Annotated in this window: 40 protein-coding genes; 8 read left to right on the forward strand and 32 right to left on the reverse strand. The window is 70.2% G+C overall.

The genetic code is table 11. The features are described from left to right. Positions 1-111 precede the first annotated feature (111 nt). From NMK44_RS39680 to NMK44_RS39700, 5 genes are all read right to left on the reverse strand, one after another. The gene (locus NMK44_RS39680; RefSeq protein WP_254752666.1) at positions 112-1,926 is read right to left on the reverse strand and encodes a LuxR family transcriptional regulator; all 1,815 of its coding nucleotides are present in this window, start codon (positions 1,924-1,926) and stop codon (positions 112-114) included. An 83-nt stretch (positions 1,927-2,009) separates the two neighbouring features. After that, positions 2,010-2,804 carry an alpha/beta fold hydrolase gene (locus tag NMK44_RS39685; RefSeq protein ID WP_254752668.1) on the reverse strand — a complete coding sequence of 265 codons (795 nt, stop codon included), beginning with the start codon at positions 2,802-2,804 and terminating at the stop codon, positions 2,010-2,012. A gap of 25 nt (positions 2,805-2,829) precedes the next feature. Then, the gene (locus tag NMK44_RS39690) at positions 2,830-3,156 is read right to left on the reverse strand and encodes a winged helix-turn-helix transcriptional regulator (protein WP_254752670.1); all 327 of its coding nucleotides are present in this window, start codon (positions 3,154-3,156) and stop codon (positions 2,830-2,832) included. 131 nt (positions 3,157-3,287) lie between these two features. Beyond that, on the reverse strand, positions 3,288-4,193 hold the full coding sequence (locus tag NMK44_RS39695; protein WP_254752672.1) for an NADP-dependent oxidoreductase: 906 nt from the start codon (positions 4,191-4,193) through the stop codon (positions 3,288-3,290). Between the two features lie 41 nt (positions 4,194-4,234). After that, the gene (locus NMK44_RS39700) at positions 4,235-5,305 is read right to left on the reverse strand and encodes an alkene reductase (protein ID WP_254752674.1); all 1,071 of its coding nucleotides are present in this window, start codon (positions 5,303-5,305) and stop codon (positions 4,235-4,237) included. A 249-nt stretch (positions 5,306-5,554) separates the two neighbouring features. On the opposite strand from NMK44_RS39700, the gene NMK44_RS39705 reads away from it, so the two are divergent. From NMK44_RS39705 to NMK44_RS39715, 3 genes are all read left to right on the forward strand, one after another. Further along, entirely contained in the window at positions 5,555-6,115 is a 561-nt protein-coding gene (locus NMK44_RS39705) for a MarR family winged helix-turn-helix transcriptional regulator (RefSeq protein ID WP_254752735.1), read from the forward strand. Positions 6,116-6,329: 214 nt separating this feature from the next. Then, positions 6,330-6,881, forward strand: coding sequence for a TetR/AcrR family transcriptional regulator (locus tag NMK44_RS39710; protein WP_254752676.1), 552 nt, complete (start codon positions 6,330-6,332; stop codon positions 6,879-6,881). 20 nt (positions 6,882-6,901) lie between these two features. Further along, positions 6,902-8,608, forward strand: coding sequence for an MFS transporter (locus NMK44_RS39715; RefSeq protein ID WP_254752737.1), 1,707 nt, complete (start codon positions 6,902-6,904; stop codon positions 8,606-8,608). A 116-nt stretch (positions 8,609-8,724) separates the two neighbouring features. Here NMK44_RS39715 and NMK44_RS39720 read toward each other — a convergent pair whose 3' ends face one another. The 6 genes from NMK44_RS39720 to NMK44_RS42570 all read right to left on the reverse strand — a co-directional run bounded on the left by NMK44_RS39720 (position 8,725) and on the right by NMK44_RS42570 (position 13,947). Further along, positions 8,725-9,111 carry a PPOX class F420-dependent oxidoreductase gene (locus NMK44_RS39720; RefSeq protein ID WP_254752678.1) on the reverse strand — a complete coding sequence of 129 codons (387 nt, stop codon included), beginning with the start codon at positions 9,109-9,111 and terminating at the stop codon, positions 8,725-8,727. Positions 9,112-9,257: 146 nt separating this feature from the next. Continuing rightward, positions 9,258-9,704 (reverse strand): hypothetical protein, encoded by a 447-nt coding sequence (locus tag NMK44_RS39725; RefSeq protein WP_254752680.1) that lies wholly within the window; start codon positions 9,702-9,704, stop codon positions 9,258-9,260. Between the two features lie 278 nt (positions 9,705-9,982). Continuing rightward, positions 9,983-10,441: an SRPBCC family protein gene (locus NMK44_RS39730; RefSeq protein ID WP_254752682.1), complete on the reverse strand. Its 459-nt coding sequence runs from the start codon at positions 10,439-10,441 to the stop codon at positions 9,983-9,985. Then, positions 10,410-11,111 carry a hypothetical protein gene (locus NMK44_RS39735; RefSeq protein WP_254752684.1) on the reverse strand — a complete coding sequence of 234 codons (702 nt, stop codon included), beginning with the start codon at positions 11,109-11,111 and terminating at the stop codon, positions 10,410-10,412. The genes NMK44_RS39730 and NMK44_RS39735 overlap by 32 nt, the downstream gene beginning before the upstream one ends. Before the next feature lie 278 nt (positions 11,112-11,389). After that, complete coding sequence (locus tag NMK44_RS39740) at positions 11,390-12,010, reverse strand: L-threonylcarbamoyladenylate synthase (protein ID WP_254752686.1); 621 nt, start codon at positions 12,008-12,010, stop codon at positions 11,390-11,392. A 95-nt stretch (positions 12,011-12,105) separates the two neighbouring features. After that, positions 12,106-13,947 (reverse strand): ricin-type beta-trefoil lectin domain protein, encoded by a 1,842-nt coding sequence (locus NMK44_RS42570; RefSeq protein ID WP_254752688.1) that lies wholly within the window; start codon positions 13,945-13,947, stop codon positions 12,106-12,108. 691 nt (positions 13,948-14,638) lie between these two features. On the opposite strand from NMK44_RS42570, the gene NMK44_RS39750 reads away from it, so the two are divergent. Next, a complete protein-coding gene (locus NMK44_RS39750; protein ID WP_254752690.1) occupies positions 14,639-15,481 on the forward strand; it encodes a helix-turn-helix transcriptional regulator in 843 nt (280 codons plus the stop codon). Here the strand turns inward: NMK44_RS39750 and NMK44_RS39755 are convergent. The 15 genes from NMK44_RS39755 to NMK44_RS39820 all read right to left on the reverse strand — a co-directional run bounded on the left by NMK44_RS39755 (position 15,468) and on the right by NMK44_RS39820 (position 31,464). Then, positions 15,468-15,866, reverse strand: a complete 399-nt coding sequence (locus NMK44_RS39755; RefSeq protein ID WP_254752692.1) for a PAAR domain-containing protein — start codon at positions 15,864-15,866, stop codon at positions 15,468-15,470. The genes NMK44_RS39750 and NMK44_RS39755 overlap by 14 nt on opposite strands. A gap of 66 nt (positions 15,867-15,932) precedes the next feature. Further along, positions 15,933-17,336 carry a COG1470 family protein gene (locus NMK44_RS39760; protein ID WP_254752694.1) on the reverse strand — a complete coding sequence of 468 codons (1,404 nt, stop codon included), beginning with the start codon at positions 17,334-17,336 and terminating at the stop codon, positions 15,933-15,935. Positions 17,337-17,470: 134 nt separating this feature from the next. Beyond that, entirely contained in the window at positions 17,471-18,487 is a 1,017-nt protein-coding gene (locus NMK44_RS39765) for an NADase-type glycan-binding domain-containing protein (RefSeq protein ID WP_254752696.1), read from the reverse strand. Positions 18,488-19,404: 917 nt separating this feature from the next. Then, positions 19,405-19,944: a phage tail protein gene (locus tag NMK44_RS39770; protein WP_254752698.1), complete on the reverse strand. Its 540-nt coding sequence runs from the start codon at positions 19,942-19,944 to the stop codon at positions 19,405-19,407. Then, positions 19,941-21,899, reverse strand: coding sequence for a putative baseplate assembly protein (locus NMK44_RS39775; protein WP_254752700.1), 1,959 nt, complete (start codon positions 21,897-21,899; stop codon positions 19,941-19,943). Before NMK44_RS39775 ends, NMK44_RS39770 begins: the two co-directional genes overlap by 4 nt. Next, complete coding sequence (locus NMK44_RS39780) at positions 21,896-22,318, reverse strand: GPW/gp25 family protein (RefSeq protein WP_254752702.1); 423 nt, start codon at positions 22,316-22,318, stop codon at positions 21,896-21,898. Before NMK44_RS39780 ends, NMK44_RS39775 begins: the two co-directional genes overlap by 4 nt. A 20-nt stretch (positions 22,319-22,338) precedes the next feature. Further along, on the reverse strand, positions 22,339-24,207 hold the full coding sequence (locus tag NMK44_RS39785; protein ID WP_254752739.1) for a VgrG-related protein: 1,869 nt from the start codon (positions 24,205-24,207) through the stop codon (positions 22,339-22,341). After that, on the reverse strand, positions 24,204-24,986 hold the full coding sequence (locus tag NMK44_RS39790; protein WP_254752741.1) for a hypothetical protein: 783 nt from the start codon (positions 24,984-24,986) through the stop codon (positions 24,204-24,206). Before NMK44_RS39790 ends, NMK44_RS39785 begins: the two co-directional genes overlap by 4 nt. Then, positions 24,983-25,558, reverse strand: a complete 576-nt coding sequence (locus NMK44_RS39795) for a phage tail protein (RefSeq protein ID WP_254752704.1) — start codon at positions 25,556-25,558, stop codon at positions 24,983-24,985. The genes NMK44_RS39790 and NMK44_RS39795 overlap by 4 nt, the downstream gene beginning before the upstream one ends. Positions 25,559-25,593: 35 nt before the next feature. Further along, positions 25,594-26,124: a phage tail protein gene (locus NMK44_RS39800; protein ID WP_254752706.1), complete on the reverse strand. Its 531-nt coding sequence runs from the start codon at positions 26,122-26,124 to the stop codon at positions 25,594-25,596. Between the two features lie 47 nt (positions 26,125-26,171). Then, the gene (locus tag NMK44_RS39805; RefSeq protein ID WP_254752707.1) at positions 26,172-28,565 is read right to left on the reverse strand and encodes a hypothetical protein; all 2,394 of its coding nucleotides are present in this window, start codon (positions 28,563-28,565) and stop codon (positions 26,172-26,174) included. 287 nt (positions 28,566-28,852) lie between these two features. After that, complete coding sequence (locus NMK44_RS42575) at positions 28,853-29,026, reverse strand: DUF6760 family protein (protein ID WP_374215411.1); 174 nt, start codon at positions 29,024-29,026, stop codon at positions 28,853-28,855. Further along, complete coding sequence (locus NMK44_RS39810) at positions 29,020-29,421, reverse strand: hypothetical protein (RefSeq protein WP_254752709.1); 402 nt, start codon at positions 29,419-29,421, stop codon at positions 29,020-29,022. Before NMK44_RS39810 ends, NMK44_RS42575 begins: the two co-directional genes overlap by 7 nt. Before the next feature lie 2 nt (positions 29,422-29,423). Then, positions 29,424-29,885, reverse strand: coding sequence for a phage tail protein (locus NMK44_RS39815; protein ID WP_254752711.1), 462 nt, complete (start codon positions 29,883-29,885; stop codon positions 29,424-29,426). 19 nt (positions 29,886-29,904) lie between these two features. Then, entirely contained in the window at positions 29,905-31,464 is a 1,560-nt protein-coding gene (locus NMK44_RS39820) for a phage tail sheath family protein (protein ID WP_254752713.1), read from the reverse strand. Positions 31,465-31,668: 204 nt separating this feature from the next. On the opposite strand from NMK44_RS39820, the gene NMK44_RS39825 reads away from it, so the two are divergent. Continuing rightward, the gene (locus NMK44_RS39825; RefSeq protein WP_254752715.1) at positions 31,669-32,256 is read left to right on the forward strand and encodes a Pvc16 family protein; all 588 of its coding nucleotides are present in this window, start codon (positions 31,669-31,671) and stop codon (positions 32,254-32,256) included. Positions 32,257-32,304: 48 nt separating this feature from the next. On the opposite strand, the gene NMK44_RS39830 is transcribed toward NMK44_RS39825, so the two are convergent. From NMK44_RS39830 to NMK44_RS39855, 6 genes are all read right to left on the reverse strand, one after another. Further along, positions 32,305-32,934, reverse strand: a complete 630-nt coding sequence (locus NMK44_RS39830) for a helix-turn-helix transcriptional regulator (RefSeq protein ID WP_254752717.1) — start codon at positions 32,932-32,934, stop codon at positions 32,305-32,307. Between the two features lie 237 nt (positions 32,935-33,171). Further along, a complete protein-coding gene (locus tag NMK44_RS39835; RefSeq protein ID WP_254752719.1) occupies positions 33,172-34,143 on the reverse strand; it encodes a lytic transglycosylase domain-containing protein in 972 nt (323 codons plus the stop codon). Positions 34,144-34,230: 87 nt separating this feature from the next. Continuing rightward, positions 34,231-35,250 carry a hypothetical protein gene (locus tag NMK44_RS39840; RefSeq protein WP_254752721.1) on the reverse strand — a complete coding sequence of 340 codons (1,020 nt, stop codon included), beginning with the start codon at positions 35,248-35,250 and terminating at the stop codon, positions 34,231-34,233. Between the two features lie 38 nt (positions 35,251-35,288). Further along, positions 35,289-35,795, reverse strand: coding sequence for a hypothetical protein (locus NMK44_RS39845; RefSeq protein WP_254752723.1), 507 nt, complete (start codon positions 35,793-35,795; stop codon positions 35,289-35,291). Positions 35,796-36,036: 241 nt separating this feature from the next. Then, a complete protein-coding gene (locus NMK44_RS39850; protein ID WP_254752725.1) occupies positions 36,037-36,333 on the reverse strand; it encodes a hypothetical protein in 297 nt (98 codons plus the stop codon). 292 nt (positions 36,334-36,625) lie between these two features. Continuing rightward, positions 36,626-37,495 carry a sterol desaturase family protein gene (locus NMK44_RS39855; RefSeq protein WP_254752727.1) on the reverse strand — a complete coding sequence of 290 codons (870 nt, stop codon included), beginning with the start codon at positions 37,493-37,495 and terminating at the stop codon, positions 36,626-36,628. Positions 37,496-37,587: 92 nt separating this feature from the next. On the opposite strand from NMK44_RS39855, the gene NMK44_RS39860 reads away from it, so the two are divergent. From NMK44_RS39860 to NMK44_RS39870, 3 genes are all read left to right on the forward strand, one after another. Continuing rightward, complete coding sequence (locus NMK44_RS39860) at positions 37,588-38,217, forward strand: TetR/AcrR family transcriptional regulator (RefSeq protein ID WP_254752729.1); 630 nt, start codon at positions 37,588-37,590, stop codon at positions 38,215-38,217. A gap of 488 nt (positions 38,218-38,705) precedes the next feature. After that, a complete protein-coding gene (locus NMK44_RS39865; RefSeq protein WP_254752731.1) occupies positions 38,706-39,476 on the forward strand; it encodes a GH12 family glycosyl hydrolase domain-containing protein in 771 nt (256 codons plus the stop codon). Beyond that, a complete protein-coding gene (locus NMK44_RS39870; RefSeq protein WP_254752733.1) occupies positions 39,473-40,507 on the forward strand; it encodes a hypothetical protein in 1,035 nt (344 codons plus the stop codon). The genes NMK44_RS39865 and NMK44_RS39870 overlap by 4 nt, the downstream gene beginning before the upstream one ends. Positions 40,508-41,141 lie beyond the last annotated feature (634 nt).

Raw genomic sequence — 41,141 nt, forward strand, 5'->3', positions numbered from 1 at the left:
GCGGGCCTGCGACGGGCCGGGTAGTGGGCAACGCGCCGCGGTAGGTAGGCGGCGGTGGGCCGGTGTCCCGTGTTCCGGGGCACCGGCCCACTGCCCGTCCGCGCGCCACCATCACTTCGGTCCGTCGTCGAGCAAGGGCGCCAACGCGCGTCTGCCAGTGATGCCGAGTTTCCGGAATCCACTGGTCAAGTGGTTCTCCACGGTCCGTTGCGTGATGAACAGGGTGTCGGCGATCTCCCGGTTGGTCAGTCCGCGGGCCGCGAGCTCCGCGACGCGGCGTTCGCGGTCGGTCAACGCCGAAGCCCCGGCCGTGTGCGCCCGCCGGGGCCGCGCGCCGAACGCCCGCAACCGCTCGCGGGCCAGATCGGCGAGGCGGACGGCCCCGCACTGCCGGGCGAGGTCCAGCCCACGACGGGCCGTCTCCCGGCCCAGCCGGGCGTGTCCGGCCTCGAAGCGCAAGGTGCCGTACTCGACCAGTGAACGGGCCAGTTCGAGCGTGGCTCCCGCTTCCTCCAGCAAGCCGACGGATGTTTCCAGCTGCTTCAGGCCCTGTCGGCCGCGCACGGTCACGGCGGCCGTGCGCAGGCTGATGCCGAGGGTACGGGGGGTGCCCCAGTCCCGGGCCTGCTCCAGCTCCTGGTGGGCCAGGTGCGCGGCCTGACCGGAACGGCCCAGGGCGAGCTGGGCGAGGGCAGCGAGGGATCTCCACGGAAGGATGGCGGGGTTGTCCCGCTGCCAGGCGATCTGGCGGCGTCCGCACTCCAGCAGATCCTCCAGGGCATCGGCGAACCGGCCGTCGGCCAGGCGCATGCGCGCGCGTGCCTCCAGCAGATGCGTCCACTGCCAGACGTCTCCGTACCGCTCGGGTTCGGCGAGGCCGAGCAGCGGCTCGGCCTCCTCATGCCGTCCCGTCTCCGCCAGCACGCGCAGAACACCGGCGAGAGCGAGGGGGACCATGGGGTTTCCGCGGGAGACCGAGGCCAGATCGAGCCAGCGGTGTCCCGCGTCGAGGGCGGCGGGAAGGCGGCCGGTCCGGTAGGCCACTTCGCACCGGCCCAGCGAGACCAGTGTCCGCGCGGTGGTGGCGTCGCACCACCGCGTCTGCTCCGACAGGCGGTCGAGGATCCGCGCTGTCTCCTCCAACCGGTCGCACCACACCAGGGCCAGGGCACCCAGCGCGATCGCGCGGGTGATGACATCGTCCTGTGGCAGCGGTCCGTCCAGCGCGTCACGGGCGTACGCGGCCACGGTGGCGGCATCGGCGGGGCGGCCCACCGCAAGCGCCGACCGGACGGCCGCGGTGGCCCGTTCGCGGATCCGGTCCTCGTCGGTCGACAGCCTGGTCAGCCTCCCGTCCGTCCTCGACCGCCGGTCCGGATCCTCCAGTCCGATCAGAACACGCTGCAGACGCAGCCCGAACACGGCATCGCCACATGGCCGGTCGCTCGCGGTCAGCAGTCCGGCCTCACGGTCGAGGAGTTCGGCCGCCTGGCAGCCGCGCTGGCCTCGCTCCAGGGCGTCGGCCAGGACGGGGACCACCTCCAGCCGTGCCGAGTCCGTGGTGAGCGTGTTCAGCGACGCGGACAAGTGGCGGACCGCGGCGGCCGGGTGAGCCGGTGCCTCGGCACGGCCGAGTTCGGCCAGCAGGACCTCCTGTCCGGACGAAGGAGGTTCGCGCAGCGCGCGCCGCAAATAGGCCACGGCCCGCTCGGAGTCGCCGCGTGCCGTGGCCAGTCGCGCTGCGGCGCGCAGCGCGCCGACCACCCAGTGCCGCCCGCCGGGCTCGGCGTCGAGCAGATGACCGGCGACCTCCTCCAGCGGGCCGTCCCGGTCGTGCAGCAGCCGGGCCGTCCGGTACTGCGGGTCTGATCCATCGTGCCGGCCGGACGTGTCGATGACTTCCCCCTCGTATGGGCGGGCGGCCATGCCGGGCGCACACCACGAGATGTTCCTGTCGCCACCGGCGGGGGCCACATCATCATCGATGTGACCCCCGCCGGCGGTGCGTCTCAGGCGCTGTGCCGGCCGAGGAAGTCGGTGATGAGCTTCTGCCATTCCTCGGGGCGTTCCACCATGGGCAGGTGGCCGGTGGGGATCTCCACCAGCTCGGCGCCCGGGATGGTGTCGGCGAGCTGGTGGTGCTGGCGGGTGGAGGTGAACCAGTCCTGGGTGGTGGAGATGACCAGTGTGGGCACCGTGATGTGCGGGAGGTCGTCGCGGACATCGATGCGGGGTACCAGACCCGCGTGTTCGGGGGTGCCCTCGGCGATGCTGGCGGCGGTGAATCCGATGGCCTGCTGGACCTGTTCGTCCGGCATCGCCTCCAGCGCGTCGGCACCCAGGGCCATCATCGTCAGGTACTCGGCCAGCATCTGGCGGTCGCCGGACTGGGCCAGCTTGCGCCAGATGGGCAGGGAGAGGGATTGGCGGTTGTCGCGGCGGGGGAAGGTGGCGGTCAGCACGAGGGCGGTGACGCGCTCGGGGTGGCGGGCGGCGGCGCGGATGGCGACGGGGCCGCCGAGGGAGTAGCCGGACAGGGCGAAGGTGTCCAGGCCCTCGGCCACGGCGGCGGCGATCAGCTGGTCGGCGAGGTCGTCCAGCTCCAGGGGGGTGGTGGCGCGGGGGGTGTCGCCGCTGCCGGGGTAGTCGATGCCGACGACGGTGTGGCGGGCCGCCAGGCCCTGGAGGATCGGACCGTAGGTTCCGGTCACGCTGCTCCCGGCGCCATGGGCCAGCGCGAGCCCCGGGCCGGAGCCCAGGACGGTGCGGGCGAAGGTCGCCTCGGGCAGGGGACGTGCGGACATGATGAGTTCCCTTCTTCGAGCGTGGTCATGTGGTTCTTCTGCGCCGCGACCAGGAGCGGATCCACTCCAGTGCGGGCAGCAGGGCCCGGCCGTCGGGGGTGAGTGTGTAGGTGGCGGGTCCGGGCGGGAGCCGGTCGTGGGTGACGAGCCCGGCGTCGAGGAGTTCGCGGAGCCGGTCGGCGAGCATCTTGGTGCTGATGTGCCCGATGGCGGTGTGCAGTTCGCCGAAGCGGGCGGGCCGGGTGGCGAGGGTGTGGAGGATGATGCCGTTCCACTTCAGGCCGAGGACCTCGAACGCGGCGGTGATGTCCGCGTCGGCCGTGAGCGGCGCGAGGGTGGTGCGGGCTGCCATCGGCTCATGGGTCCTTCGCTCGTGGCGGTTCGGCTCGTGGAGGCCGGGCCGCAGCCGGCTCGGGGGGCGCCGGCCGCGGCCCGGGTGGCCGCCTCGTCGGTGTCTGTGACGCGAGGCGGCGGTATCGGGGGTCAGGGCAGCAGGACGACCTTGCCCCTGTTGCGACGCGCTTCCAGATCCCTGTGGGCGCGCGCCGCTTCCGCCAAGGGGTAGGTGCGCCAGATCGGCAGCGTGAGCCTGCCGTCGGCGGCCATCCGCACCAGCTCCGACAGGGATTCCCCGGCCTGGTCGGCGCCGCCGGAGCTGAAGCGGACACCGTGCTGTGCGGCGGACATGTCGGCGATGGTGATGACATGTGCGCTGTCGCCGGTCAGGGCGACGGAGTCGGCAAGGACACCGGCGCCGGAGGCGTCGAGGACGAAGTCGACTCCCTGGGGCGCCACGGCCTTCACCCGCTGTGCCCAGCCGTCGCCGTAGCGGACGGCGGTGGCTCCGAGCGCCGTGACGCGCTCGACGTCGTGCTCACCGACCGTGCCGATGACGGTGATGCCGCGGGCGACCGCCAGTTGCACGGCGAGGAAGCCCACGCTGCCGGCGGCGCCGTGGACGAGCAGGGTCCGCCCCTCGCGCACACCCAGCTGGGCGAGGACGCGGGACGCGGTCCGGCCGACCGTCACCAGCGATGCGGCGACCTCCCATGACAGTGCCGCGGGCTTGGCGACAGGCCGTTCCAGCAGGGCGTGTTCGCCGTAGCTGCCGCCGGCCGTGGCACCGAGGACCTCATCGCCCACGGCGGCCTCGGCTCCCGCACCGACGGCGTCGACGACACCGGCCGCGTCCAGGCCGGGGACCACGGGAAAGCGGGCCGGGATGGCGGCGGCCATCAGGCCGGAGCGGATCTTTATGTCGAGTGGATTCACCGAGGCGGCTCGCACTCGGATCCGGACCTGACCCGGTCCGGGCTCCGGCGGGGTGACCTCCGACAGCCGGAGCACCTCGGGCGCGCCGTACTCGGAGAAGGCGATTGCGGTGGACATCAGAACCTCCCAGGTAGGGGCCGCGTTGACGGGCTCGCCGGTCAGGCGGTGAGGGTCGGGTAGTCGGTGTATCCGCGGTGGTCGCCGCCGTAGAAGGTGGCCTTGTCCGCGGTGTTGAACGGACCGCCGGCAGCCAGGCGCCGGGGCAGGTCGGGGTTGGCGAGGAACAGCGCCCCGTAGGCCACCATGTCCGCGCTGCCGTCCTCCACCAGCTTCAGCGCGTCGACGCCGGTGGCGTCCGGGTAGGTGAACGGGTTGAGGACGAACGTGCCCGGCCAGGCCTTGCGCAGCCGTGCGGTCAGGGAGGTGTCCGGGCCCTCCATCAGGTGCAGATAGGCAAGGTCCAGAGCGGCGAGCCGGTCCAGCAACGCCCCGTAGACCTCAGCCGGGTTGTCCTCGGTGATGTCGTTGAAGATGTTCCCGGGCGAGATCCGCAGGCCCACCCGGTGGCCGCCGATGGCTTCGGCCACGGCCGTGACGACCTCGGCGGCGAAGCGGATCCGGCCCTCGGTGGAGCCGCCCCAGCCGTCGGTGCGCTGGTTGGTGTTGTCCGCGAGGAACTGGTGGACCAGGTAGCCGTTGGCGCCGTGGATCTCCACACCGTCGAAGCCGGCCTCGATGGCGTTGCGCGCCGCGCTCGCGAAGTCGCCGACGGTCTGCCGGATCTCCTCCTCGGTCAGCTCCTGCGGCGTGATGAAGTCCTGCGGACCCTGGTGGGTGTACACCTTGCCCTGGGCGGCCACCGCCGACGGCGCGACCGGTGTCAGGCCGTCGGGCAGCAGGCTGGGGTGACCGATCCGGCCGGTGTGCATGAGCTGAGCGAAGATCACCCCTCCCTCGCGGTGCACGGCGTCGGTCACCGTCCGCCATGCCCGGACCTGGCCGGGCGTGTGCAGGCCGGGGGTGTCGGGGTAGCCCTGGCCGACGGTCGAGGGCTGGATGCCCTCGGTGACGATCAGCCCGGCGTCGGCACGCTGCGCGTAGTACGTGGCCATCAGCTCCGTCGGCTCGGCGCCGGGGCCGTACGCACGGCTGCGGGTCATCGGAGCCATCGCGATACGGCTGGTCAGGTGCTTGTCGCCCAGGACGATCGGATCAAAAGCAGTGGTCATGGCCTTCTTCCTCGGGATGAGTGACGTTTCGCGGCTCAGGGCGATCCGCCGCCGCGGCGGCTGATGCCTGTCCGAACAAGTAAATCACTTGTCTGAACAGGTAAATCCCCTGCGATCATTCCCGAGGTCTGCTGTGAAGCACGCCACATCCGCCATCTGGCCTTGCCGTGGCTGGGCTCCGGCAGGCTCCATGAGGGCGCATGGTTGCGAAGGAGGGTTATGTTGTCCGGGCAGGAAAGCGAGGAGGAGATGGCGCAGTCCACGCCGGGGGCCGGGCGGTGTTTCATGGAACCGGGGCAGGAGGCCACCGTCCCGGTGCCGACCGCGGCCGACGGTGGTCCGATCGGCCACGCGATCTTCCGGCTGGCCCGTCTGCACCGTATGTTCGCGGGCCGGTTGCTGCGCCGTATCGGTCTCCATCCGGGCCAGGAGCTCGTCATGATGCAGCTGTGGGAGCTCGGTGTGCAGCGGCAGGCGGACCTGGTGCGGCTGATGGACTCCGATGCCGCCACCATGACCCGCACCGTCCGGCGTCTGGAGCGGGCCGGCTTCGTCAGCCGCCGTCCCTCAGCCACCGACGGGCGCGTGTCACTCATCGAATCCACCGCCGCCGGTCATGCCCTGCGCCGCGAGGTCGAGCGGAGCTGGGGCCGGCTCGAGGAGCTGGTGGCCGCGGACCTCTCCGACGATGAGCGCGTCGCGGTCCTGCGCACCCTGGAACGCCTGGAGTGCAACCTCGTGCGGGCTGCCGATCCCATGGGCGCCACCAAGACCCCAGCATCACAAGAACGATTCCCCGCAGATCGATAGGCGCTTACGTGGTCTGCCACGTCACCCCGGTCCTCCGTGCGACCGGCAGGCCCCATCACTCTCCCGGTGCTCCGCGAGGGGGAGCAGCGTGGAAATACGCGGAGCACTACCTGCTCCGTGCGTACCCGCACCGCATACGTAGTCCGACAGCCCGCGATGAATCACGTACGTATCGTATGAGACATCTCTGTCTCACATGCGTTACTCTTGTCTCATGTCCGTTGATCGTGAACACGTTCTGCGCGCCGCCGCCGAGCTGCTCGCCCGTAAGGCCACGGCGTCCATGGATGAGATCGCCAAGTCCGCCGGGATCAGCCGCGCCACCCTGCACCGGCACTTCGCCGGGCGGGACGCGCTCGTCCAGGCGCTCGGTGTGCTCGGTATCCAGCTCGTCGAGGAGCGGCTCGCGGCCGCTCGGATCGACGAGGGGGATCCGGTCGACGCGGTGCGGCGCCTGGTCACCGAGGCGCTGCCGGTGTCGGGCTTCCTCGCGTTCCTCTACGGCGAGAACCAGCTCTACGAGTCCGAGGCGATGGACGAGGGCTGGGAGCGCATCGACGAACACGTGGGCGCGTTGTTCCGGCGGGGCCAGGAGCAGGGACTGTTCCGGCTCGACCTGACACCGGCCTGGCTGACCGAGGCGTTGTACGCCCTGATCGCGGCCTCGGCCTGGAGTGCCCAGGAAGGCAGGATCGCGTCCAAGGACGCGGGTCACATGGTCTCCGAGCTACTGCTCGGAGGAATGATTCGGAGTGTGGAGAAGTGACTGGCAAGACCCCAGAGCGCCTGACCGGCCCGCACCGGGCCCCGCGGCCCGGCGCGGCCGCGGGGGCTCCGGGACGCTGGCTCGCCCTGTCGGTGCTCATCCTCGCCGTGCTGCTGGTGGCCGTCGACGCGACGGTCCTCGGTCTGGCGACGCCGTACCTCAGCGAGGACCTGGAGCCGACCGGCAACCAGTTGCTGTGGATAGGCGATGTCTACTCGTTCGTCATCGCGGGCCTGCTGGTGTCCATGGGCAGTCTCGGCGACCGCATCGGCCGTAAGAAGCTGCTGCTCACCGGCGCCACCGCATTCGGCGGGCTGTCGCTGCTCGCCGCGTACGCCACGTCACCCGAGATGCTGATCGCGGCCCGTGCGCTGCTCGGTGTCGCGGGTGCCACGCTGATGCCGTCCACCCTCGCCCTCATCCGCAACCTCTTCCCCGATCCGAGGGAACGCAGTGTCGCCATCGGCATCTGGGGTGCCGCGGCGTCCGCGGGTGCGGCGGTCGGGCCGATCGTCGGTGGATTCCTGCTGGAGCACTTCTGGTGGGGTTCGGTGTTCCTCATCAACCTGCCCGTGATGGCCGTGCTCGTCCTCGTCGGTGTGAAACTGCTGCCGGAGTCCAAGAACCCCGACCCCGGCCCTTGGGACCTGCTCAGCGTCGGTTTCTCCCTGGTCGGCATGATCGGTGTCGTCTACTGCGTCAAGGAGCTGGCCACACATGCCACCGGCGCGGCGGCGATCGTGGCGGGCCTGATCGGCGTCCTCGCGCTGCTGGCGTTCGTCCGGCGCCAACTGACGCTTCCGAAACCGCTGTTGGACATGCGGCTGTTCAAGCACCGTGGCTTCTCCGGCGCGGTCCTGGCCGACCTGCTCACCATCCTGGGCCTGTCCGGGCTGGTCTTCTTCCTGTCGCAGTTCCTGCAACTCGTCCAGGGACGGACACCGCTCGAGGCGGGACTCGCCGAACTGCCCGCGGCCATCGGTGCCGTGGCCGCGGGGCTGGTGGCCGGTGCGGCCGCCCGGCGCTACTCCGTCCGCGCGATCGTGTCCGGAGGTCTGGCGGCCATCGGGCTCTCGCTCGCCGTACTGGTCTTCCTGAACGCCCACACCGGCTTCCCCGTGCTCGGCGGGGTGCTGCTGGTCGTCGGCGTCGGAGCGGGCTTCTCGTTCACCGTCACCGCCGATGTGATCCTCTCCAGCGTCCCCAAGGAGCAGGCGGGCGCCGCGTCCGCCGTCTCCGAGACGGCCTACGAACTGGGTGCGGCACTCGGTATCGCTCTGCTCGGTTCGATGGTCACCGGTGTCTACCGCGGCTTCGAGACGCCCGCGGGCGTCCCGGCGGACACGGCGGCGGCCGCCCATGAGTCGCTGGGCGGCGCGGCCGAGTCGGCCGCCCACCTGCCGTCGGACCTCGCCGCCGGACTCCTCGCCTCGGCACAGGACTCGTTCGTGGCCGGGCTGCGGATCGCCTGCGGTGTGGGCGCGGTGGTCCTGCTCGCCACGGCGGTGGGGGCGTGGTTCCTGCTGCGCGGCCAGACCCTCCAGGACGGTGCCGACGGGGGCACGGACGGGCGACGCCCGTCGGACGGTGGCAGGGCTGACGCTGAGACGATCGGTGCCGCCGACAGCGACCACCGCGATGGCGGCCAGGCCGCCGGTGCCGACGGGAGCCGACGTGACCATGGCGGCGTGCGCACCGGTGTGACCGAACCCGCTGCCCGCATCTGACCCGCCCGCACCATCGGCGCCCGACCGCCGCCGGGGCTTCGGCCACCCGGCGGCGTCTCCGGGAACTCCAGCCGGGCTCGGCCCCGGTCGGTCCGGCGATCCCCAGGGGCGCCGTGTCACGGGGCCGTCGTGATCCGGATGCCGATGGTGCCCGCCTTGCCGCGCCGCAGTCGGCTGCCCAGGAGGGTGAGCCGCCCGAGGAGGCCGTACTTGCGGGCCACCAGCGCGCGGTACCGCTCGGTGGTGGCCGCGTCGCAGATCTCGGCGGTGGCCGGGCGCTGCTCGCCCGTGGGGTTGCCCCGCACATCGCATGGGCCGACCAGTACCTCGCCACGGTTGCGGATCCGCTTGACCTTCCACGAGTCCGTGGCCGTCCACACACCCAGCGCCGCCCCGTCGGACACCACCCAGACCGGAGTGGCGACGGTCGAGCCGTCCTTGCGGTAGCTGGTGACGAGCAGGTACTTACCGGTACCGAGCTTCTCCAGCCAGGTCTGTTCCATACCGGAAGTCTAGGCCCCGCACCGGTGCACGGCCCGGCGAGCTCGCCCGCGCGACCGAGGCGGTGCAACTACCCGGTGCCGCCGGTACGGTGACGCCGGGCCGCTTCCGGCGGCCGGATGCGAGCGTCGGCGGCACCATCGCCGCCTCAGTGGTGCTGTCCTCCTTGAGCGGTCGGATCGGGCAGTTGCCGGGCGGAGGCACGGGTGGGCCCCGCCGGGTCGCTCAGCCGACGGCCCAGCGCACCCGTGGTGTAGAGGACCGCGCCGAAGACGGAGACCGGCACCGAGGCCCCGATCACCGCCACAGCCGTGGGCCAGCGCCGCTCCGCCGCGCACGCGGTGACCAGCGCCGTGCCCTTCTTCGCCATCGCGGCCTCGTCGACCTCGGCGAACAGCGGTGCCTCGCACTTCCTGTCGCCGCCCCCGACGACGGACACCACCGTGACGTGGTACGGCGTCAGGAGCAGCACCGCGGCCCAGATCCACAGCACTCCCGCGACGGACAGCAGGGCGAGCCCCCAGGCGCGCAGACGACGGTCGCGGGAATGCGGGGGAGTGTTCACCGGATGGGCCGTCGTTCCCTCAGAAGACATGCGGGGCAGCATCGCATACCTCCGGTGGCCTTCTCCCAGGAGCCAGCCGCCTCCGCCGCCCCTCCAGTGGCCGTGCCGGGTGGCCGAGCACACGGCGCCTTTGGCGAACTGATCCGACATCAGGGCGAGTTGCGCGATCGCCCCGATATGGCGCGCCAGCCATCCCGGTAGGTGCGCCGCCCCGATGAGGCGGCTGTGGAACGCTTCGACCCCGTCCGCGTACCTCCGACTGAACGGGTACGGCGGACGGGGTCGTCCCTCCGTGGGGCGGTCCAGGATCAGGCGGGGCCGATACGGCCCCGCCAGGCCCCATCCTCCTGCCCCCGGCGTTCGATGAAGTCCTTGAAGCGGTGCAGATCGCCCTTGATCCTCCGGTCGAGCACACCGGTCATGTCCGCGGCCTTCTCGGCCACTCCGGTCGGCTCGAAGACCAGCGCCAGATTGACCTCCGTGTGGCTCTCGTCCAGCCGCTTGAAGGTCACCAGGCCCTGCTGCCGTACATCACCCGAGGTCGTGCGCCAGGCGATGCGCTCGTCGGGGAGTTGGTCGACGATCTCGGTGTCGAACTCGCGGCGCACACCGGCGATGGAGGTCGACCAGTGGTTGTGCCGGTCGTCGACCTGGGTCACCTGATCCACGCCTTCCATGAACCGCGGGAACTCGGTGAACTGGGTCCACTGGTTGTAGGCCGTGTGCAGCGGAACCTCAACCTCGACGGACTCCCGCACGGTGCTCATCAGTGACTCCTTTCTCCGTTGTCACGGCACCGGGTTTCCGGGTCTCCGCTCGTGAAACGTCCCGCACGGATCGCCTTGTGCCGACCCGGTCTTCCCGGCCCCCGACGGCGTGCCCGGCGCAGCGGCGTCGCCGGTAGTAGTGCACCGTCAGGATGCCGAGCAGCGGGCCCCAGGCGGCCAGGGGCGCGTACGCGAACCAGAAGGCGGCGACCTGCCAGCCGTGCACGGCCAGATCGTCCGGCTCGCCCGTGATCTTCAGACCGAAGGCGGACATCACCATCGCGTAGGGGAAGACCAGCAGCACCACCGAGCCGAGCCCGGCCGGAATGGCGGCCGCCAGGACCGGCACCCGACGCCCGCCCAGTCCGGGGATCCACCGCGGCCACATCTCACCCCATGGGGCGACCAGCCCGACCGCCAGGAACGCCAGTGCCTCGCTGACCACGCTCAGCCCGATGAGGTACCACCACTCCCCGTCGAACGTCTGCGGACCGGCCGGGGCGGTCGCGTCGTGTTCCAGCAGCGGCGCACCGAAGTTGACGGCCGCGATCCGCCACACGCACGAGGGCAGCGCGAGCAGGGTGATGGCGTAGGCGGTCCACACCGCCCAGCGGGGCACGCCCGGCACCGTCCGGCCGTGCAACCGGGTCAGGATCGTGCGCGCCGTCATGGCCGGTTCTCCTCGTCCACTCGTCCGGACCGGGAGCGATGGGGCGACCGTGTGCGGCCGCCGACCCGGTGGGGGTTCCGCGGGGTGCTCCGCCACGTTCGCACCCGCCCCCGGACTTGCGCATCCGTCGCATGGAGGGACCGGCTCACCCGCGCGGCGGAGGCGCCCCTGCGCCGCACGCAGGAGCGACGGGCGCGGCCCGGCACCGGGCACGCGCCGACCGCGCGTTTCAGCTCTACCCCGGCGGCCTCACCGTCTCCGGGTGGCCTGCCGGTGTTCTATTCGAACCGCGACGTGTCGCCCGCCCCTCGGCGTACGATCTCGGCTCCGTCGCCGGAGAAGTCGATGACCGTGGTCGGCTCGGTGCCGCAGTCACCGGAGTCGAGCACGACGTCCACCACGTGGTCCAGGCGCTCCTTGATCTCCCATCCCTGGGTCAGCGGCTCCTCCTCGTCGGGGAGGAGCAGGGTGCTGGAGAGCAGGGGTTCGCCGAGGGCGGTGAGCAGGGACTGGGTGACCACATGGTCGGGGATCCGGACCCCGACGGTCTTCTTCTTCGGGTGCAGCAGCTGCCGCGGCACCTCCTTGGTGGCCGGGAGGATGAAGGTGTAGCTGCCGGGCGTCGCCGCCTTGACCGCGCGGAACACGTCCTTGTCGATGTGGACGAACTGGCCGAGCTGGGCGAAGCTCTGGCATACCAGGGTGAAGTGGTGGCGATCGTCAAGATTGCGGATCGACCGGATCCGGTCGATGCCCTCACGACTGCCCAGTTGACATCCCAGCGCGAAGCAGGAGTCGGTGGGGTAGGCAATGAGCGCACCGGAGCGGAGCCGGTCGGCCACGTTGTCGATGGTGCGCTGTTGGGGGTTCTCGGGGTGCACGTCGAAGTACTTCGCCATCCGCCGACCTTACGGGATCGGGAGCGTTCCGTTCCGCTGTCGGATATCGCGGGGAGCGCGCACCGGCGCTTCCCGCGCCCCGGCATCGAGGGTGGCTAGCACTTCGGCAGGTTTCCGAGACCCCCTGGGCCACGGACGCACCAATGCTGGTTGGCGTAGCCACGGGACCAGTCGAAGATGACCCCTTCCCCGGCGGAGTCGCCCAGCGGTGTCACGGCCGAGTCCTCCACATCGATGAAGGGATGGATCGAACCGTCGCCGCCCGTCTGGAAGCGCAGCCTGTCGGACATCCGGTCATCGGCCTCGCTGCATGGCCAGACACCGACTCCGGTGTCGGTGTCATTGCGGGAGTCCATGCAGAACGCCGGGTCCGCGGAGCTGCGGATCAGGTGGTCCGCGCTCATGTACCACCCTTGAACGGCGGTATCGGTGCAGGTCTGCACGGTGATGTCGGCTCCTGCCGCCAGACGGCCGTCCCGCGCCCCGAGGCACAGCCCGTTCTTGCCGTTGACCACCTGGGTGAAGGCCGGTCCGTTCTTGGCCGGCGGTGAGGTGTCCCCGCCACCGTCCGACGACGGCTTCGGCTTCGGGGACGGCTTCGGCTTGGGAGACGTGCGCTTGCGATGCTTCTCGGCGCCGGGGGAGTGAGGGGCCGAGGAGGAGGCGGACGGGCTCGGCGAGGGGGACGCGGGCGCGAGCGGGGGCGAGGTGTCCAGCGAGGGCGGGATCGTGGGCGCGGCCTCCTCCTTGGTCTTGGCGGCGTGGCGCACCGGTGGCAGCGCGAGGACGGTCATCGTGGCCACGGCCACGACGGCGATCGCGGCGGCCAGTGTCGCCGTGGCCCTGGCCCGTCGGCCGGAGGTCCGCCAGGTGCTCCCCACCCGCCACCGTGCCGAGGCAGCGGCGGCGACGACGGTACTGACGAGCTGAGTGGCGCCGCCGGCCGATCCGCCGGGGCTGTGGAGCCCTCGGGTGCCGGGTTCCCCGGGGTCGGCGAGGGCGTGGCGGGGATGACGTGTGGCGAGATACGCGGCTCCGCCCCACGGCAGCAGTCCCTCCGCGAGGACGACGGCCGGATGCTCCTTCAGGCCCGCCAGTTCACGCAGGACGTGGCGGCACCGGGAGCAGCCGGTCAGATGGCTGACGAGGTCCCTGCTCCGATGGGCTCCGGAGCGGCGGGCCTCGGCCTCCAGCAGACCGCTGAAGCGCCAGCACTCGTCGCCCATCGCCGGTACGGGGCCGCCCGGCGCCAGGTGGGCATGGGCGACATGGGTGTGCAGATAGACCTCGCGGCACTGTCCCAGGGCCTTCTGCCGCAGCAGGAGGACGCTCTGCGGCTCCAGGCCCAGCAGCCGGGCGGTGCGCGTGTCCGCGTCGCCCTCCACCAGTGAGTGCCACAGGACGGCCTGGGTGCGCTCCGGCAGTGTGCGGAAACTGCTGAGCAGCAGCGATCCCTCTTCGAACGACGGTGTGTCACCGGGGCCGCCCGGCGTGTTCCCACCGGTGTCACCGCATGAGGCGGCGAACCCCAGGGCCACATCGGAGTACCGGTCGGTGGCGGTCCAGGCGGTGGCGGTCCGGTGCACCAGCAACAGCAGGTGGTGCCGCCATGCCTCCCTGCGGCGCGGCTGGGTGTCGATGTCCTGTCCGGCGCGGCTGAACACCGCGTCGGTGAGCCGCTCGGCGGCCTGCGCGTCGCGGCAGCAGATCCGGGCGTACGCCCGCACCGCGTCCAGGTGACGCCCCTGGAACTCGGCGGTGGCGTACTCCGAGGCGCGGCCCGCGGAGCGCATCAGCGGTGTGAGCTCGACATCCGGGAGGGAGGCGTACGAGATGTTTGCCGGATCCGCCTCCGTCTCGGATGTCCCTGGTTCGATCCCCTCCGCGGGAGGCAACTCCGCGGAAGGCAACCCGTCGGCCCCGTCGGGTTGAGACACGCTATCCACTCCTCGTTCTGCGATGCTTGCTGGCCATGCGGTACACCGAGGGCCGCCCTCGGGCGGGGCGCGCCTCGCCAGGGGCCGGCGCCCGGCCGGTCGACGGGGGGCGAGCGCATCGTTGACAAATTCGAGACACCAGAGAAACAGGGCGCGCATTCAGCGTGCGATGTCAAAAGTCTTTGTGAACAAGTAGGTTACCGATGATACGCAAAAAGGGCCTCTTCGCCCGGCCCTTGGGGCATGGGGTGAGAGACCATAATGGTCACTGAGCGGTGTGGGTCGCGCTCACCTTGCCACGGTGGGCTGTTGAGTGTCGACCCTCATGGCGCCTAGGGAATTACCCTGGTGTTGAGCTGATCCATGACACCGGCGGCCCTGCCCGGCAGGGCATCAGGAAATCGACTCACCAGGAACGCCGGGTCCGGTCCGGTATACGTGGAGAGAAAAGTGTGAGCCTAGTCAAACCACCACCCCGGGCGCAGCGTTTCATCGCACTCTGAGTGGCTGCGAACATGGTGCGGGCGCATCCTCGTATAACCGAGGCATCCCGCCATGCGGGTCGCGAAGGCGTGCGCCGCGCGGTCTTCGTCCGTTCTCATGAGTGAGGTCGGTCAGTTGAGCCAGATATGTGCGATCCAGGGAACACTTGGCGTCTCTGTCACGATCGATAGTGAATAATGCAATGATCATGGCGTATGAAACTGACCAGTCCAGACGGGCATGGCTGCAGAACCTCACGGCGAGTCGGGCCGTTCGAACTCCCAGCGGTTACGGGCACCATGAAACAGCCGCCGGCTGGCACCTTGATCAACCGCTCGGAATCGCTGAGCATTTAGTGTGCTTCGTGGTCAGTGGCCACTGCGTGGGGGCAGCCGGATACGAGCAGTTCACCCTGGGCGCGGGCAGCGTTTCATGGATCAGACCGGGCACCCCGTTCACGCTCTCGACACCGTTGAACCGGCGTACGGTGATGTATCGCTTTCACTTGACCGCGGACGCGGAAGCCGACGCCAGTCTGGGCCCCTTGATGCAGGTGCACGATGTCTGGGATCTCAGAGGGGTCTTCGACCTGCTCGCCACCGAACTCGGCTCCACCCTTCCGCATCAGGACGAGCGGATGACGGGTCTGCTCCTCGTGATCTTCACGTCGCTCTTCCGCGGGGCCGAACGTGACACCGTCGCCGGTCTGATGAGCGCCCAGGCGCGGCGGGCGGTCGAGCAGTACGTGGACGTCAACATCGCGAAACGCTTCCGTGTCGCCGACCTCGCCCGGGTGGCGGGGCTCTCGCCCGACTACTTCACCCGGGTCTTCCGGAAGACCTTCGGAATGCCGCCCCGGGAGTGGATAATCCGCCGACGTGTCCAGCACGCCGCCAGACTGCTCGATGAGACGGACATGTCCGTCACCAAGGTGGCCATGATCTACGGCTACCCCGACTCCTTCCTGTTCAGCAGACAGTTCAAGGCCGTGATGGACATCTCGCCCCAGGCGTACCGCGTACGGAGAGCCCCGGCCGTCACGAGCCGATGAACACACGGGATGCCGCCACCACGGACGCGGTGTGTTGCACCGCCGGGTCATTGCACGTCGTGGCCGGGTCACCGCTCCTGGCCGCGGCCTTGCCGCCGATGAACACGGTCGAACTCCCCCGGGAGACACTGCCCTTGTTCTGCGGAGGGGCCTTGAAGGTGCCGATCGGGGGGATATGCGGAGGGGTGTTGCAGGCGGTGGAGCCCACCGTCGCGGCGGGTCTGCCGCCGATCAGAACCGTCTGACAGCAGCCGTCCGCGAGCGTGCCGGAGAACGGGAACGGCATGGGTGTTTCCACCGGACCACCCGGGGACGGGACCAGCACGGTGTGGGTGTCCACCCCCACGATCCGGTCTCCCATGGCCGCGGCGGGTGCTTGCGCCATGACGGGCGCTCCTTTCCATGTGCGCGTCGTGTCGTGGGTCCGTTGTGCCGTGGATGAGTTGTGTGGTCACGGCTTCCGTATCGCGGCCCGCCCGGAGAAGAAGGCGGCGGGTGTGCACGAGGAGCCCGCATCTGTGCCCTGTCCACCGGGGACGTTGCAGCGCACGGCGAGTACCACGTTCTCACCGGCCTTGAACTCGAGCGGCTTGTTGAAGTGGCGGTCCAGATCGCGGTAGGAGTCCAGACCCAGCTGCATCAGTACGTCGTCATCGCGCTGGAGGCGCACGATACCGGTGTCTCCGGCGGTGTTCTCGAAGAAGATGTCACTGATGTACATCGTGGTGCCGTCCGGCACCGTGTACCGCGCCGCGGTGTTGAAATCCTCGGACGCCGTGGCGTCGGCCTCGATCCGGAAACCGGCGGCCCGGGACCCGCCGCCGTCCGCCCCGCCGGACCCGCCGGACTCGCCCTCCGGTGGATTCTCCCCGCCCCCGCCGCTCTTGCCGCCCGTGTCGCCCTGCTCCCCGCCCTTCCCGCCGTCCGGGGGCGGTGGTTCATCCGGGTGCGGTGAACCACCGCCCCCGGCACCCCCGCCACTCGGTGCCTCCGACGCTCCGCCCGTCGTGCCGCCTTTCGGCCCCTTGCCGCCGCCGGCGCCCGGCGAGCCGCCCCCGCCTCCGGGCTCCTGCCCGGAGGGATCGTTGGCCTGTTTGCGGGCCTCGCTCTCGACCGTCGGTTGTAGAACGAGGAACCACAGGGCCATGAACGCCATGATGGCGGCCGCCAGTGCCAGTACGAATGCCGAGGCCCCGGCCGAGACCACCGCGGCCTTGACGAGTGTGCCCTCCGCGGTCCGCTCCTGGTCGTCCTCGCCACCCACGACGAGGACCTGGAACGGCAGGCTGACGTCGGCCCCGCGCCACAGCAGCCGCCTCGGTCTGACCCGAAGGGGCACCACGACGCCCTTGCCGCGGGCCACCTCCACCTCATCGTGCTTGAACGCCTTCCGCAGGGCGGCGTCCGGGTCCGACGCGAACAGACGTGCCGCGAGCGGCGCGTTCCCGTGGTTGTCCACCACCACGTGGTACCGCCCGGAGAACCGGCCGCGTCCGGTGCCGGGGCGCAGTGTGACGGCGAAGTCCGTGAAAGCGCCCACCGCGACGGTGGCCTCTTCCACCACGGATCCCTCGATGTCCTCGCTGGACATGACGCGCAGGGCGAAACGGGCCTCACCGGCGGCCAGTGCCGTGGACTTGGCGGGCTTGAACACGATCTCGGCCGCGACGCACTGGTCCGGGAAGACATTGGCTTCGGTGGGCTCGACCGAGATCCAGTCCTTGGCGTCGCCGACGATGTCCAGCCGGAAGTGGTCGACGACCGAGCCGGTGTTGACGATCTGGACGGTCTGCCTGCTCTCCTCGCCCGGGATCGCGGTGACGTTGTCTTCCAGCAGCAAAACGATGGCTCCCACGTCCTCAGCCTGTTCCTCCGGCGATGTACGGCGCAGAGCCCACCGGCCGGTCATCCGGGCGCGAGGATCTGCACGATGGGGAAGCGGCGACGTGCGGTGTCATCCGCGGTCCTCCTCCGGCGGTCGGGGCGGGGTCAGGAAAGCAGCGAGAACCATTCGAGTTCCGCGATGGCCACGTCGTCGTTCTTCTTGGCAGGGAACGTGTCGCCCACGGACACCTTGATGCCCTTGATGCCGGTGGCGCCCTTCAGCGAGAACTTCTGCGGCTTGGCCGTGTCCTCCAGCGTGATCACGGATGTCTTCCCATTGGTGAAGGTCAGGAGCAGGATGCGGGGGCGCCCGTGCTCGGTGAGCGCGTCCGCCGCACCCGAGGTGACGATCAGCTGATCGAGGCTGACCAGCCGGTCGAACTCCAGCTTCGCCGTGGCCCGTTGGGCGTCCTGCCCCTCGGCCTCGAACGGCGCCAGCCAGTAGGAGTTGCTGTACTGGTCCAGGAGCTTGTCCGCCCCGTGGCCCTTCACCGAGGTCTTCGACGTCGCCTTCTCCGGCCGGACCGGCGAGTATCGCGACTCCAGGAACCCCTTCGCCTTGTCCCGTACCCCCTGCACCTCCGAGTTGACCGCGTTGCGGTACGGCGGATAGCTCGCGTACACGACGCAGGACAGGCAGAACAGCAGCCCCCCGACTATCTTGATCTTGTCGAAGGCCGTCCGCCAGCGGTCGTTGGGCGCGGTGTCGCCCGACGCCTGCCCCGATCCCGTGCCCAGTGGTACGACGCGGGGGCCACGCCGGAAACGCAATCTGCGCCACCAGGGGAGCCTGGCGACCTCCGCCTCGTCGAGATCCGTGCCACAGCGTGCGCAGAACCTGCGGGTGGGTCTGTTTCCCTGTCCGCAGTCGCCGCAGATCAGATCCCCGGGGCGCAGCGGGTTGGTGCGCGGTGTGCGGCGGTCCCGCTGACGCCGCCGGTGCGGGGGCGTCTGGGGGAGGACCTCGTCCACGTCCTCGTCGTCCGGCTCGTCGTCCGCCGGACGGCGTGGCGCCACGGGCGCGACAAGCGCGGCGTCACGCGCCCGCGCCGGGGCGGGCGCCGGAGGAGGGGGCACCGGAAGGGGAATGCTGATGGTCTGTTCGGGGTCGTCGTCGGACATCTGACCAGAGGGCACCGGTCCCCGGCCCGCCACGTCGCTGTCGTCTCCGCGTACCGAGGAGGACGGTGAGCCGGGGAGCGGCGGTCCCCCTGTGGAGGTGGGCGCGGTGGGCGCTGTGCCGAGGCCCGCTGATGGTGCCCCTCCCCATGGTGGCGTACCGGGGCCCGGTGGCCGTGTGCCGCCCAGTGGCGGTGGCGTGCCGAGCCCGAGGGGTCGCGATGTACCGTCCGGTGGGGTTGGTGCTGTGCCGGGACCCGGAGGGCGTGGGGTGCCCAGTGGGGGTGGTGGCGTACCGAGGCCACGAGGTTGTCCTCCTCCCGGTGGAGTTGCCGGTGCGCCGGGGCCCGGGGGGCGCGTTCCGCCGAGTGGTGGCGGCGTAGGGAGCCCCAGCGGCCGTGTGCCGCCGAGTGGTGGCGGTGTGCCGAGGCCCGGTGGGCGTGCTCCGCCGAGTGGTGGTGGCGAGCCCAGCCCTGGTGGGCGTGTGCCGCCCGGTGGTGTGCCGAGGCCGGGTGACCGTGTGCCGCCCAGTGGTGGCGGGGTACCCAGCCCCGGCGGGCGTGCTCCGCCCAAGGGCGGCGGGGTGCCGAGGCCGGGTGGGCGCGCTCCGCCCAGTGGCGGCGGAGTGCCCAGGCCCGGAGGTTGCAGCCCGCCCGGTCTGGCTCCGAGGCCGCCCAGACCCGTCGGCACCTGTACCGGGCCCCGCGTGGCCGTCGGCGTGAGCGCCTGGGCCGCGGCCTGCTGGACGCGGAGGAACCATGGCGTTCTGCGCTGCGGCGGGTCGGGCTCCGGCTCCGGCGGGTTCTCCTCGCGGCGTACCTCCGGCTCGACACGTTCACCGGACCACTCCAGGAACGCACCGCAGGAACCGCAGAAATCATCGGCGTCCTGGTTCCGGCCGCGACAGCGACGGCACATGATCACTTGGTCACCACCTCCGAGCGGTACGGGACATGGGCGGGCAGGAACTCACGGATGACTTCTTCCAACGCGGCCGGATCGACCTCGCGCCCCGCGGGCACCATGACGCGGATCAGGGTGACGGGCGGCAGCCCGGTGGGGATCGGTGTCTCCGGGGCCGCGGATGTGAACACACCTCCGCTGTCCACCAGTTCCACCGTTCCGCCCGTGGCCAGGGCGATCCGCTCGCGGACACCGTCGACCGTGCCCCGCGTTCGGTGGCCCGACACCGCGTGCGCGGTCGCCGCTCGCTGCCGCCACTCGGGCCAGTTCTCATCGAGCTGGGTCCCCATCCGGTCGGCGAGCCAGCGCAGGAAGTCCGGTGGCGTCAGCCAGGGATCGAGATAGGCGTCCAGACAGTCGAGCGTGCTGATGACGGGGGCGATGACCTCGTCCCAGCCCGCGGTGAGGCGGAGGGTGAAGTCGTCGTCCTGGTAGACGGCGGGCAAAAGCTGGGCCAGGGAGTAGGGGCTGCCCAGGCCGGGGACCGCGGTCCTCATCGCGCCTCCTCCACCTTGAGGTGGTGGTCGTAGGACACGACGAGGCTGTGGCGGGAGAGGTCGATACGCCGGCTTTCCTGTCCGCGCTCCCCGGTGACGGGGTTGGCGGCGAACAGGCGGACGTCGTCGACCAGATCGGCGCCGTCGACACGTTGCAGCAGGGCGAATATCTCACCCACCTGCACCGGTCGGCCGAAGGGCCACCCGTCGCCGTGGGGCCCGCCGGTCAGCGGGTCCAGAAAGCGGTACAGGGCCTTCTCGGCGTCCTCCCGCACCCGCTCGGCCGTGGCCCGGCGATGCGCGGTGATCCTGGCGACCACCGTGACGCCCCGGTACAGCGGTGGTTCGATCATGATGCGGGTGCCCACGAGGCGGACCTCGTCGAGCCGCGCCGCCACGCGGTCCAGGGTGTCCTGGGCGGGGACAAGGTGTTCCAGGCGTACCCGCTCGCCGGGCGGGGCCGCGGGGACGACCAGCACCTGGACACTGCCCGGTTCCTCCATCGGCAGACAGCGGGCGCGCGCCAGCTCGGGAGCCGCCTGCCGGGCGATGGTCTCGAAGTCCTCCGCGGTGACCGCGCGGTTGCTGCTGCGCAGCAGCAGCGGCCCCCGTGCGACGGCTTCGGCGAGCGTCTCGCCGTCCACACCGCCCTGTGCCGGCCTCCGGTTCTCGACCCCGCTGATGAAGGGGATGGACGACATCAGGGAACGCACCGCGCCCGCGGCCACGTTCCCGCGTGCCCCGCCTCCCACGGCGAGCCCCCGGACGCGCACCGCGGCTCCCGCCGCCGGAACCCCGCCGAACCGGCGTAGCGAACCGTCGGGTTGGCGCACCGCGGGCCCGAGCCGGACCTCTCCGGCCACCGCGTCCAGGATGAAGTGGCGGTCATCGGGGCCGCTGGCCGAGAAGTCGTCCACCCGCGTCCACACCTCCCACGCGGTGTCACCGCCCGGGGCCAGGGTTTCCAGCACAGGTGGTCCACCGGGTGCCAGGACCGGACCGTGCCGCAGGGCGAATCGCTGGCCGGGCACGCCCTCGGCCTCCTCGAGATCCTCCTCGTCCACCTCCTCGACATGGGCGGCACGGACCGTGGCGCCGACCGTCGCCACGGTCAGTCCGTGCACGATGGGGCTGGAGCTGTAGCCGGGCAGGTCGTCCCGCGGATCGAGCACACGCGCCCGGAGCCATCCGGCCATGTGCCCACCGAGGACTGAGGAGGTGTGCCCACCGGGAACGTGGACGACGACGTGGCCGGACCGGTTGAGGCCACCGGTCTCGTCCAGGGACACCTCACATGCGGACCACTCCGCCCCGGTCCACGCCTCCCAGACGAGCGGTGGGTCGTCGGGGTCCACGCCGACTCCGTCGATACGGCCGTCGAAGTCCAGCCGTACGGCGCAGTGCGGCACCGCGCCGTCCAGTCCGAGCACGAGGCCGTCACCGGCTCGCGGGTACTCCCCGAACGCCGGGAAGGGATCGCGCAGCCCGTGTTTTCCGTAGTCGTGTTCCAGGTGTCCGTCGTGGTCCGGGCGGAACGTCAGTACCCGTACGAGCTGGGTCGGTACCAGGGTCACCTCGTGGTCCGTGCGGAAGCCGATCGCCTCCTCGGCCTCGGTCCGTACCGTCGCGACCCGGGTGCCTTCGTGGACCACCAGCGGCGCCTCCGTGACCGGGGTGGTGGACCAGAAGGTGACGGGTACCCGCGCGGCGGCCGGTGGCAGCATCCGCAGTCCGATGAGATCGAGGAACTTGGCGTAGAGCCGGTCGGGCACCTGGTTGAGACGGTGCAGCATCTGGTCCGTCATCAGCGCGAAGGCTTCGATGAGGGTGATACCCGGATCGGAGAGGTTGTGGTCCGTCCACTCCGGGCAGCGACGCCTGATCAGCCGTTTCGCTTCGTCGACGAGATCCTGGAAGCGCCGGTCGTCGAGGTCGGGGGTGGGCAGCACGGTCACTGCGCTCCTTGCTGATCGGCCGCACCGGTGTCATCCGGCACGGTGTAGAAGGGGAAGACCATGTTCCGGGGGTCGTCGGACTCCCGGGCCGCGTAGGTGATCACGATGTTGACCAGCGTCGGAGTGTCCGGGTCCCGATGCACCTGGACCTCCGACACGGCGGCGCGCGGCTCCCAGGCGGTCAGCGAGGCGGAGACCTCCCGGCTGATCTCGTCGAGGGTGTCCGGGTCGGTGCCCGCGAAGACGAAGTCCCGCAAACGTGAACCGAAGTGCGGCCGCATGGGCCGTTCGCCGGGGTAGGTCGTGAGGATCAGCCGCATGGACTGCTCGATGAGGGCGTGTCCGGAGCGGGTCCGCACGGCGCCGTTACCGCCCACCCCCGGGGGGAAGGCCCACCCCGTGCCGATGAAGTCTTCCATGAACTACCCTCCTGGCCAGCTCAATTGAGCTCGATCTTCGCGCCCTTGATGGCGACGGTGCCGGAGCTCTCCAGAGTGATCGATGACTGCGCACGCAGACTGAGCGAGGATCCGCCGTCGATGGAGACCCGGCCCCCGGTACCCGCGGTGATGTCCACCGCGCCGCCGTCCCCGCAGTCGATGTGCAGGCGTCCCGCCCCCTTGCTGTCCGGTGGCTGGGGCCTGCACGTGAGGGTCACCGTGCCCGCCACCTGGTCGATGGCGAGCCCGAGACGCGCATCCTTCGTACCCAGCACGATGGCGGAGGCGGTCGGCGGCTGACCGGCCGCGGGTGGTATCCGGTCGTGGAAGGCGAGCATGTTCCCCGACGGGGAGACGATGCCCCGTCGCACCACCTCGGCGCTGCGGCCGGTGGCCTCGACGGCGGGACCGCCCAGGGCGTAGGCGCTGGAGTTGCTGAGCACACCGCCGACCACGTACGGACGGCGTGGATCGCCGAGTTCGAACCCGAGGAGCACCTGATCCCCGACCTCCGGGAGCATGAGCCCGCCCGCGCGCCGGCCCCCCGCCACCTGGACGACCGGTGCCCAGTCGGTTTCATGGTCCGGGGCCAGCCAGGGGAGGACGGCCTTGACCCGGCCTTTTCCGGTGGGGTCGTTGACATCCGTCACCACCCCGCACACCAGGCCGTTCATCCGTGGTGCGCCGGTGGGTGCCGTGGCACCGGCCAGCCCCAGAAGGGTGCGGTCCTCGCCGTTCCCGAGCTGGAGCCGGGTGCGGTAGCCGCCCTCCGAGGGGTCGAAGACATGCCGCGCGGCCACCACCGTCCACGTTCCGGCGAAGGGTTCGGGCGGCCCCTCCACCCGTACCGCCGCGCCCGCGCGCAGCCGAGGATCACCCCAGGCGGTCGCCTGGGCCTCGGCGAGACTTCCGGCCACGCGGCGGGTGGTGCCCGTCAGGGCCTCGTGGGCCGCGGGTTCGATGGCGGCCCCGGCCGCCGGGGCGCAGTGGGTGACGATCCGCCCGGTGGCGGTCGGCGCCGGTCCCAGCGTCGGATCGGCGCCGGTCCTGGGGGCCGACGGTGTTCCGGTGCCGCGGAACGGGGCGATGACCGATGCCACCGTCGCGCCCAGGGCGTTGGTCGGCCCATCGGCCGTTCCCCCGGTCGGTGTCCGCACGGACACGGCTCTGGCCTCCAGCGGATCCCACACCCGCAGCTCCACTTCGGGTGAGAGATTGCCCGCGGTCACACGGGGGCGGAAGGTCCGCAGGTTCTCCTGGAGGGTCAGGGGCACCGGGGTGCCCGTCTCCTGGGCGGCGGGCCGGAAGTAGAAACCGTCCTCGTCGACTCCGAACCGGTAGCCGATCTCCCGGCACCGCCAGCTGAGGAAGTCCCAGTCCGTCTGGTTCGGCTGGCCGAGATGGGTGTGGGTGATGCGGGACGGTTCGATTCGGCCGATGGTGAGCCCGGCCTCCCGCGCGATCCGGCGGGCGGCGTCCGCGTCCGTCGTGTTGAGGAAGGTGCGCACCCGTGAGCCGCGCTGCAGGCGGTGGCTGGGGTCATAGCCACGGACCACGGTGACGAGCGCGAGATCGTAGTAGTCGCCCTCGAGCGCGGTGACCTCGCCCGAGCCGACGAGGACGGGCGGTGCGCCGTCCGGGTCGTGGGTCCACACCTCGATGGTGGTGCCGAAGGTGATGCCCGCGCGGGTGAGCAGATCGCCGTCGTCGTCGCGGAACGTCACCTCGATCATGGTGGGCATATGGAGACGGCTGTCCACGACCATGCGCAGGACGCGCTGTTGCAGTTCATCGGCGAGCGGCCGGGGGGCGGAACCTCCCACCCGCAGCACCGCCCGGGTCCGGGGCATACTGACCGGGGTGGTCACCAGGAGCCTCCCACCGGTCTGTTGAGCCCCGCGGTCATCCTGCGAAGGGGGTCCTCCGCCGCCGCGCCCCGGCTCCCCTCGGGCGTGGCCACCGTCAGCGGTGGACGGCCTCCGGCGCGGTCGTCGGCGCGGCCGCCGGAAGCGGGACCGCGGGCGGTGCCGGGAGCCGGACCCGGTGTGTTCGCCACCGTACGTCCGGACGCGGGCCGGGGGCTTCCGGCGCCGCCCGGACGCGTGGTCGCGACCGGGAGCGGGACGCCGGGGGAGTGGGGACTCTTGCCGAGGATGTGCATGGTGAGGTTGCGGACCTCCGCCCGGATGGGGATCCCGTCGCCGGTGAAACGGGTGTACGTACAGTCGAAACGCATCAGCTGCACCGCGTAGTTGAACCCCGCGGTGGAGTTGCCCCACTCGAAGGTGAGGCGTTCGTGCTCACCCGCGCCGACGGTCCCGTCCGGAGCGCCGGAGGTGTCCTTCGACAGCGGCTCCACCCATGCGAGGAGCTTCTCCACCACCTCACCGCATTCCCGGCCGGCGAAGGTGAGGAGGGAGAGGATGAGGCGTGAGGAACCCAGCGAATAGACGCTCTGCAGGGCCCCGCTGAACCCCTGCTTCTTCTCGCCTCCGATGGGGTCGGAGATGCCCTCGGCGTTGTGCGAGATGCTGATCTCGGTGGGGTTGTACTGGAGTTCGATGAACTGGGACCGGTCCGCCGCGCTGGACAGTCTCGCCTTGCTGACCGCGCGCTGGAGCGAACCCCGCGGGGAAAGGGGACTCACCACTGCTCCAGGAATCCGGCGTGCTCGAAGGAGAGCCGCTCCGTCGCGACGGCGTTGCTCTGCGCGCTGAGTTCCGGCCCCGACCACTCCTTGGGGAACGCCTGGCGCAGTACCCACGTGTGAACGGGTGTCCCCCGATAGTCCCGCAGGGTGATCGTGATGTCCTGCCCGGGGTATTCGGCGGTGTCCCCGTATTCGTGTCCGGTCCACCGCGCCGCCACATCGGTGAGCCAGTGGTGGACCGCGTCCGACTGGTCCGGGGCCATGGCCCGTTCGAGGGTGACGGCGGAGAATGTGACGCGGTCCGGCAGCAGATGGCCGTGGAAGTACTGGCCCCCCTCGTTCACCTCCTTCGAGAGGAACTGCACCTGGAGACCGCGGCAGCTCGACCACGCCCCGAGGTCCAGCTCGTCCACCCGTACCTCGAAGCGCATGGCGAGCCCGAGACGGGGGTACTCCCCGGGGCGGCTGCGGGGCGTCCGCCCGGCCACCGCCGGTCCCACGAACTTGTGGGCGTTGGCCCATGCCTGGTCGGGATGGGTCCACAGGGCGGAGGGCAGCTTGGGTTGCATGGTGAGTTCCTTAGGGCTGGCTCAAGGAGAGGGATCTACCGGACATGCGTCCGGGAGGATCCGGCGTGGCCGTTCCCCACCGACGCCGTGGGGTTATGAGGGGCGAAGTCGTCGTTGAGGAACCCGGTGTGCACCAGTTCCAGACTCTCCAGCGCGACCCGGCCGTCCGCACCGCTGAACTCGTTGATGCCCCACGCGACCGGGAAGAACTCCTTGAGCTCCCAGGTCACGGTGGGTACCCCGGCCCAGTTGACCAGCGCGATGGCACCGGTCAACGGCTCGTTGCGGACCGATGTCTCCGTGAGCCACTCCTGGACGATCTGGGAGTCACCGCAGGCGGCACGCGACAGCTTGACCCGCTGGTACTGCGGCACACCCGGATAGACCAGGGGGTGGTTCCAGTTGTCACCGCTGCGGTACTCACACGTCGGCCAGGTCACATAGAGTCCGGAGGCACTGGCCCAGTCGCCGAGTTCGTACTCACAGCGGTCGATGGCCACGGTGAAGCTGTGCGTCATGCTCACGGAGCCGAAGAACGAGTCGCTGAAGTTGATGGAGTCGCGCATGGGATTTTCCTCCGTCTCCCCGGGCAGCGGGTAACGCGTCGATCGGACTAGAGAGGTGGCGTCAGCAGGCCGTGGCGCTCACGCTCGACCACGAGCTCACGGCGGACATGGGTGATGACGCGTTCGTACAGCCGGTCGGCCAGGGCGTCGAGGTGGGCCGGGTTGTCCAGGTCGACCAGACGCCGCCGGGACAGCACAGCCAGCGTCTCCCGCACTCTGTGCCATTCGCCGGACTCCTGGGAGGAGACGGGAGAAGGTGGCGCGCCACCGGTGCCGGGTGCACGGCCGCCTCTCCCGTCGGTGGGAAGAGGCCCCAGGGAGGGTGAACCGGAGGCAGTCCCGGGCGAGGTCCCCGTGTCCACGGTGGAGGACGGGACGGGGAGAACACCTGATGAAGCGCCCTGAGCCGGGGCCTCGAACGCGGAGACCGCGGCGGGCTGCTGGACGGACGTGCGGTGTGCCCGGCGTCTGAGGTGGGTGAGCGGCAGCCGTTCGCCGTCGGCCGCACGGTGTGTGTCCGGACCCGTGAGACCCGGGGCGTCGCCGAGGACCGAGGTGCCACCCACGGCTTCCTGCCACACCACGTGCGCCAGTGCGTACGCGGGCACCGCGGTGTGCTGCTCCGCCGTGGGCTCCCGCTCGCCGTCGGGCACGGTGTGCGGGGGTACGGCACGCAGATGCCGTGGAGCGTCGTGGCGACGCCTCTCCGTGGTTTCCATCTCCTCGGGGGCCGAATGCACCAGGCGCGGTGCGGTGGGCCAGGGGCCAGGGGAGGTACGGCTGTTGTCCGGGTCGGGCGATGGAACGGGCGCGACGGGTACGGCCGGATCCCATGGCGTTCGCGGAGTCGCGAGCGTCGCGGCACCACCCGGCGGCAGGGGCACCGGACCCCGCCGGTGGACGAGGGGCGGATACGTGGTGACGGCGGAGGCCCCGTCGTGGGCCGGGAGCGTGCTGGGGGCGAGGAGCGTGGCCGGGTCGCTGTCCATTCGCGTGAGCCTGAGTGGGGACACCGTTGCCGGGGACGGGAGGGATCGCGGAGCGGCAGGTGTCCCGGTGCCGTCCGTGGTGGCGTTGCGGGAGGGCGTGGCGGCCGGGTGTTCCGCCGGGCTCTCCGCGACGGCAGGCCGATCCGTGGCGCTGTCATCGGAGGTATTCGGCCGTGGGGCGGTTGGCTGGTCGACGCGTTCGGCGGGGGTGGTGTATCCGGTGTGTTGCGGGCGCTCGTGGGGCCGGGACTCGGCCTCCGCCACGTTTGTGGTCGGGGCCGCGTCGGGCCGCGCCTCCTCGCCGTGTGCCGGGCTGTCCGTACGGGCAATCGGCGACACGGGGGAGTCGGGTCCGTTCGGAGAGGGATTCGTTCCGGTCAGGGGTGCCGGTGTACTGACCTTGCGCGTCACGGAGCCGTTCGATGGCACGTCGGACGTCATGTCAACGGGAGTCAATGGCAACGCCGGAGAGGGCCCGGTGGTGTCGAGCAAGGGTGCGACGGCGTCGTCAGCCGCGGTCACGGCCGATGCGGGTTCACCGGATGTGTCCTCCTCCGATTCCGTGGCCGCTGAGACACGGCCACCACCTCGGCGCGGTGTGGAGTGCCGAGGCACAGGGAGGCTGCTGGACGACGTTGTGTCCTCCACGGCGCTCTCCTCACGTCGTCCCTGCTGATGGGCACCCCGCGCGTGCCGCAGACTCCATGCCGCCTCCCAGGTCGGCGGTGTGTCATCCGGCCGGGTGGCGAGGGAATCGGTGTCGCTGTCGTCAGCCGTCCTGGTCGCCGCCGCGGACGGCCGCGGGGTGTGCCCGGCAGCCAGGTTCCTCTTCCGCGATTCGGCCAGGGACGCCCGCGAGCCCGTTCTGACCTGCGGTTCGGGGGCGGCCGCGGGTTCTGTGGTGTCGGGTGGCGCGGGGCGGTCCGAGCGCCCGGCGGGTCCGTTGCCCTGGTTCATACGGGCCTGGACATACGTGGGTGTGTCGGTGTTGGTCCGGACCATCCAGGCCGGGCGGAAGGCGTCCAGCATGACGTCGAACTCGGAGCGTGTGGGCGGTGGTGTCACCGGACGCGGCTCGCCGACGAACTCGCCCGTCGCCTGGGTGAGTGGGCGTGGAGCGAGTGCGCCCGCGGGTGCCGTACCCGTGACCATCACACGGCGCTCCGGGACGTCCGGGAGGTGGTCTTCCGACGCGGCGGTGGCGGCGGCGGTGGCGTCCTCGGGCATGAGGGCGGGGGCGACGGGGTCGGCGGTGGTGCCGTCAGCCGCGGCGCTGACCGCGGTGTTCAGGGAGCCGGTGGAGACCATGGGCATACGGACCCGTTCCGTCTTCCCGGGCAGCGGCCTCCCGCCGTCCGCCGCCACCACCGTGCCGGGCACACCACCCGCGTCGGCGATCTCATCCGGGACGGAGAGGGCGGCGGATGTGACGGCTGCCGGGGCCGTCGTCACCAGCCCGTCCACCCGCCCCCTCGGTACCTCCCCGCGACGCGGAGCCGGTGTGCGGTGGATCAGGGGGTAGGACATTGCGGCGACGGCCGTCCGGCTCGCGGCCACGGTCCATGGGGTCGTGGGAACCGTGGTGCCCAACACCGGAAGCCGTCGCCACGCTCCACGCTCTCCCCGCGCCATGGTGGTCGCCGTCGGCTCCGCCGGGCGCTTCCTGGTGAACCAGGACCACATGGACTTCCACGACCACCGCACGGCGGCCTCCTTCCCGAAACCGCGGGGGACGTACGTCAGTCACCCGACGTGTCGCTCGCGGCGATCTTCTGGTTGATCCGGCCGATCTCCTCGATCACCCGGCGGCGAACCGGGTGCTCCAGGTCGAGAACGGAATCGGCGGACCAGTGCAGGTAGTAGGCGACGTAGACGACCTCCTCCCAGAGACGGTCGACCGCATACGTCAGGATTCCCCCGGCGACTCCCCGGCGACGTCCACGAGGAACTCATGGGCGCATGACGGGCAGCTGATCTGTGCCTCCGTGCGGCCCTCCTGATTGATCCTGCGGTACAGGTCCTGGAGGAACGCCAGATCCGAGGCGAAGAGGTTCTCGATGGTGTCCGTGGTGACCTGGGGGACCTCACCGATGCGGGTGACGGTCCGGGCCAGCAGCTGCACCGTCAGATACGCGGGGTTCTGCTGCACCTTGGGGTCCGTCTGCGGTGCGATCTCGTCCCGCGCGGTGGCGAGCCGCATCAGCCCCTCGCGGTGGACCCGTCCCTGCGCGTCCACGTAGCCGCGGGGGAGGACGAAGGGGTACTCCGTGCGCATGGTCCGGCCGTCCGTTCCCTGGATGTCGCTCATGGCTAGCCGACCGGCATCTGCTGGATGCGTTCACAGGTGAACGTGACCGACTCGAGGACGACCTCCGACGAACCCGCCTTGAGGTTGGTCACCTCGATCTTGCTGGGCCATGCGCCGTGCAGCCGGTAGAACATGCGCGGCGTGCTCTCTCCCGCGCCCATGAGCTTGAGGTCGGCGCCCATCCGGGCGGCGGGCTGTCCCATCCGCACCGCCTCGTGCATGGCCCAGATGGTCGCGCTGCCGTCGACGCCCCGCTTGAGGGTCACGGTGGGCGGTTTGGTCTTGCCGAACTGCTTGGTGTGCACGATGGCACCGGTCATCGCGTTGGTGGCGATGTACTCGGCGGGCTCGACCTCGGTGGTGATCCCGCCCAGTTCGGAGAAGTAGGCGGGGGCGGCGCCGTCGAAGGTGACGACGAAGGACGCCGCGGTGATGGCCTGCGGGAGGCTCTGGTCAAGTGACATGTCAGTGATGGTCCGTGTTCTACTCGTTGAGGGACGAGCCCTGCGCGAACTGGGAGAGTCTGAAGACGACGAACTCGGCGGGTTTCACCGGGGCGATTCCGATGTCGACGGTGAGGACTCCCGCGTCACGGTTCTCCGGCGGGTTGTTGTCCGCGTTGCACCGTACGAAGAACGCTTCCTCCGGGGTGCGTCCGAAGAGCGCTCCGGAACGCCAGACCCTGGTGAGGAACATGGAGGCGGTGCGCTCCACGCCATTCCAGAGGTGTTCGTTGTTGGGCTCGAAGACCACCCAGTTGGTGCCGTCCAGAATGGACTTCTCGACGTAATTGAACAGGCGGCGCACATTGAGGTAGCGCCACTCGGGATCGCTCGACAGGGTACGGGCTCCCCACACCCGTACGCCCTGTCCGGGGAAGATGCGCAGGCAGTTCACCCCGAGCGGATTGAGTACCGCCTGCTCGCCCTTGGTGGCCGCGACCTCCAGGGCGAGGGCCCCGCGGATCACTTCATTGGCGGGGGCCTTGTGCACACCGCGCGTCGCGTCGTTGCGGGACCACACCCCGGCCATATGGCCGCTCGGCGGGAGGAAGTCCGGCCTCTTGGTGACCGGGTTCATGACCTTGATCCACGGCCAGTAGAGCGCGGCGTACTTGGAGTCGAAACCGGAGAAGTCCTGACGCCACTCGCGCACGTGCTGGGCCTTGAGGCCGGGCAGCGGGTCCAGGATGGCCACCCGGTCACCCATGAGTTCGCAGTGCGCGATCAGGGCCGACTGCACGGCCTTGACCCCTTCGGCGTCGATGGTTCCGCTGCGGTAGGCGGCCATCAGGTCGGGCACGGCCACCATGGTGATGTCGTCGATGGCCTCCAGGCCGGACAGCCCGGAGCGCTCGGCCGCGTCACCGATGAACTCGGTGGGGTCCAGACGTCCGGACGTCACGGGGACCGGAGTCCGCGCCGGGGTCAGCGAGACCTTGGCGCCGGTGGCGGGGCGCGCGAGAGTCGCTCCTTTGATTTCCTCCAGTGTGATCAGGGCGGACTTCCGCAGGGCGGTGGTCACATGTGACGGCCCACGCTTGACCGTGACGTTGTCGTAGACCTCCGCCACCTGGCCGTCCTGGCTGACGACCAGCTTGAACGCGTCGTCGGCGCCCTCGCCGGCGTCCTGGACCTCCACGGTCACGGTCGGCGCGCCCTCCCCGGCGTCCGACTTCACCAGGGCGACGGCGAGGGCGGGACGGTCCCCGGCCGGAGCGGGGAGTTCGCCGCGCACCTGTGCCGGTGCGAGCGCGGGAGTCTCGTGTGCGGTGGCCGCCCCGTCTCCGAGGCTCACGATGTACGCGTTGCCGCCGCCGTTCTGGAAGTAGCCGTAGACGGCCTGGGGCAGGTAGGCGTCGGCGATGAATTCACCGAAGACGCTGTTGTACTGGTCCCAGCTGGTGATCAGGACGGCTTCGTGGACGGGGCCTTTCGCGGTGAATCCGACGAAGGCCGCCGTGGCCGTGCCGACACCCTGAATGGGTTTGATTCCAGAAGACGTTTCCTCGACGTAAACGCCTGGAGTCAGATAGTTGGGCAACGCGCTCCTCGCTTTCATGTATGGCGCGGATCGAGGATTCCACGCGAGAACGTGTCGGGGCAGTCATCAACAGATGCCCGATGAGGCAGTCCGGAGCTCCCTTGCGGGAAGGCGGCCACGGCTCGTTCGTCCGACCGCTCGTCCCTCGTCCGGGAACGGGCCTGTGTACAGGCTGAGATGATGATGGATTCGGTCACGCATTCCTTGGCGGCATGGCTGGCGCTGCACCTTCCGGACACCGGTCTGTGCTTCGATGCCGGCCGTCGGAAGAACCAGGAGGGCGACGCGGAAACGACCCTGACGGCCTTTCTCTATGACGTCCGGGAGGAACCACACCGGCAGAGTGGTGAGATGTACGTCCGCAACGCAGAGGCGATGGCCGTGGGCAGGGTCGGGCCCACCCGGCTGTTCCGGTACTCCTACCGGCTCACGGCCCGCGCACCGCGGTGGGATGAGGCGCAGCGGCTGCTGGGTGATGTGATGTGCGCGGCGGTGGGTTCTCCGACGATCCCGGTCGGCACGCCGAGCGGCGCACGCACCGGAGGTACACCGCTCACCATGCCCCTGATCGTCGCCCCGCCCGACGCGGTCGCCTTCCCCCGGGGGTGGCACGAGGAGCCCGTGCCGACCTCGCCGCCGCTCCATCTCGCGCTGCTGGCCCCGTTGCACCCGCGCATGGACATCGGCGTCGAGGCTCCGCCCCGGTCGGTGGACGTCGGCGTGGGAACGGTGGAGGGACAGCCTCCACACCGCCGTACCCGTTCCCTGCCCCGCTCTCGTATCAGGGAGTAGCCGTTCAGGGAGTAGCCGTCCCCGCGGGAAGGCGGGATCTGTGAGGGGTCAGATCAGCCCCTCGCGGATGGCGTAGGCCACCGCGTGTGAACGATTGCGCAGATGGAAGCGGTTGGTCACATCGTGCAGCACGTTCTTGACCGTTCGCTCGGAGTAGGAGAGCTGTTGCGCGATCTCGCGGGTGTCCATGCCGCACGCCACGAGTTTGAGCACTTCGCCCTCACGGTCGGTCAGACCGTTGAACCGCAGGCCCCGGGGGCTCAACACCTGACGCTGCACCGTGGACACCTGCTTGAGCAGCCGGCCCAGCAGGTCGGGCGGTACGACACCGGCGCCGTGGTGGACCGAACTGATGACCTGGACCAGGCGGTCGGCCGTCGCCTCACGCCGGCGGACCAGCCCGGCCACTCCCGCTTCCACCGCCACCATGAGTCCGGCGTCATCCAGCTCCGACACCACCACGACGGCCTGCTGGACGCCTTTCCCCCGTACCGAGCGCAGCAGCCTGAGGGCTTCTTCGTCCATCTCATGGGACACGATGAGTACGACGGTCTCCCGCGAGAGCGCGTGCTCGTCGACGATCCACACCTCGGCTCGTGACTTGAGCGCGGCCACGATCCCTGCCTCGGAGATGGGATCCGCCGTTTTGACGTGTACGAAGATTCTGTCAGTGGGCATGAAGGGTCACCTTGTGCGTCCCCTGTGCGGTCCGTCCGACCACACAGCGCGGCCTATGTGATGGTTGCCCGACCAGCCTCCCTCCCCGGACGGTGACGGACCATGGCTTCGGGCGGCGACTTCATGCACTGAATCGGTGTTACCAGAGGTATATACCCTTGTGGATGACCAACCGAGGAAAATCCGCAGAAGTGGTCGTGTAGCCGCCGTGATCCCTTCTGAGCAGAGTCTGTCACCTCATCCGTTGCCATGCGCCGTGATGTCGGTGTTCCCGGAGGCGGAGGCGGAGGCGGAAGGGGACGGTGAGGGGGTGGGGGATGGCGAGTGCGGGCCGCCGGGCGTCTGAGTGGGCTCCGTGGAGCGGCTCGCCGTGGGGGAGGGACGCGGGGTGGGTGTGGTCGAGGGGCTCGTCGAGGGGGTGGGTGACGGGCTGGGGCTCGGACCGGGCCTGAGCCGTGGTTCGTCGACTCCCGCGTAGGCGGCGATCCACCGCATGACGGTCGTGGCGTACTCCGCCGAGTTGTTGTAGCTGAGGATCGCCGAGCGCAATTGGGCAGGCTCGGCAAGATCGCGTCCATCCGCGCAGAGGTAGCGGCCCGCCGTGAGCGCCGCGTCATACATGTTGTGCGGGTTGGCGGTGCCGTCGTCGTTGCCGTCGCTGCCCCACACCGCCCAGGAGGACGGGATGAACTGCATGGGGCCGACGGCGCGGTCCCAGCGGGTGTCCCCGTCGTACCGTCCGTCGTCCGTGTCGCGGATCGCCGCGAACCCCGAACCGTTGAGCGCGGGTCCCACGATCGGGGAAACGGCGTCCCCGGTGGCGGTGAGCGCGCCACCACGGGCGTGGTCGGATTCGATCCTGCCGATACCGGCCAGGACCGGCCAGGTGAGATGGCAGTCGGGCCGGCTCCGGGCGACGCGCGTCTGGGCGTTCAGATAGGCCCGGTAGACCAGGGTCGGCAGGGTCAGTTCCGACGACGGTGGCCTGGTCCGCTCTCCCGCTTTCGGGTCCGGGGCGCCCGGTGCGGGGGTCTCGTCCACCCGCGGTGTGGCGAAGGGTCGGGGCACCGCCTGTGACCCCGCCTCCACGGGGGCGTCCTGCGCCGCGCTGCGCCCGCCCTTCTGCGCGGCGAATCCCACCGTGACGAGGGTGGTCGCCACGGCGACCGCCGCGAGCCCCTGCGTCGCGCGGTGCAACGATGACGCCATGTGCGGTGAACTCCCTGCGTGTGACGGTGACGTGAACATCGCGACGGGGACGGCCGGCCGTGTGCCACCGCCCCCGGGCCGCTGGGGTCAGCGGGCGAACTGCTGGAACCGTTCGAAGAACTTTCCCTCGCCGCCCAGGACGACCGGTGCCCCGGAACTCTGATCGGCCGCGATGTTCAGCGTTCCGTGCCAGGCCCAGGTGTGTGCCAGGATGTGTTCACTCCAGTTGAAGTGCACGGAGACGGAGGAACTGTCCTGCCGACCGAAGACGGGGGAGATCGCCATGCTCCCCTCGGCCTTGACGCCCTGTGACTGCCTCATCTTCATCGTGCCCACCTGCTCGATGAGGTCCACACGGAAGTTGGTGGGGAAGACCAGGGAGTCCGCCTCGTTGCCGTAGGCGCGGTTCCGCAGCCGCTCCGCCTCCTTGAGGAGGTAGTCCCGGCGTGTGAGGGCGTCGTTCGCCTCCTGGGACTCCTGGGTGAACTCGCTCGCCCGGTATTCCAGGGCCGCGATGCGCTCCTGGAGGTCGCGCTTCTGGAACGGGCGGAGTCCGTCGGCGCGGCGCTCGAGATCCCGTGAGAGGTTCTCCGCCTCCGCCCGGGACTTCTCCGCCTCCGCCCGATTGGACGCGATGGCCTTGCGGCAGTATTCGGGGTTGATGCCGCGGGCCTCGTTGCGCAGCTTGTCCGCCTCCGCGAGCGCCTGGAGGTCCTGTGTGCGGACCGACACCCGGGCGGGGGTGTAGCTGAAGACATAGGGCACGATGCTGCTGACGCTCTTGCCCTTCATCAGGGCCTTCTCGGCCTCGGCGCCCTGCTGGGTGTGCCGGTGTGTCAGGGAGAGTTTCCGCGCCACCGGGTAGATGATCGAGTGGGTGTACCACACGCCGTACAGGTGCTGCCGCGCCAGATACTCCACGTGGGCGTCCTTGTAGGCCGGTGGGATCGCGTCGATCGGTGCCCCGCTGGTCATGCTGAAGTCGGTCCGGGCTCCGATGTCCTTGAGGATCGTGTAGATGGTGGAGGCCGCCGCGGAGGCGTTGGCCGGGATGCCGGCGGTCTGCCACGCGGTGGTGATGCCGACCGGGGGGATCGGAGCGCTCACTGTCTTCTTCCCTTTCAGTCGAGGAGGGCCGTCGCGGGTCAGGCGTCCGCGGTCGCCGGGGGGAGCGTGTCGAGATCCATGTGGACCTCCACGCCGTGGTCCTCCAGGAGTTCGAGGTGGTCCTGGGTGAGGTCGTCCGCGTCCTCCGGATGGCTCGCGAAGATGTGCAGCGCGTCCAGGAGCGCGAAGGGATCGGCGGATTCGCCCTCGTCGTGCCGGTCGGGGGGAAGCTGTTCGGGGTGGTGGTACTCGTCCTGCCCGGTGCCCGCCTCGGCCGCCGCCGCCATCTCGTACTGCTGCATCTGCTCGGTGAACCAGGAGATGAACCGCTCGAGGACGTAGGGGCGGTACTCCTCGGGGGAGACCCCTTCGGGCAGGTGGCAGAGCTCGGTGTGGCTCCGGGAGAACTCCTCGAAGTAGTCGGCGTAGGGGCTCAGTTCCGGTGCGCTCACCAGGTGCTCGATGAAGTCGCCCCACCCCGCGGTCGGCAGGGTCGTCTCCCATTCCTGGTGCATCACGGCATGCAGCATCGGTATGTCCGTCATCGGCTTCCTCCGCGTGTCGAGACATGAGGTCGTGACTCGGCTCCTCATCCTCGGGCGCCTCGTGCGGCGGTCGGGAGAAGCGGGCGGCGGGCCGATCGGGCGCCCGCGTCGTCCGGGCGGCTGCCCTTGAGGACAACACCGTGGGTGGACGACGACTGCGCCCCCTCCCGGAGAACACTTCCGGGAGGGGGCGCCTCCTCATGTGGTGTGCCGGGCACGTGGCCGGCTGCCCGATGACGGGTCAGTGGTGGGGCCACCGGTGCTGTGCGAGCCACTCGCCCACCGCTTGGAGCGTCAGCCCCTGCACATGCTCGGCGGCCTGCTGGGCGAGGTTCTGGGCCAGGTCCTGGGCGATGGTCTCCACGACGTTGTTTTCTTCGAAGGTGCCCAGGTTCCCGTCGAAGCCCAGGTTGTCCGGCGAGTAGGCGCGGAGCGCGCTCGCCGTGGCGTGGTAGCCGAAGCTCTCCAACGTGTTGGCGACATGGTCGACCGGCGCGTTGGGGTCGTAGGTCTGCTGGTTCTCTACGGGGGTGGACATCGAGTTCTCCATTGATCTCGGTGGCTCGCCGTACGGCAAGTCCTCGAGGAAGAACCTAGGCCGGGCCCGTCACGGAAGGAGGAAGCCGAAGGGCGGGCGGAGAGCGCCGGGTGTTTTCCCTTGTGGGCAGCCGGGCCGGGACCATCGGCTGGTTGACACCTGTGCGGGCAGACCGCCGAAGGCCACGCCTGACAGCTGTCCGGTGCCCCTTCCCGAGGTGCCCCAAACGACGGTCGATGTGATGGAGTCCTTCGCCGGCTGACGCCGTCCGCGGCCGCGGTACCCGCGTGGCCTACGGTTCGCCATCCGTGGCCGCGGTGGCCTTCTCCGGGCTCGGCGGCTGCCACCCGGGACGGTCCAGGAGGTGGCGGGCCCGCTGCCGCCACGTCGGGGCCGCGGCGAGGTCCTGGCCGATCGAGGCGTACTCGTGGAAGGCGATCCGGAACGGGTTGTAGGTGTCGATGTTCTTGGTCAGGCCGTAGACGGGGCGCTCCACCTCGTCGGCGTAGGTACCGAAGAGCCGGTCCCAGAGCATGTGGATACCGCCGAAGTTGCGGTCGAGATAGCCGCCCTGCGAGGCGTGGTGGACCCGGTGGTGCGAGGGCGTGTTGAAGACGTACTCGACAGCCGGGTGGAGCTTGCCGATCCGGTCGGTGTGCAGCCAGAACTGGCTGAGCATATTGATGCTGCCGCACAGGAACACCGCCCACGGCGGGACGCCGACGAGGATCAGCGGTACGTAGAAGAGCTGTGAGGTGACTCCCGTCCACGGCTGGCGGATCGAGGTCGTGTAGTTGTACAGGCGGCTGGAGTGGTGCACCACGTGGGAGGCCCACAGGACGCGGACCACGTGGTGCTCGCGGTGCATCCAGTAGTAGCAGAAGTCCTGTGCGAGCAGGATCAGCGGAAAGGTCGCCCAGGTGACCGGGATCCGCAGGGGAGTCAGCTCGTAGAGGCCGACGAAGGCGACGAACGCCAGCCCCTTCCAGAAGATGTCGACGATCGCCACCCCGGCGCCGATGGCCACGTTCGCCGCGGTGTCGCGCAGGGTGTAGCCGCTCGCGTTCTCATCGGGGTGCAGCCGGTAGTAGACGACCTCGATCAGGATCAGCAGCGCGTAGAGCGGGACGGACAGCGTCAAGAGATGGGGTGGGGCTTCCACGGAGAACTCCTCCCGCCTGGTTTTCGGAGCGATTCGCTCCGACTACGGGAGTATCGGAGCACATCGCTCCGAAATTCAATAGGCTGGGCGACATGAGCTCAGAAGCCAGACGCGGGCGGTACATCGAGGCCCGGCGCAACGATGTCCTGCTGCTCAGCGCCGCCCGCGAGGTCTTCGCGGAACAGGGGGCGGGGGCGCCTGTGGCCGAGATCGCCAAGCGCGCGGGCATCGGCATGGGGTCGCTGTACCGCCGATACGGCAGCAAGGAGGAACTGCTCCAGCACCTGTGCACGGTCGCCATGGAGCAGTCGATCGCCGACCTGGACGAGGCGCTGGCCCGCCCCGGCCCCGCCGGGGACGCGCTCGGTGACTTCGTCCGCACGGCGGTCGAGGCGCGGGCCGGAGCCTTCAGCGCCTTCGCGGGCGTACTGCCCATCACGCCGGAGATCGAAGCCGCCAACGAGCGTGGCCGGGAGCGCCTGGAGACCCTGCTGGAGCGGGGCCGCGGCGACGGCAGTGTCCGCCCTGACGTCACATGGCTGGACGTCACGCTCCTGATCGTCCACTTCAGCAAACATCCGCGCACCACGGACGACGACCGCAACGCCTGCTGGCGGTTGCTCGCATTGAGCCTGGAGGGCCTGCGTTCCCGCCCCGATCAGACGGCGCTCCCGGGCAGCGCACCCGACGCTGTCCGGTACCTCGCCCAGTGGACTGCCTGAGCCACCGCTCGGCGTCCGTCACGACGAGAGCCATCACCCCGTCGGCGACAGGCCCGCGGCGATCATTTCGATGAGCGTTTCCCGGACGGTACGGGCCGCCCGGGAAACGGCGACACCGCGACCGCCCCTGTCGGAGAGTGACGCTGCGTCATCTCGACTGCGTCCATGAACTGCGGAAAAGCCCTGAACTCGACGGGACAGCGGCGGACCCGAAGACCGTGACCGCGATGGACCGCCGCGTGCGCGTGATGTGCGCGAGCAGGGTCGCCATGGTGAAGTGCCGCACCAGCGGCGTACTTTCCCGGTAGCGGAGGAGCCCAGGGGGAGGGCACCCGCGCCACAGTGGCCGTACGCCACCGGCCACGCCTCTCGCGGTCGATCGTCCTTCCATCTCTGACGGCCCGTACCTTCTCGGAGGTCAGTCCCCCGGTGCCGGGGCCCGGGGACGCAGAGACGGAACGTCAGCCCCTGAACCAGAGGAAGACAGCATGAAGAGAACAGCGTTCCGTCCCACCGCCCTCGTCCTGCTCCCACTCCTGACGGGGGCGGCGGCTCTGTTCGCGACGGCGGCCCCGGCGCGGGCGGCAGAGCTGTGCGGCAATGTCGACCCCTTAGTGGTCGGCTCGTACCTGGTGCAGAACAACCCCTGGAACGCCCCCGGCGATCCGAAGGACCAGTGCGTCAACACCACCGGAGACGGCTTCGAGGTGACGAAGGCAGAGGGCGAGCAGCCCACCACCGGGGGCCCCAAGGGCTATCCGTCCATCTACAACGGCTGCCACTACGACAAGTGCTCGCCGGGTACCAGCCTGCCCGCCCGGATCGACTCCATCAGCAGCGCGCCGACCACCGCGTCCTTCACCTATCCGGCCGTCGGCGCCTACAACGCCGCCTACGACATCTGGCTCGACCCCGAGCCGCGGAAGACCGGTCAGCATGCCGTCGAGATCATGGTCTGGGCCAACAAGGTGGGTTCGATGCAGCCCATCGGCGCTCCGGCCGGCACCACGACCCTGGCTGGACACACCTGGGAGGTGTGGCAGGGCACCAACGGAACGAGCAAGGTCATCTCCTATGTGGCTCCCTCGGCCCTCACCACCGTCGGCTTCGACGTCAAGGAGTTCATCGACGACGCCTGCGTCCGCGGGTTCGGTGAGCCGTCCTGGTATCTGACGAGTGTCCAGGCGGGCTTCGAGCCGTGGCAGGGCGGCGCCGGTCTGAAGATCGACTCATTCGCATCGAAGGTGGACGTCAGGTGAGGCGGCCATCCACCCGATCGGGGCGACGCGGGGGAGCTGCCGCCCGACTGCCCGTCCCGGTGCGCATCGGGCTGCTGGTGGCGGCGTTGCTGGCAGCCTTCCTCTACCCGCTCCAGGACTCCGCCACCGCCACCCAGGACGAGTCGATCCTGTACGACCCGGGCCCCACACTGCGCTGCTACAGCGTCTCGGTCGAGACGACCCACGGGAACTACGGTAACGACACGACGGACTGCCCCCGGGTCGACAACGAGGCCAGGCGGAACCCCGATGGTTGCAAGTGGTTCGGCTACGTCTCGCCTGCGGGGCGACCCGAGTGCCCCACCTGGCGATTCATCAACTACAGCTGGCCGGAGAAGGACCTGCGCCGGTACCCCGGCTATGACCACCAGGTGCAGGGTCCCTCCGGGAGCCCGTTGAAGCTCGTCATGCAGAACAACGCCCGGAACATCACTGATCACTGCGGTCTGAGGGAAGTCGCCTTCTCCTACGAGTACATAGGGAGCTCACTCAAGCGGAACACGCGGGGCGAACCGTATGACTTCGCCGACGGACGCCTGAAGGTCTCCTACAACGCCCTCGCCAAACAGTCCGGCGACTTCTCGTGCAAGGAGGAGAAGCGTGCCGTTCTCACCACCGACCTCATCTACTACGTGCCGGGCGGTGGCAAGAACGTGATCTCGGTTGTCCACTACGATCCCGGGCACTTCGCGGCTCCGAATGAGGATGGGGTCCTGTGGTGGAACCAGTGCGCGGGTTCCAGGACGGATGATGGCCGGACGCTGCCCGGCTGCCGTGTCACGGTGCTGGGCCAGCAGGTCGAGCCGGACAGCCCCACCCGGGTGAACGTCGACTTCACCAGCCTCGCGGAGCGGTACCGCGCGTATCTGAGCAAGGACCCCGCGGGCGCAGTGATCCCCGAGGAGTCGGCCATCGACGCGATCCAGATGGTGAACAGCGTCAGGGGCGCAGATCTGGAGACCAGTGTCTCCCACGCCGACGTCACCATCGATCCCTCGGACAAGCCCTGACCGGAACCGTGCACCGGGCATGAGCGTTTCCGGTCGGCGGCGACGAGGGCGACGGACGTCGCCCCCACCGTGGCACAGGTGGCATCCGCCGATGTGCAGGGCATGTGCCGGTATTCCCGGGGCCGTTCCCCGAGGACTCACCGCGGTACGAGAAACCAGGAAGCGGAACCGCGGCGCAGGATCGGTCCATTAGTGTGCCTTGGCGATCGAGGCCCTCGTCCCCGTCCGATTGCTGTCCACCACCCGCGTTCGTGGAGGAACACCATGTATGTCCCGGCTCGTGTGTCGCGCGTCCGTCTCGCCGTCACCGCGTGCGCCGTCATCGCCGTCGTCGTGACGGGATGCGGCTCGAGCGATGTGAACGGGTCCCCCGAGAAGCGGCCCTCGGAGAGCCATGGCGCCGCGAAGGACAAGGAACGGGACCAGAAGCACCAGCCGTGGGGGCCCCCCCGCCGGGGGGGGGGCGGGGGCCGGGGGGGCCCGCGGGGGGGGGGGGGGCCCGGGGGGGGGGGGGGGGGGGGGGGGCGCGGGGGGGGGGGGGGTGCCGGGCTGGGGCTCGGACCGGGCCTGAGCCGTGGTTCGTCGACTCCCGCGTAGGCGGCGATCCACCGCATGACGGTCGTGGCGTACTCCG

The sequence above is a fragment of the Streptomyces cucumeris genome, from assembly GCF_024295805.1.
Taxonomy (GTDB): domain Bacteria; phylum Actinomycetota; class Actinomycetes; order Streptomycetales; family Streptomycetaceae; genus Streptomyces; species Streptomyces cucumeris.

Excerpts from the sequence above, each read along its gene's own strand:
- NMK44_RS39680 (WP_254752666.1), bottom strand. The coding sequence starts at position 1,926 with ATGGCCGCCCGCCCATACGAGGGGGAAGTCATCGACACGTCCGGCCGG.
- NMK44_RS39685 (WP_254752668.1), bottom strand. The coding sequence starts at position 2,804 with ATGTCCGCACGTCCCCTGCCCGAGGCGACCTTCGCCCGCACCGTCCTG.
- NMK44_RS39690 (WP_254752670.1), bottom strand. The coding sequence starts at position 3,156 with ATGGCAGCCCGCACCACCCTCGCGCCGCTCACGGCCGACGCGGACATC.
- NMK44_RS39695 (WP_254752672.1), bottom strand. The coding sequence starts at position 4,193 with ATGTCCACCGCAATCGCCTTCTCCGAGTACGGCGCGCCCGAGGTGCTC.
- NMK44_RS39700 (WP_254752674.1), bottom strand. The coding sequence starts at position 5,305 with ATGACCACTGCTTTTGATCCGATCGTCCTGGGCGACAAGCACCTGACC.
- NMK44_RS39705 (WP_254752735.1), top strand. The coding sequence starts at position 5,555 with ATGGCGCAGTCCACGCCGGGGGCCGGGCGGTGTTTCATGGAACCGGGG.
- NMK44_RS39710 (WP_254752676.1), top strand. The coding sequence starts at position 6,330 with ATGTCCGTTGATCGTGAACACGTTCTGCGCGCCGCCGCCGAGCTGCTC.
- NMK44_RS39720 (WP_254752678.1), bottom strand. The coding sequence starts at position 9,111 with ATGGAACAGACCTGGCTGGAGAAGCTCGGTACCGGTAAGTACCTGCTC.
- NMK44_RS39725 (WP_254752680.1), bottom strand. The coding sequence starts at position 9,704 with ATGTCTTCTGAGGGAACGACGGCCCATCCGGTGAACACTCCCCCGCAT.
- NMK44_RS39730 (WP_254752682.1), bottom strand. The coding sequence starts at position 10,441 with ATGAGCACCGTGCGGGAGTCCGTCGAGGTTGAGGTTCCGCTGCACACG.
- NMK44_RS39735 (WP_254752684.1), bottom strand. The coding sequence starts at position 11,111 with ATGACGGCGCGCACGATCCTGACCCGGTTGCACGGCCGGACGGTGCCG.
- NMK44_RS39740 (WP_254752686.1), bottom strand. The coding sequence starts at position 12,010 with ATGGCGAAGTACTTCGACGTGCACCCCGAGAACCCCCAACAGCGCACC.
- NMK44_RS39750 (WP_254752690.1), top strand. The coding sequence starts at position 14,639 with ATGGCGTATGAAACTGACCAGTCCAGACGGGCATGGCTGCAGAACCTC.
- NMK44_RS39755 (WP_254752692.1), bottom strand. The coding sequence starts at position 15,866 with ATGGCGCAAGCACCCGCCGCGGCCATGGGAGACCGGATCGTGGGGGTG.
- NMK44_RS39765 (WP_254752696.1), bottom strand. The coding sequence starts at position 18,487 with ATGTCCGACGACGACCCCGAACAGACCATCAGCATTCCCCTTCCGGTG.
- NMK44_RS39770 (WP_254752698.1), bottom strand. The coding sequence starts at position 19,944 with ATGAGGACCGCGGTCCCCGGCCTGGGCAGCCCCTACTCCCTGGCCCAG.
- NMK44_RS39780 (WP_254752702.1), bottom strand. The coding sequence starts at position 22,318 with ATGGAAGACTTCATCGGCACGGGGTGGGCCTTCCCCCCGGGGGTGGGC.
- NMK44_RS39795 (WP_254752704.1), bottom strand. The coding sequence starts at position 25,558 with ATGCAACCCAAGCTGCCCTCCGCCCTGTGGACCCATCCCGACCAGGCA.
- NMK44_RS39800 (WP_254752706.1), bottom strand. The coding sequence starts at position 26,124 with ATGCGCGACTCCATCAACTTCAGCGACTCGTTCTTCGGCTCCGTGAGC.
- NMK44_RS39810 (WP_254752709.1), bottom strand. The coding sequence starts at position 29,421 with ATGAGCGACATCCAGGGAACGGACGGCCGGACCATGCGCACGGAGTAC.
- NMK44_RS39815 (WP_254752711.1), bottom strand. The coding sequence starts at position 29,885 with ATGTCACTTGACCAGAGCCTCCCGCAGGCCATCACCGCGGCGTCCTTC.
- NMK44_RS39830 (WP_254752717.1), bottom strand. The coding sequence starts at position 32,934 with ATGCCCACTGACAGAATCTTCGTACACGTCAAAACGGCGGATCCCATC.
- NMK44_RS39835 (WP_254752719.1), bottom strand. The coding sequence starts at position 34,143 with ATGGCGTCATCGTTGCACCGCGCGACGCAGGGGCTCGCGGCGGTCGCC.
- NMK44_RS39845 (WP_254752723.1), bottom strand. The coding sequence starts at position 35,795 with ATGACGGACATACCGATGCTGCATGCCGTGATGCACCAGGAATGGGAG.
- NMK44_RS39850 (WP_254752725.1), bottom strand. The coding sequence starts at position 36,333 with ATGTCCACCCCCGTAGAGAACCAGCAGACCTACGACCCCAACGCGCCG.
- NMK44_RS39860 (WP_254752729.1), top strand. The coding sequence starts at position 37,588 with ATGAGCTCAGAAGCCAGACGCGGGCGGTACATCGAGGCCCGGCGCAAC.
- NMK44_RS39865 (WP_254752731.1), top strand. The coding sequence starts at position 38,706 with ATGAAGAGAACAGCGTTCCGTCCCACCGCCCTCGTCCTGCTCCCACTC.